The sequence below is a fragment of the Ureaplasma miroungigenitalium genome (assembly GCF_025780085.1).
GTDB classification, from domain to species: domain Bacteria; phylum Bacillota_I; class Bacilli_A; order Mycoplasmatales; family Mycoplasmoidaceae; genus Ureaplasma; species Ureaplasma miroungigenitalium.
The window spans coordinates 1-57,671 of sequence record NZ_JAOXHL010000001.1 but is presented as its reverse complement, the minus strand read 5'-3'; the positions used below and the strand labels follow the sequence as shown (position 1 = coordinate 57,671).

Annotated in this window: 42 protein-coding genes, 1 other RNA gene and 1 pseudogene (1 of these 44 running past the window's edge); 21 read left to right on the top strand and 23 right to left on the bottom strand. The window is 29.9% G+C overall.

Annotated elements, in window-relative coordinates; genetic code table 4:
• A protein-coding gene (locus OF376_RS00220; RefSeq protein ID WP_263821546.1) for a hypothetical protein crosses the window boundary here: on the top strand, nucleotides 1–808 show its 3' portion. It extends 89 nt beyond the left edge of the window; 808 of the gene's 897 nt are visible here — the last part of the coding sequence; its start codon lies beyond the left edge, outside the window; its stop codon occupies nucleotides 806–808.
• 193 nt (nucleotides 809–1,001) lie between these two features.
• Here the strand turns inward: OF376_RS00220 and OF376_RS00215 are convergent, their stop codons facing one another.
• Nucleotides 1,002–1,607, bottom strand: a complete 606-nt coding sequence (locus tag OF376_RS00215) for a hypothetical protein (protein ID WP_263821545.1) — start codon at nucleotides 1,605–1,607, stop codon at nucleotides 1,002–1,004.
• A 179-nt stretch (nucleotides 1,608–1,786) separates the two neighbouring features.
• Between OF376_RS00215 and OF376_RS00210 the strand changes: the two genes are divergently transcribed.
• The 5 genes from OF376_RS00210 to OF376_RS00190 are packed head-to-tail and all read left to right on the top strand — an operon-like array spanning nucleotide 1,787 to nucleotide 3,908.
• Nucleotides 1,787–2,704: a ribonuclease HIII gene (locus OF376_RS00210; RefSeq protein WP_263821544.1), complete on the top strand. Its 918-nt coding sequence runs from the start codon at nucleotides 1,787–1,789 to the stop codon at nucleotides 2,702–2,704.
• A 42-nt stretch (nucleotides 2,705–2,746) separates the two neighbouring features.
• Complete coding sequence (locus OF376_RS00205) at nucleotides 2,747–3,013, top strand: hypothetical protein (protein ID WP_263821543.1); 267 nt, start codon at nucleotides 2,747–2,749, stop codon at nucleotides 3,011–3,013.
• Between the two features lies 1 nt (nucleotide 3,014).
• Nucleotides 3,015–3,290, top strand: a complete 276-nt coding sequence (locus OF376_RS00200; RefSeq protein WP_263821542.1) for a hypothetical protein — start codon at nucleotides 3,015–3,017, stop codon at nucleotides 3,288–3,290.
• A 1-nt stretch (nucleotide 3,291) separates the two neighbouring features.
• Nucleotides 3,292–3,594 carry a hypothetical protein gene (locus tag OF376_RS00195; RefSeq protein WP_263821541.1) on the top strand — a complete coding sequence of 101 codons (303 nt, stop codon included), beginning with the start codon at nucleotides 3,292–3,294 and terminating at the stop codon, nucleotides 3,592–3,594.
• On the top strand, nucleotides 3,585–3,908 hold the full coding sequence (locus OF376_RS00190; protein ID WP_263821540.1) for a 4'-phosphopantetheinyl transferase superfamily protein: 324 nt from the start codon (nucleotides 3,585–3,587) through the stop codon (nucleotides 3,906–3,908). Before OF376_RS00195 ends, OF376_RS00190 begins: the two co-directional genes overlap by 10 nt.
• A gap of 34 nt (nucleotides 3,909–3,942) precedes the next feature.
• On the opposite strand, the gene polC is transcribed toward OF376_RS00190, so the two are convergent.
• The 8 genes from polC to OF376_RS00150 all read right to left on the bottom strand — a co-directional run bounded on the left by polC (nucleotide 3,943) and on the right by OF376_RS00150 (nucleotide 15,932).
• A complete protein-coding gene (polC, locus tag OF376_RS00185; protein WP_263821539.1) occupies nucleotides 3,943–8,235 on the bottom strand; it encodes a DNA polymerase III subunit alpha in 4,293 nt (1,430 codons plus the stop codon).
• 58 nt (nucleotides 8,236–8,293) lie between these two features.
• Nucleotides 8,294–8,557: a hypothetical protein gene (locus OF376_RS00180; protein ID WP_263821538.1), complete on the bottom strand. Its 264-nt coding sequence runs from the start codon at nucleotides 8,555–8,557 to the stop codon at nucleotides 8,294–8,296.
• Nucleotides 8,558–8,650: 93 nt separating this feature from the next.
• The gene (gene lon / locus OF376_RS00175) at nucleotides 8,651–11,074 is read right to left on the bottom strand and encodes an endopeptidase La (protein WP_263821537.1); all 2,424 of its coding nucleotides are present in this window, start codon (nucleotides 11,072–11,074) and stop codon (nucleotides 8,651–8,653) included.
• A 109-nt stretch (nucleotides 11,075–11,183) separates the two neighbouring features.
• Nucleotides 11,184–12,698 (bottom strand): trigger factor, encoded by a 1,515-nt coding sequence (tig, locus tag OF376_RS00170; protein WP_263821536.1) that lies wholly within the window; start codon nucleotides 12,696–12,698, stop codon nucleotides 11,184–11,186.
• A 101-nt stretch (nucleotides 12,699–12,799) separates the two neighbouring features.
• Complete coding sequence (scpB, locus tag OF376_RS00165; RefSeq protein ID WP_263821535.1) at nucleotides 12,800–13,879, bottom strand: SMC-Scp complex subunit ScpB; 1,080 nt, start codon at nucleotides 13,877–13,879, stop codon at nucleotides 12,800–12,802.
• Complete coding sequence (locus tag OF376_RS00160; protein ID WP_263821534.1) at nucleotides 13,872–14,711, bottom strand: segregation/condensation protein A; 840 nt, start codon at nucleotides 14,709–14,711, stop codon at nucleotides 13,872–13,874. The genes scpB and OF376_RS00160 overlap by 8 nt, the downstream gene beginning before the upstream one ends.
• Nucleotides 14,712–14,808: 97 nt before the next feature.
• The gene (locus OF376_RS00155; RefSeq protein ID WP_263821533.1) at nucleotides 14,809–15,597 is read right to left on the bottom strand and encodes a lysophospholipid acyltransferase family protein; all 789 of its coding nucleotides are present in this window, start codon (nucleotides 15,595–15,597) and stop codon (nucleotides 14,809–14,811) included.
• A 53-nt stretch (nucleotides 15,598–15,650) separates the two neighbouring features.
• Entirely contained in the window at nucleotides 15,651–15,932 is a 282-nt protein-coding gene (locus tag OF376_RS00150; protein ID WP_263821532.1) for a hypothetical protein, read from the bottom strand.
• A 160-nt stretch (nucleotides 15,933–16,092) separates the two neighbouring features.
• Between OF376_RS00150 and OF376_RS00145 the strand changes: the two genes are divergently transcribed.
• The 9 genes from OF376_RS00145 to OF376_RS00105 all read left to right on the top strand — a co-directional run bounded on the left by OF376_RS00145 (nucleotide 16,093) and on the right by OF376_RS00105 (nucleotide 36,350).
• Nucleotides 16,093–16,995: a deoxyribonuclease IV gene (locus OF376_RS00145; RefSeq protein ID WP_263821531.1), complete on the top strand. Its 903-nt coding sequence runs from the start codon at nucleotides 16,093–16,095 to the stop codon at nucleotides 16,993–16,995.
• A gap of 47 nt (nucleotides 16,996–17,042) precedes the next feature.
• On the top strand, nucleotides 17,043–18,128 hold the full coding sequence (rsgA, locus tag OF376_RS00140; protein ID WP_263821530.1) for a GTPase RsgA: 1,086 nt from the start codon (nucleotides 17,043–17,045) through the stop codon (nucleotides 18,126–18,128).
• Nucleotides 18,115–19,383 (top strand): bis(5'-nucleosyl)-tetraphosphatase (symmetrical) YqeK, encoded by a 1,269-nt coding sequence (gene yqeK, locus OF376_RS00135; RefSeq protein ID WP_263821529.1) that lies wholly within the window; start codon nucleotides 18,115–18,117, stop codon nucleotides 19,381–19,383. Before rsgA ends, yqeK begins: the two co-directional genes overlap by 14 nt.
• The gene (mtnN, locus tag OF376_RS00130; protein ID WP_263821528.1) at nucleotides 19,383–20,072 is read left to right on the top strand and encodes a 5'-methylthioadenosine/S-adenosylhomocysteine nucleosidase; all 690 of its coding nucleotides are present in this window, start codon (nucleotides 19,383–19,385) and stop codon (nucleotides 20,070–20,072) included. The genes yqeK and mtnN overlap by 1 nt, the downstream gene beginning before the upstream one ends.
• Complete coding sequence (locus tag OF376_RS00125) at nucleotides 20,056–20,235, top strand: hypothetical protein (protein WP_263821527.1); 180 nt, start codon at nucleotides 20,056–20,058, stop codon at nucleotides 20,233–20,235. The genes mtnN and OF376_RS00125 overlap by 17 nt, the downstream gene beginning before the upstream one ends.
• Nucleotides 20,204–21,724, top strand: a complete 1,521-nt coding sequence (locus OF376_RS00120; RefSeq protein WP_263821526.1) for an endonuclease/exonuclease/phosphatase family protein — start codon at nucleotides 20,204–20,206, stop codon at nucleotides 21,722–21,724. The genes OF376_RS00125 and OF376_RS00120 overlap by 32 nt, the downstream gene beginning before the upstream one ends.
• A 222-nt stretch (nucleotides 21,725–21,946) precedes the next feature.
• The gene (locus tag OF376_RS00115; protein WP_263821525.1) at nucleotides 21,947–27,976 is read left to right on the top strand and encodes an SGNH/GDSL hydrolase family protein; all 6,030 of its coding nucleotides are present in this window, start codon (nucleotides 21,947–21,949) and stop codon (nucleotides 27,974–27,976) included.
• Nucleotides 27,960–32,000 (top strand): hypothetical protein, encoded by a 4,041-nt coding sequence (locus OF376_RS00110; protein WP_263821524.1) that lies wholly within the window; start codon nucleotides 27,960–27,962, stop codon nucleotides 31,998–32,000. Before OF376_RS00115 ends, OF376_RS00110 begins: the two co-directional genes overlap by 17 nt.
• Nucleotides 32,001–32,024: 24 nt before the next feature.
• The gene (locus tag OF376_RS00105) at nucleotides 32,025–36,350 is read left to right on the top strand and encodes an SGNH/GDSL hydrolase family protein (protein ID WP_263821523.1); all 4,326 of its coding nucleotides are present in this window, start codon (nucleotides 32,025–32,027) and stop codon (nucleotides 36,348–36,350) included.
• A 10-nt stretch (nucleotides 36,351–36,360) separates the two neighbouring features.
• Here OF376_RS00105 and OF376_RS00100 read toward each other — a convergent pair whose 3' ends face one another.
• Nucleotides 36,361–37,983 (bottom strand): hypothetical protein, encoded by a 1,623-nt coding sequence (locus tag OF376_RS00100; RefSeq protein ID WP_263821522.1) that lies wholly within the window; start codon nucleotides 37,981–37,983, stop codon nucleotides 36,361–36,363.
• A 234-nt stretch (nucleotides 37,984–38,217) separates the two neighbouring features.
• Here OF376_RS00100 and rpsD point away from each other — a divergent pair, with 234 nt between their 5' ends.
• The 3 genes from rpsD (at nucleotide 38,218) to OF376_RS00085 (ending at nucleotide 39,891) form a co-directional block, all read left to right on the top strand.
• Nucleotides 38,218–38,826, top strand: coding sequence for a 30S ribosomal protein S4 (gene rpsD / locus OF376_RS00095; protein WP_263821521.1), 609 nt, complete (start codon nucleotides 38,218–38,220; stop codon nucleotides 38,824–38,826).
• Between the two features lie 363 nt (nucleotides 38,827–39,189).
• Nucleotides 39,190–39,441 carry a hypothetical protein gene (locus OF376_RS00090; RefSeq protein WP_263821520.1) on the top strand — a complete coding sequence of 84 codons (252 nt, stop codon included), beginning with the start codon at nucleotides 39,190–39,192 and terminating at the stop codon, nucleotides 39,439–39,441.
• A 48-nt stretch (nucleotides 39,442–39,489) separates the two neighbouring features.
• Entirely contained in the window at nucleotides 39,490–39,891 is a 402-nt protein-coding gene (locus tag OF376_RS00085; RefSeq protein ID WP_263821519.1) for a hypothetical protein, read from the top strand.
• A 231-nt stretch (nucleotides 39,892–40,122) separates the two neighbouring features.
• Here the strand turns inward: OF376_RS00085 and OF376_RS00080 are convergent, their stop codons facing one another.
• From OF376_RS00080 to OF376_RS00050, 7 genes are read right to left on the bottom strand one after another with little or no spacing between them, the layout of a single operon-like run.
• Nucleotides 40,123–41,514, bottom strand: a complete 1,392-nt coding sequence (locus OF376_RS00080; RefSeq protein ID WP_263821518.1) for an MSC_0618 family F1-like ATPase beta subunit — start codon at nucleotides 41,512–41,514, stop codon at nucleotides 40,123–40,125.
• 2 nt (nucleotides 41,515–41,516) lie between these two features.
• A complete protein-coding gene (locus OF376_RS00075; protein WP_263821517.1) occupies nucleotides 41,517–43,043 on the bottom strand; it encodes an MSC_0619 family F1-like ATPase alpha subunit in 1,527 nt (508 codons plus the stop codon).
• Between the two features lies 1 nt (nucleotide 43,044).
• Entirely contained in the window at nucleotides 43,045–45,294 is a 2,250-nt protein-coding gene (locus tag OF376_RS00070) for an MSC_0620 family F1-like ATPase-associated subunit (RefSeq protein WP_263821516.1), read from the bottom strand.
• A gap of 3 nt (nucleotides 45,295–45,297) precedes the next feature.
• A complete protein-coding gene (locus tag OF376_RS00065) occupies nucleotides 45,298–45,759 on the bottom strand; it encodes a hypothetical protein (RefSeq protein ID WP_263821515.1) in 462 nt (153 codons plus the stop codon).
• Nucleotides 45,728–46,606 (bottom strand): MSC_0622 family F1-like ATPase gamma subunit, encoded by an 879-nt coding sequence (locus tag OF376_RS00060; protein ID WP_263821514.1) that lies wholly within the window; start codon nucleotides 46,604–46,606, stop codon nucleotides 45,728–45,730. Before OF376_RS00060 ends, OF376_RS00065 begins: the two co-directional genes overlap by 32 nt.
• Before the next feature lie 2 nt (nucleotides 46,607–46,608).
• Nucleotides 46,609–47,154 (bottom strand): DUF2714 domain-containing protein, encoded by a 546-nt coding sequence (locus OF376_RS00055; protein WP_263821513.1) that lies wholly within the window; start codon nucleotides 47,152–47,154, stop codon nucleotides 46,609–46,611.
• A gap of 12 nt (nucleotides 47,155–47,166) precedes the next feature.
• Entirely contained in the window at nucleotides 47,167–48,633 is a 1,467-nt protein-coding gene (locus OF376_RS00050; protein ID WP_263821512.1) for an MSC_0624 family F1-like ATPase-associated membrane protein, read from the bottom strand.
• Nucleotides 48,634–48,827: 194 nt separating this feature from the next.
• Between OF376_RS00050 and OF376_RS00045 the strand changes: the two genes are divergently transcribed.
• The 3 genes from OF376_RS00045 to rnpB all read left to right on the top strand — a co-directional run bounded on the left by OF376_RS00045 (nucleotide 48,828) and on the right by rnpB (nucleotide 54,103).
• Nucleotides 48,828–51,272 (top strand): putative immunoglobulin-blocking virulence protein, encoded by a 2,445-nt coding sequence (locus OF376_RS00045; protein ID WP_263821511.1) that lies wholly within the window; start codon nucleotides 48,828–48,830, stop codon nucleotides 51,270–51,272.
• Nucleotides 51,273–51,297: 25 nt separating this feature from the next.
• Complete coding sequence (gene mip, locus OF376_RS00040; protein ID WP_263821510.1) at nucleotides 51,298–53,721, top strand: Ig-specific serine endopeptidase MIP; 2,424 nt, start codon at nucleotides 51,298–51,300, stop codon at nucleotides 53,719–53,721.
• Between the two features lie 19 nt (nucleotides 53,722–53,740).
• Nucleotides 53,741–54,103: RNase P RNA component class B (rnpB, locus tag OF376_RS00035), an RNA gene on the top strand.
• A 103-nt stretch (nucleotides 54,104–54,206) separates the two neighbouring features.
• Here the strand turns inward: rnpB and OF376_RS00030 are convergent.
• The 6 genes and pseudogenes from OF376_RS00030 to OF376_RS00005 all read right to left on the bottom strand — a co-directional run.
• On the bottom strand, nucleotides 54,207–54,338 hold the full coding sequence (locus OF376_RS00030; protein WP_263821509.1) for a hypothetical protein: 132 nt from the start codon (nucleotides 54,336–54,338) through the stop codon (nucleotides 54,207–54,209).
• Between the two features lie 47 nt (nucleotides 54,339–54,385).
• Entirely contained in the window at nucleotides 54,386–54,775 is a 390-nt protein-coding gene (locus OF376_RS00025) for a Vmc-like lipoprotein signal peptide domain-containing protein (protein ID WP_263821508.1), read from the bottom strand.
• Nucleotides 54,768–55,343, bottom strand: a complete 576-nt coding sequence (locus OF376_RS00020; protein WP_263821507.1) for a hypothetical protein — start codon at nucleotides 55,341–55,343, stop codon at nucleotides 54,768–54,770. The genes OF376_RS00025 and OF376_RS00020 overlap by 8 nt, the downstream gene beginning before the upstream one ends.
• A gap of 627 nt (nucleotides 55,344–55,970) precedes the next feature.
• Nucleotides 55,971–56,294, bottom strand: coding sequence for a Vmc-like lipoprotein signal peptide domain-containing protein (locus OF376_RS00015; protein WP_263821506.1), 324 nt, complete (start codon nucleotides 56,292–56,294; stop codon nucleotides 55,971–55,973).
• A gap of 41 nt (nucleotides 56,295–56,335) precedes the next feature.
• Nucleotides 56,336–56,773: a hypothetical protein gene (locus OF376_RS00010; RefSeq protein WP_263821505.1), complete on the bottom strand. Its 438-nt coding sequence runs from the start codon at nucleotides 56,771–56,773 to the stop codon at nucleotides 56,336–56,338.
• Nucleotides 56,774–56,926: 153 nt separating this feature from the next.
• A pseudogene (locus OF376_RS00005) lies at nucleotides 56,927–57,671 on the bottom strand (hypothetical protein); the annotation flags it as partial.

Below are 57,671 nucleotides of genomic sequence, written 5' to 3'. Positions count from 1 at the left end.
TAAGGATTTATTTGATAAGTTTGCCGTTTTACAAGAAGCTTGTGCTAATTTGCCATATGAACCAATAATTATTCGTAAGTATGGCTTATTAGAACTTTCTTATTGCCATAAAACTAATTTAGTTGAACATAATAATCAATCAAAGTATCTTGATCATTATTTCTATCCAGAATATTTTTTAGAAAAAAACGAAATGGAATATCCTGATTTATTTAACGCAGATATTTATGATGTGCAAAGTAGTGGACGAAGCGACTTTATTAGATTTTTAGTTCAAAATCAAAATAAATGATTGCTTAATCCGCGACTTTATATTTCGGGTGCTTTAGGTAGTGGTAAGACGTTTTTTGGATTACACATTGCTAATTATTTAATTGCTCAAAAAGATGCATTGGTTGTTTGTTTAAAACTACGTAAGCTAAATAATTTAATTCACCAAATTTTTGCAAAAACAAATCCGTTTTTTAATACTACTGATGATTTATTAAATATGCTCAAACAAGGTCAATTCTTCATTTTTGACGATTTTGAAATCGAAGCAATCAAGGAAAATATTTACTATAATATCCTTGAACCATTATTTCAACACATTCATAATGCGAAATTACCAGTAATGTTTCTTAGTCGTTGAGATTTCAACGCCATGATGGAATATCGTGAATATGGGAGCATGAAACAACGAGCTGCAATTATTGAAGAATGCCGAATGTGAATTAATTTGTTAGTTAATAAAACCTATGCTAATTTAGGAACTACTAATTACCTGACTAAAAAACCAAATAGTATTGACAAACTTCCTAAAAAATAATATAATATATTTGACAGTTTAATTTATATGGGTAGATTAAACAATTCTAGTTGTTAAATTCGTTTACAACAATTCTAGATGTATATCTAGCTGGCTATACCCATAAAACAAATGTTTTAGACCTGTGAAGACACAGGTCTTTTTTTGTCTTTTCTTTGCAGAAAAGCAAATAAAAAAAGTATCGACGGATACTTTAGTTTTTACGTTTGGCCTGAATTTTTGTTCATTGATCTTGGTGCAAAGTTAAATATTTACTATATTCTTGCGTTTTTTGTTGATCAAAGTTTGTATTGATATTTTGCGTTTGAGGATTAAAAAATCAATAAATATGTAAAGCGTTTTTAATAACCAAATTAGCTTCATGAGGATTTTTTATTCGGTACATTAGATTTTTATCTAAAATAATTTGATTATTTAAATCAGATAAAACCGGTATTAATGGTAATAAGTTTTCTAAGCTAACTAATTTGTGTAATGATTCAACAATCGTTTTTTGCATGTGTGCATATAAGTAAATAGCTTCATCTAGTAGAGCATTCTGAATAATTTGAGAATAAGTTAACTCATTTTGCTGCAAACCATCATAGTCTTCCATATTGATATAAACTAATAACTCGTTATAAACTTTACGAGTTTCACGCGCTATCTTATTAGAAACATAAGGACTATGAACAATATTTTTTAACAATCCAGCAAATTCTTCGGGACTGTTAGTAATCACATCGATTAAATTAGTTTGGTGATTATAAACCACATAACCAAATAAACTTTTTGTAAAATCGTATTTTAAGTCAAACATAGACGCCCCTATAATTCTTGTTGAATATTTTAACTCTTATTATAATACAAAAATGTTATTTTTTGCAAACAAAGATAATTATTTATTTTGCTACTAAAAAATTTGGAAGTTGTAAAGCATTAGAAAGCGGATTAATTTATAATTAAAAGTAATAATTCTTATTTATGGAGAACATTTTTATGAGGACCTGATCAGTCAAAATTGATGAAAATCAATATCAAATATTACAAAAAACATTGCAAGGATATGAACAACCATATACTCAAATGTTCGTCCGTCAGCGTTTTGGACAAAATGAGTGTTTTACAATTTTTGTTTTTAATTCATTGAAAGTGGTTGTTAATTTACATAAAAATTATGAATGAACAACCTTTTTAAGTAGTTTTCCAACGATTAATTTTCTATCTCCTATTAATGATGAACAAGAGGATCAAAACGAATTACATGAAGCTACCATCGGAAGCGATGAAGTGGGAGTTGGTGATTTTTTTCATGGCTTAGTGGTTTGTGCAGTTTATTTACCTAAGTCACAAATTCCTTTTGTGCGCAGCTTACAAGTAAATGACTCAAAGAAAATTAATGACCGTAAAATTTTAGAATTAGCAAAAATTTTAAAAGAAAAAGTTGATTTCGTTATTAAATTTTTTGATCCATATGAGTATAACGAAAATTATCGTCTTTACAAAAATGCACATGTTTTAAAAACAATTTTACACAATCAAGCGATTAGTCGATTATTACATAAGTACCCTCGAACATACACAGTGATTGACCAATATGTTTCACAAGCTAAATTTAAAGAATACGAGAAGCAAGCTAATCTAGAACCTGTTTGTATTAAGAAAAGTATTAATAAGGCAGAAAGTCAATTTTTAAGTGTTGCTTGTGCTTCTATTATTGCTCGAGCATTTTTATTAAATTTTAAATCAAGCGTGGAACGGAAATACCACATTGCCCTGCCACTAGGGGCTGATAACGAAAAAATTCGTGAGGCGACTGCTTTTATTTTACATAAATATAAACCCGGTTTTTTATATTATTTAGCTAAAGCACATTTTAAAAATTTTCCAGTAGTAAAAAACCATAAGGTGAAGTAAAAATATGATTTTTCTCGTTTAGTTTTACAAAGGAGGAAAATCATGCAAAAATTATCTATAAAAATGAAACAAAAAATTACCAGTGGATTTTTTGGTAATTACATGTGGAATACAGCTATTATGACCGGCTTGCTAGGTCAAAATATTACAGGAGCTTTAGGGTTAGTAGCTCAATTAGTTCACGTCTTTAACCCTGCGCCCCGTTTCACACGCCATCAATTCATTGATAACCCAGCTGCGCGTATGTACACTCGTATCGCTCAACACCCTTCACGAGCGACTTTAAGTTTTGGCAGTCCGTTCTTTTAATATGCTATTATTAAATAGACGAGAAAAGGATCAAATATCATCAGGTTTTGCGATGTTATTAGCTAGTTCATTAAATATTTGAAATAGTTTTTTATTCTGATCAACGATTGTTTCCATGGGGATACAAGTCGTTTCAGGAGTTACGAATATTGCCTTAGCAGCATTACCGAAAAAACCAGATCCAGCTGCGCAGGAATATATTAAACAAGCTCATGAAGATATTATTTTTAAAGGGCCTTATGCTCCAAGTCAACATATTTATTTTTTAGGACGGTAATATGAAAAAATTAAACTTACGAGAACTCATTCAAAAAAAATATCCACCAGTTAATTTTGGTTATGATGCACGAGAAGTGGATAAGGATTTTGATAACTACATTCAAGCTTTACAAGATGCTTATGCTGAAATTGAACAATTGCAAAAAATGCAACAACAAACAATGCAAACGGCAATTGAATTGCAAAAATACAAGGATTTTGTGAAAGAACAAGATGACTTTATCGATTTAATTAGTAATTACGTCAACTTTGATGATAACTTTAATTTCTTTGAAAAAAGGCCAAAACTATCATGCAAATAGTTCACGGAATTGATTTATTAGATTTAAAACGTCCAGTATTGAAAAACAAACGTTTAGCCAGACGCATAATGACAGATTATGAATACGCTATTTATGAAAAACATACTCAACCAGAACGTTATTTAGGTAGTCTTTTTTCGTGTAAAGAAGCTGTTATGAAAGCCTTTTACTTACGTTATTTATATGATGACATTGAAATTCACATTGTCAATGGTATTCACTTTGTTTATTTACAACAACAAAAAACCGACTTAGCCTTAACACTCTCATATGAAAGTGATTTAGTAATGAGTTCTGTTGTGGGTATAATATAAAAAAACAAACACATTATTTGTGTTTGTTTTTTTATTAAAATAGCTCGGTTTGAGCAGATTCATCAAAGTCATCTAAAGCTCCAATATTCTTAAGAACTTCGATTTGTCGTGTAGTAATTGCACTGCGGTGTACAATGTCTTCAATGGTACTAAATGGCTTGATATTTCTTTGCTCTACAATTGATGCTGCCACTTTTTCACCTAAGGAAGGGATGCAAATTAATGGAGGAATCAGCGCATTTTTTTCGCGATCGATTAAAAAGTCGGTCGGATGAGAATGGTTGATATCGATATTTAACAATTTAATACCCCGAGCGAGAAATTCAATAATAATTTCATAGGTTGTTAAGCTATCTAATTCCTTGTTAGAAGCATTTTTATCGCGTTTAATTTTTTTATAAATATCTACGATTTCTGCACGAGTTTTATTAACGGCTTCTAAATCAAAATTTTGACTACGTACAGATAAAAAAGCAGCGTAGTATTCTAGTGGGTAATACAATTTGTATCAAGCGAATTTTCAAGCGTGCATAACATAGGCTGTGGCATGGGCTTTGGGGAACATATATTGAATCTTATTAGCTGATTCAATATATCAATCAGGAATATTATTTTCACGTAACACTTTTTCGTGATCAGGTTTAATTTTCTTACCCTTTCGCACGTCTTCCATAACAAAGAAAGCAGTTGTAAAATCGATTCCGTTTTGAATTAAATAACTCATAATATCGTCCCGACAAGCAATGACGTCTTTTAGCTTTTTATTATGTTGTGTAATTAATGTTTGTGCATTATTTAAATACACATCGGTTCCGTGTGATAAACCAGAAATTCGAATCAAGTCAGCAAAACTTCGCGGTTGGGTTGCGACAAGCATTTGGCGAACAAAGCTGGTTCCAAATTCGGGAATACTAATTGCTCCGGTTTTTTCGTCTAAAACATCCGCTGATTGAATATTCATCACACTAATGTCATAGAACATCTTCATAGTTTTTTCATCGTTGATGGGAACGTTTTCTTGTTTGATGTTTGTAAGATCTTCTAGCAGTTTTAAAATCGTAGGATTATCGTGACCTAGGATATCAAATTTTAGCAGGTTATTGTGGATATATTCAAAGGCGAAGTGGGTTGTTTTTCAACTTTCGTTTTCATCATCGGCTGGAAAGTTATATGGGGTGAAATCATAAATTGATAAGTCTTTAGGGACAATAATAATTCCACCGGGGTGTTGTCCTGTGGTTTTCTTAGTGGCAAAACAATGTTGGACATACAAGTTAATAGTAGAATCCCGGATGATTTCGTCATTTTTTTCTTCAAAGTATTTTTTAACCATTGCATAAGTTGTTTTGTCTTTTAATTTAGAGACTGTACCAGCACGGTATGAATGATCATCACCAAATACGTCTTTAATGAATTGGTGCGCAACTGGTTGATAAACTCCAGAGAAATTAAGATCGATATCTGGAACCTTATCACCATTGAATCCTAAGAAGGTTTCGAAAGGGATATTATGACCTTCGCGCAATAAATCAGTTTGACATTGCGGACATTTTTTTGCGGGTAAATCGTACCCATCTTCAGCTTCTGGGACAAATTCATAATATTTACATGCCTGACATAAATAGTGTGGCATTAAAGGGTTAACATCTGTAATGTTTAAAAACGTTGCGACTAATGATGAACCAACACTTCCTCGTGAACCCACTGAATACCCATCTTCATTCGACTTCTTAACTAGTAAATGTGAGATTCAATAGACAACACTAAAACCATGTATAATAATGGAGTTCAACTCTTTATCAATTCTTGCTTGAACGATATCGGGTAAATTTTCACCATATATTTTCTTAGCTGTTTCGTAAACAAAGTTTTTAGTAAGTTCATCAACGTTATCAATTTTTGGCGTGTATAAATCTTTTTTCAACGGCTTGATGTTATCAGCAAATCAACTTAACACTACTTGCACATCGTCTGTTAGGATTTTTTTTATATCCTGCGGATCATTTAAATAGGTTAGTTCCTTTTGGAACTCTTGTTGATCTAAATAATGAAGATCAGGTACATATGTTTCATTGGCAAAACGGTGCAAACGACCATTTAAACCTTTGGAATTAACATACACATCATAGTATTTTTTATCGCTTGGTTGTAAATAATAAACATGACTAGAAGCAACAATTGGTTTACCTTGTTGTTTAGCTAAGAAAACTAATTGATTTAAAGCGTGTTGTAGATTACTCATGCTTAATTTTTCGTTATGAATTTGGTTTTTAAAACAATTGATACTTGGTAGTGTAATGAAATCATATAACTTAATTTGCTCAATAATTTCAGCATCGGTTTTGTTAAATAAACTATTTATTAATTCATTGTCATAAACAGCGTTTGTAATGATTAAATTGTCTTTGAATTGACTTAAAAAATCGATAGTAATTGTGGGCCGATTATTATATAAATCCGTGTGAGCTTTAGAAACCAGTTCATATATATTTTTAATACCATCTTGGTTTTTTGCGTAAATAGTAATCTGATCACCAAAGAAACGGTTGCGCAGACTACGATTCTGAATACTTGGATTGACTTGATCTCATTGTTTGATTTTGTGTTCATTAATTAATTGACTAAGCATAATGTTAAAAACACTAACTAAGACTTCAGCATCATAATCGGCTCGATGGGCAATTAAATCATCATATGGAATATTATTCTTTTTACAAATAGCTCCTAATCGGTGACTACGGTAAGTGGGATTTAAAGAACGTGATAGCATCAGGGTATCAACATACATATTAGTTAAAACCGGTATCCCATATTTTTGTAAACGAATATTAATAAAATTAATATCGAAATTAATAGCATTATGTGCGACTAGAATACGATCTTTAAACCAATTCAGCATGGTTTTTAATCCTTCTAGTTCGCTAATGGCATGTTTCACGTGATCATCGGTAATTTTCGTTAGTTTAATAGTAGTTTGGCTTAATGGTTTGCTAGGTTTCATAAAGAATTGTTTACGCTCTAGAATTTGCCCATTTTTAACCAAAACCCCACCAAATTCAATAATTTCATCGTAATTAGGATATAAACCAGTGGTTTCTAAGTCAAAAACAATATACTCTTGGTCAACAAACAAACTTTCATCAATATTATAAACAGCATCAATTTGCGGAGGTAAGACTTCACATTCTAATCCATAAATGATTTTTAATGTTTGTTCATCAATTTTTTTAGATTCTAGGTATGTTTGGATTTCTGGGTAAGCTTGGACTACGTAACGATCAGTAATACCAATGCAATTGATTTTATTTTTTAAGGCAAAGTCGACCAATTCTTCTGTTCCAATAATGCAATCACTACTTGTCATTTTAGTATGAAAAGCTAGTTCTGTTCGAGGAATAATGGTTGCGTTATCACCCTCGAGTGTATAATTATCAATTTTTCAAATTTTCTTGGCTTTTAGCACAGGGATAGTTTTGGTCGGATCATTAAAACTACTTGTAATTTCACCTGATGCACCAATGTAATCATTGACCTTAAGACCTAAAAAATGTTCCTTAAATCGATTATTAGCATTCAGGTAATAAGTAACGTTTAGGGTGTCGGTGTCATCTTGAATATAAAAAGTTAAAATAATATCTTTATTATTACGTTCGCGTTGTTCGATTAGAAAAATTTTCCCAATAACATTGACTTGGGTCATGTTAATGTTAATGTCAGTTAACTTGGTCACAGCCTTATTATCTTGTTTGTTATAGCGATTTCAATTTTGTGCATCATTAGAAACTGCGGCGTTATTTTGTTGCTCTAACTCGTTTAGTTTAGCTAACCACAATGCAGCTTGATTTTGTTGTTCGATGCTTTGTTCTTCAATTGTGGCAGAACAATCAATAAAACTAATTACTAAATTTTCATAAATTAAACCACATTGTGCAAAGGTTGTTTTAATCTCTGCTTGATGGTTTTTTAAAAAGACTAATTGGTTGCGAGAACTTGTGGTTAGGGTAACGACTTCGTTTTCATATTGCAAATTAACAAATTCTGGATTTAACCACTCGTGTTTCATAAATAAATGATTAACCAATGCTTGTAATTGTTCTGGTTCATTAAAAAGATTGTGTAAGACTAAAACACAATTATGGATACGTGGATGTAAAGGTAAACAACTAATTTGCTCTAAAAGTTGAAAATCAACAAACTCACTAAAACTAACATGTAAGCGGTATGTCTGTTCGTTGGTTTGTTCCTTTTTAACATCGTAAGTTGGCAACTGCTCATACACAGTAGCTGACAGGGTGGGAATAATTTTTAATAAAATATGTTGCTGCATAAACACTCCTTATATTCGTTTTAATAAAAAATAAGAAGTTACCTTCTTATTCATTGATTTATTCTTCAAAATAAAGCGTAACATAGACATGTCCGTCAGCGTGAATACAGTCACCATCTTTTAGTTGGTCGGCTTGTTGGACAAAATTTAAGTTAAATGAGTATTCGTCATGATTAACAGGTGATTTAGTAATTACCCCTTGTTTTAATTCATCACGTTGTAACAAAATCTTGTATTCATGTACATGGTGATGACCATGATGATGTGGAGGATTTGCTAAGATATTATCGACAATTTGATTATATTCTTTTTTGATTTCCATAATTTGTCTCCTTGGTTCAATATTAATATTATACTAAATATAAAAATAAGAGGTTGAGATTCCTCTTATTTTTCTAATTTATTTCGTATTTATTTACTTGCTTTTTTTATTTGCTGAATTTGTTTTTTCAAAAACGATTTGATAAACTTCATCGTAGTGTTTTACTAAATGAATTTCTAAGTCCTTACGTACTTCTTGCGGTACATCTTCTAAGAAACGTTCATCATCAGCTGGTAGGATAATTTCACGTACACCTGCTCGGTGGGCAGAAATAACTTTTTCTTTCACTCCACCAATAATACCAACTGTACCACGTAACATAATTTCACCGGTCATTGATAATACTGAACGAACAGGGCGTTTAGTTAAAGCAGAAATAATAGCAGTTGTTAATGCGATCCCTGCACTTGGACCATCTTTTGGTACACCACCTGATGGAACGTGTACATGGATATCAATTTCATTGAACTTCAATGTTTCATCGATGCCATATTTTTGAGCATTAGCTTTTACAAAACCTAAGGCTACACGCACTGATTCATTCATTGTTCTTTCAAGATTTCCTGTAATGGTAATATTACCACCCTTAGGGTTATGCGTAAAGTTGACTTCGATTGGTAAAAGGTCACCACCAGCTTGAGTATAAGCCATACCATTAACAACACCCGGAATACTTGTGGTTTCCTTTTGTGTGACATCGAACTTGATTTTACCTAGATATTTGATAATTAGTTCCTTTGTTAACACTGTTGGTTCTAATTCTTTTTCATTGATTTTTTCTACAATGAACTTACGAACGATATGACCTAATTGACGATCTAGTTCCCGAACACCAGCTTCTTTTGTATAGTGTTCAATAATAAAATCAAGAACTTCATCACTAAAGACTAAATCATTTGAATTTAAACGGGCATCGTCAAAAATACGTTTCAATAAATGTTCCTTAGCAATTTCACGTTTTTCAATAGCTGTATAACTTGAAAGTTCAATAATTTCTAAACGATCAATTAAAGCGTATGGAATTTTTTCGTAATAGTTTGCTGTCGCCATGAACATAACATTACTCAAGTCGTATTCTTCCTCGATATAGTTATCTGAGAAGTGTTTGTTTTGTTCTGGGTCTAAAACTTCTAATAAAGCAGCTGATGGATCACCACGATTATCAGATGTCATCTTATCGATTTCATCTAACAAGAATAACGGGTTGTCTACACCGGCTTTTTTTAATCCTTTAATAATACGTCCAGGCATTGCTCCGACATATGTTTTACGGTGCCCACGGATTTCACCTTCATCACGTACCCCACCTAAAGAAACCTTAACGAATTTTTTATTCATAGCTTCAGCGATTGAGTAAACAAGAGAAGTTTTACCAACTCCAGGTGGACCTACAAGACAGATAATAGGGCCCTTAATATTTTTGTTACGCATACGTAATGCTAAATATTCAAGAATCCGTTCTTTAACTTTGCTAATTCCATAGTGGTTTTTTTCTAAAACTTCACGTACCTTATTTAAATTATTGTTGTCAACACCCATTTTACCTCATGGTAAATCTAACAATCAATCTAAATAAGATTTAATAATTGATGATTCATTTGAAGACATTGCAGCTTCAAAACGATTTAATTCCGCCAAAGCGTGTTCTTTAACTAAAGGAGGTAAATTTAATTCTTTGACCTTAGCACGCATGCGACTAGCATCATCTTCACGCGAACTTAATTCACCTAGTTGTTCTTTAACAACTTTTAATTGTTCACGTAAGTAGAATTCCTTTTGTTGCTTTTGTAAATTATCATTAATAATTTCACTAATTTTAGCCCGCACTTCTGATTCCATTTTAGCTTTATCAATTAGATTATTGAATAAAACTGAAAGAATTCTTTTGAAAGCACTAATTAATGTTGGTTGCGATAAGATGTCAACTCGAGCACGTAAGTTTGCGACTTCATTGCTTGCTCCCGGCACAACTGGTAAATAGTGGTGCGCTGCGTGGTAAGGAAAAGTATCAGGATAAAATTGTAAAATACTGAAACGTTCTTCAAAGTGAATATCTTTTAATTGTGAACGATCACGAATTACTTCGAATATTTGTAAGTTAATATTTGTTAATTGATCTTTTTCCTCAGTTGTTAAAACCTCGTTTTTGATAATTGGATCATAGTGAAATAAGAATTGATTTTTTGCTTGAGAATTAAAATCAATTGTTTCAATTGTTTCAAAATCAATGCTGACAGCTTTTAAACCTTCTACATCGATAACAAAATCACCTTCGTCATCATCGCGCAGATCAACAATTTTCACTAATGTTGCAGAATTAGCGTACAACTCTTTAATAGAGATGACGTTTGCATCTGAGTAGATATCACTTTGCGATACAACTATTAATTGTTGTTCCTTTGAATTGAAGGCCTCTAAAACAGCTGTTTTAGATAATGTTCGTCCGACCGAAATAGTTAATTTTTCGTGTGGTAGACAAACGATGCCATGCGTTATTAAGATTGGTTTTTTGTCCATGTTGTTATCCCATCCTTTGATTACTTTAAATAATTATAACAATAAAAAAGCAAAATTAGCAAATAAATTGAAAGAGTGCTAATTTTGCTTAGAGAACAAACATAAAGTTTTATTTAGCCTTACTTGTTTTTGGTTTGGCTTTACTTGTAGTTTTTTTAACTGTTTCTTTCGCCGTTTGATCTTCCTTATTTACTTTTGGTTTGCAAGTACGTTTTGGTTTGCAAGTTTTTTCAGTTTCTTTAACTGGTTTTTCCTTGGCAGTTTTTGTTTCCTTAGTCGGTTTTGCTGATTTCTTTAAAACTGGAGTATTTTTTTCGTTTAAACCAATTAAGAAATTCATAACTTTTTTCTGTCCAATAAATTCTGTTACTAAATCAATATTGTCGTTTAGATATTTAATTGTTTCTGGACTATTTGAACCATATAAAGCAGCCATTTCAGGGATACCAGCACGTGCTTCTTCTTCTGAAACTTTAATATTTTCACGTTCACCAATATGGTCGATTACTAATGATAACTTAACAGTATCTACAACTTGTAATTTTAAATCAGCGTTTAATTCTTCTTCGGTTTTGTTAGAAACTTTTAAGTATTCTTTTAAATCCATATTATAACGAGCTAATTGTGCTAATAATTGTTGCTTTAAGTTGGCACTTTCTTTATTGATCATTGACTCAGGAATTGTTGAAATTGTTGTACGAGCTAACAATTGTGAGTTAATTTGGTTTTGAGCAATATTGAAACGTTCTTCTTCAGCTGCTTTTTTTGAATTATCTAGAATGAATTTTTCTAATTCTTTTAATGTGTTAACGTTTGGCAATTTGAATGATGCAGCAAATTCATCGTTAATTTCAGGTAAAACAATTGTACTAATTGATTTAATCTTTAATTCAAAATCAGCTTTTTTACCAGCTAAATCTGTTGCATGGTAGTCTTCTGGGAATGTAACTTGGATAGTTTTCACTTCATTGGCTTTTAAACCAATCATTTGGTCTTCAAAACCAGGGATAAATGCGTTTGATCCAACGATTAATGTATGGTTTTGAGCAGATCCACCTTCAAAAGGAACATTATCTATTGAACCTTTAAAATCAAACACTACTTCATCGCCATTTTCGATTGGTTGTTCATCATCTTTTTTAGTACGCTTAGCACGTACTTTTTGAGCGTGTTTTAATTCTTTATCAACAAGAGATGGGTCAACAGTAATGGGTGATAAATTTAAAGTTAAATCGTCATATTTATCTAACGTAATTGTTGGATAAATTTCATACGCTAAACTTACAACAAGTCTTTGATCGTCTAGGTCAATAATCGAAACATTAGGTGTGTCTAATGTTTCTGTTGGATCATCTTTAAAATCCTTAGAATCTTCTAAATCTTTGATTAATGATGGCAAGATTTCGTTGATTGCACGGTCGTACAAGTCGTAACGGTTAATACGTTTTTCAACTTCTTGATCAGGAGCATGCCCTAAACGGAAACCGTCAATTTTTACTTTTTTCTTTAATTGACGAATCATATTTTGGGTTTGGTTTTTTAAAGCTTCTGCTCACTTATTTGAATCTGCAGTAACTTCAAAAGTAATATTTAATTCATTTTTTGTCTTTTTATTTAATTGCATTGTTCTCACTCATTCTTTTAATATTTGATATATGATAGGTATAGTTATTGTTAAAAACTATTTACTTTTATATTTTAACATTTATACATAAATTATTGAGGTTAATCTCAATTTTCTTCGTCGATTGGATTAAAATCTTTGAAATCTTTTTCTAATCGAGGTAGTTCACTTATATTTTTAATTCCGAACAAATCAAAAAACTTTTGACTAACCTTGTATAAAATTGGCGATCCAAGTGTTGGAGCACGACCAGCTTCAATAATTAGATTATGTTTTAATAAAGTATCGATGGCAGATTTTGGATCTTTTTTTCGAATGCTATAAATTTTAGCTCGAGTTGTTGGTTGATTGTAAGCAATGATTGATAAAGTTATCAAAGTTGTTTTATTTAAAATCATCTTGTTTGGTTCATTGACAAAAGCTGTTAAATGATCTTTATTTTTAGGTTTAGTTAATACCTTGTATTTTTCACCGAATTTAACTAAAACCACACCAGAATCACTAGTTTCGTATTCTTTTTGTAACTGATTTAGTAAATCAGTAATTTGACTGTGGGGTAGTTGTACAACATTTTTAAAATCATTCAAGCTAGCACCATCTTCGCCAGCTAAATATAGAATCGACTCGATGACAGATAAGAGATTCTTTTTTTCTTCATCCGATAAATCAGTAGTTTTGAAAGTATTATTGAATTTTTGATTTTCAAAATGTTTGTGTGGTTGATTGAATTTAATATTCTTTTTGTTTTTATTTTCAGCTTTTTTGGAAGTAGATACGTTAGTGTTGTCTTGTGAACTTTCATCATCCTCATCCATTTCATCGTTGTTAAGGAACGGATTAGGGTAAGTGGGTGCTTGTTTTCTTAAACTTAGCTTTTTAGCTGCATCTTGTTTTTTATAAAGCTCTGGGTTAATTGGCGCAAAAATTGATTGTTTTTTTTCTTTATTTGTAGTTGACTCACTACTTGTCTCAGGAGTTTCATCTGCAACAAATTGAACATTAGTTTGATAGTGCTCGTTTTCTACAAGAATCTTGTTTTTTTGGCGCTTCAATGATTGTTTGAATTCTTCATCTTCATCAACATCATCATATGAGAAAAATTGATGATTTTTGAAACCAATATCATTTTCATCATCGTGGTTCTTTTTATATAATTTTTGCAAATCAGTTTTATTACTCATGAGTTTCTCCTATCTTTGTTGTTTGTTCGTCAGTAAAAAGATTGTTTAGGTTAGGATCTAAATCAATTATGACAACTTCTATTTGATCAATTTCATTGGTTTTTAAAGACAGTTTTTCTTTATAAATTAAAGTCAGAATAACCAATAAACTAGTTACTAAGAAACGACGATTTTTATTAATTTTTGGTTGGACCATAAAAAAATCGAAAAGGTTCCCTGTATAGGATGGTTGATTTTTTAGGTAATTAACCAAATTGATCATAACATCATACACTTTGTAATCCGGATTTTTAAAAGATAAATCCACAGTTGTATTTGCTAATTCGTATTCTAGAATTACTTGATCCATCAATGTTTTTAATAAACTAACAGGCATTTGGTCAGGCAATGGTTTATATTGAGCGTTTTCATCAATAAAATCATCATAATTTTTTTGTGGAATATCATGCATTTTAGCACGTCATTGATAACAATCTTGTAAAAAATGAGCTGCTTTTTTGTAATTTGAATACTCAATTAATCGTTGAATTAAATCTTCACGATCCTCTTCTAATTTTTGTCGTTCTAACAATGATGGGTTTGGTAACAGTGACAAAATCTTCAAACGTAATAAATGTGAAGCGTAAAATAAATAATCGCTAATTGTATCAAAATCTTCTAATCTTTCGATATTCGCGTCAACATATTTTTGATATTGATTAGCCAATTCAACAATATCTAATTCTTGAATACTTTTACGACCCATTCGAACTAATTCGACAAGCACATCCAATGGTCCATCATAGCTTTCTAATTGTAAATATAAGCGTTTGTTTGTATTGTTATGATTCATAATTAGAGGCTTTCTTAAATATATTTGTATATGTGTATAATTATATACATAAAAAGATAATTATAATAAAAAACAAACACGAAAAACGTGCTTGTTTTTAAAAATTATGAACATTTTTTAAACGTGTATATTCATCAACAATTTTTTTCTCAATGTTACGCATAATAATTTGCTTGTCAATATTCACATAGTCGTAGCTATTGAAAGGTTTTAAAAATGACACATAGATATTTTTAGCTTTTGCAAAATTACGACGCATACGTTTGTTGTTGTTATCGTATCGATCAATTGTATTAATTGAATTACCGATAACAAATGGTTGAATAGCACTCGCGGTATTATAGGCCGGAGTTAAAGCTGCGGGTTGGAATGCGAAAAATTCGTCACTATGATTACGTTTTGTTTCAGGGAAAACGGCTAGTCCTCGAGAACGAGCTTTTAGTAAATTTTCTTGCTGTTTCATTGTACCAAGAATTTGACGTAGATTTTTACGATCAACATATACAACATCAATTAAATCAAATAAAGGCGCAAAGAAAGATTTTTGTAATTCAATTTTAGCTACAAATGTAACGTTTTGTAAAGAATGTTTTTCTAATGCTAAAAAGAGAGCTAATGCATCAATGTTAGATTTATGATTACCTACATAAAACATGTTTCGATTTGTTAAAAAACGTTCATTTTCCACTTTAACTTTAACATTTAAAATTCACATGATTGCATGTAAAATTTTGCTCACTTTTTTATATCGATCAGCTTCGCTGACTTCCTCAGGATTCTTTTTGTATTTATTTGCTAATAATTTAGCAAAAAGCATTTGTCAAATTACATAAAAAAAGACAAATGGACTAGACATTATTCATCATACTGCTTTTAAGAAATTCATTATATCACCATTATGTTATTGTATCACAAGCACATTTTTAATGCTGAATGTTTTTAGATAACAAGTTCTAATTTTTCGTAATCAATTAAAACAAAGAATTTTTTATCTACCGAATTAACTAACTCTGCTTTAACAATGATTAAATCACCAGCGCGCAAATCATTAATCTTTTGCTGACTCTTAATTTTAAAACTCAACACTTTTGCAGAGCACCGATTATGGGGTTCTAAAATATAAGCTAGTACTTCTAATATAGACATTTGACTAGGATCAGTAATGACATAGCCACTAAAAAAATGATATTTTTTATATAAATTTAGGGTGTATTGAAACACAAAAACCAACTCCTAATTAAATTATGGCAAAACGTTTTTTGTGTTTATACATACTTAAAATGTCTTTTTAAATAATTTTTTACTTGATTTATTAAAGGGCATCTCTTTAATGTTCTAAAAATTTTTATATTATAATATTGATACAAAGGATCGTGATTAAATGAATACATATAACTTAATAATTGGCAGTCATGTTAGTATGAAGGCGAATGACTATTTTCTAGGCGCAGTGCGTGAGGCACTGGAGTACAAGAGTAATACATTTATGATATATACTGGAGCACCGCAAAATACACGCCGAATTAGTATTGACAAATTAAAAGTAGCAGAAGCACATGATTTGTTGAAACAAAACAAGATAGCGTTAGATAACATAATTGTGCATGCCCCTTATATCATTAACCCATGCTCATCAAAACCTGAGGTACGTGAATTAGCTAAAGAATTTTTAATCAAAGAAATTCAAAGAACCGAAGCATTGGGGATTAACAAGATAGTTTTACACCCGGGTTCACGTCTAAATCAACGTTTAGAAATTGGTTTAGAATTATTAATAAATATGCTAAACGAGATTTTTAAAACCATAGATACAAACGTTTGTATTTGTTTAGAAACTATGGCTGGTAAAGGTAGTGAAATTGGAGCTGATATCACAGAATTAGCGACAATTATCAGTCAAATAAAATCGAAAAAAAATATAGGAGTTTGTTTAGATACATGCCACATGTTCGATAGTGGTATTGATTTAACGCGCAGTTCTTTTGACGCTTATTTAGAACGTTTCGACCAATTGATTGGATTAGAATACATCAAAGTTTTACATATTAATGACTCTAAAAATATTCTGGGTAGTCACAAGGATCGCCACGAGAATTTAGGTTATGGTAAAATTGGTTTTAACAATTTACTTTATATTATTTATCATCCAACATTAAACAATATACCTAAGATTCTTGAAACACCATGATATGGACCAAAAAATAGTGAATTACCTCCATATAAAGAGGAAATCGAAATGATTCGCAATCAGGAATGATGAGATTTTAAAGAATCAAATGAATAGGTATTCCTATTATAATTAAATAATATACTTTAAAAAAGAGAACAATTATGAACACCAATAAAAAATGTAAAGGTTGCGGTAGTTTCTTAACAAACGAACTAAACCAACCTGGCTATACTCCAAAACCCTTAGATTCTGATACAAATCTATGCCAACGTTGTTTTAAAATTAAAAATTACAACGTAAAAGAAGACTTTATTAAAATAGATCAAAAAATTAATGACGTCTTAAAAGATATTGATTTTACAAATCTACATATTATGATGGTTTTAGATATTTTTGATTTAGAACACACAATTATTGATGAATTAGTACCTTATCAATCACAAATTACTTTTGTAATTAACAAGATTGATTTATTGCCAAAAAGCTATAATGCAACATTAGTTAAAGAAAATATTGTAGCTATATTAGAAGAACATGGCTTTAAACGTCCTCATATTTTATTTTGCTCAATTAAATCAAATTCAAGTTTAAAGAATTTAAATGAAATTGTTCAAATGCAAACAGATAAACGGAAAAAATCAATCTTTTTTGGACGAACAAATGTCGGTAAATCATCATTAATCAATGGTTTATTAATGATTAATAAATTACCCCCGGTTTTAACGACCAGTTCTTTTATCAATACATCAACTAATATTTTAAAAATTAAAATTCGTAACAATATTGTCTTAGATACTCCTGGGGTTTTATTCCCGGAAAACATATTAAATTATGTGAATAACAAAGATAATAGTAAAGTTGTATTTAAAAAATCACTGGTTCGTAATTTTTATTTAGCACCTCAACAAACTATTATGTTGAATAAATTAGTTTATGTTTCATATTTGGGTGGCGCACAAACGAATTTCAGTTTTTATGTTAATGCAGATGTTGGTTTCAAGCGTATGCAAACAAAATATATTCAAAAAAATCTAGCCAACGAGCTTTTAGATAAAGAATTAAAAGTTCATTATGCTCAAGAAAATATTCGTTGAAAAACACACACGTTCGTTTTGGATCATAATAAAAAACACAATATCAATATTGCTGGACTTGGGTTAATTTCAATTAATAGTGAAGCGCGTGAAGTTAGCGTTTCTGTTCATGAAGATGTAGGAGTAAAATTAAGCTCACATGCGATCATCTAAGAGGATTATTAATAAACAAATAAAATCGATTGTACTTTATTTTGGTGCATTCGATATGTTTCATTATGCTCACAAGGAAATGATTCAGAAAACACAAGAATTGTTAGGCTCAGAAACACCAGTTCATTTAATTTTAGCTGCTAATAAATTTACACAAAAACCATACGATTGCGACGATTTAATTGCTACACAAAAAAATGTGCTAGCGAGCTATGAAGATCGTTGTGCAATGATTAAAATGCAAATCAAAGATTTAAAAAATGTTTTTTTATCTGATTGTGAAATTAATTTAGCTAATCTTAAAAAAACGCAGATTTATAGTCATGAAATTCTTGAAATTTATCAACAACAGTACCCATGTGCTCAGTTCTATTTAATTATGGGAACTGATAATTTAATTAGTTTTACCACATGAAGAAAATACCAAACGCTATTATCACAAACAAAAATTATTGGTTTTAAACGTCTAGGTTTATGTGTTAATCAGCAATGCAAAAACGCGTGTTCTTGTGAAAATTACTTGTTAGATAATGTCAACATTCCACTGTATGATTTGAAATACAACGCTGTATCATCTAGTGCCATCAAAACATCATTTAATTGAGTTGATCAAATGGATAAAGAAGCATTTGATTACTTATTAAACAACGGTTTATATGGTGTTTTTTTGCTAGAAAAACATGTTGTTAAAACGAAAAAAAATGTAACTGAAATTGATTATAAACGTATTAAACACTCGTTTGCTGTGGCTAAATTATGTGCAGAAATTATGCAAAAATATGATCCCTTGCAAACACGTCGAGCGTATGTAGCTGGATTGTATCATGATCTTTTAAAACCGTTAAACGAAAAAATGACGAATGATTTTTATGCGACTTATTCAGCTGATTTAACTGAACTACCATGAACCATTAAACACGGCTCAAATGCTGCTTTTTTATTATATTTTCAATATCATTTCACTGATTATGAAATTCTAGACGCTATAATCCGCCATACAAAGCCGCATTTATACACAGATAATTTAACTTTACTTGATAAAGTTTTATTTGTCGCAGATAAAATTGAACCACACAGAACAATTGATGATCATCCTAATTTACATGCTTTAAGATCATTAGTTTACACAGATTTAGATCAAGTCTTTGAAGAAATAGATCAATATCAAGATCAATGTTTTGGTAAAATAAAATTACCAAACAACGAATTTTTACAAGTCATCAATTATGGTGCAAAAGAAAAGAGTCAAAAATAATGATTGGATTAATTGTCGCATTACAAGATGAAATTAGTTACTTTTTAGCAAATAATAGTCACTACAAAATTAAACGTTTTAATAATACAAATTACTACGTTTTTAAAATGCAAAGTAAAGAATTTGTATTAGTTTTTTCAGATGTTGGTTTAGTTAATGCTGCAATGGCCACAACAGCATTAATAGACCATTTTGATGTTAGTTTTATTATCAATTTGGGCAGTTGCGGTACAAATCACCCAGATGCTAAAGTATTAAAGCCATACGTTGTTAATAGTGCTCAATATATGAATGTGGATTTAACTGCTTTTGGATATGAAAAAAACCAAATTCCACGCAAGCCAGTTAACTTCTTGCCACATAAAAATTTAAGCTATCAATTAGCTCAATTATTGCAAACAACTGAATTACCTTGTGCAAGTAGTGATATGTTTGTCGATCATGAACAACATGCCCTAATCAAGTCTATTAAACCGAGTTTAATTGATATGGAGTTAGCAGCGATTGCGCATGTGGCACACGCTCATTTTATTGAATGAATTAGTATTAAATGTGTCTCTGATTCATTGATTACTTGCCAAAAAACTAGTCAATCACATCAAGAAAATCTGCATGCTATTAACACTTTCTTCCAAGACAAATTACTAGCAATTATCGAAACGGTAGACAATTATGTCGAAGACAATTAATACAAAGAAAATTGTTAGCATTGTGACGGGTGTTTTAGTTGCTTCCATGTTCATTGCTACCATTACAACTGCTGCTGTTTTAATGAACAAATCCACTCGTAAAAAAGACACTAAAGAGGGGGACAAAAAAAATGCTGAAACGACTGAAAAAACGACTCAATAAAAAAGTTTTATTAAGTATAGGATTAGGACTAACGTGTGCTTTACCACTCACCTTAGCTACTAGTTGTTTTTTGACTAAAAAACCGAAAGAGCAAACAAATAATGCCCAAGTAAACAATAACGATATTAACGACGGTGATCAATCTAACCAAATCGACGATCAAGACATATCAATTGAAAATGAAGACGAAATAGTTGATGAGGATGAAGATGATTCACAGGATGAATCTACGATCATCACAGATGATCAAGGACCGATGCCGTCACTTGACGCAGCAAAACGTTTAAGTAAAAATCCCAATTATTGACGAATTGGCCACTGAAATGTGTTAAATCAGGGTGGCACAAATGAATTAAAAAACTTACTTTTAGCTAAAACAATTAACTATTTAAATTTGGACGTTATAGCATTAACAGAGATTAATGCATACAACGTGCAAGATCAAGCGGTTACCAAAATTATTGATTCATTAAACACATTAAATCCAACTAATCCTTACACGTATATCCTTAGTGACGAACTATATAGTCCTAAGTTTGCAACTCAAAAAGAACGAGTAGCTTTTATTTATCGAAAAAATGTATTTGATGTTAAACAGGAATTTTATTTTCTTAAAGATAAAAAAACTAACACGCCTTATGAATTGGACCAAGTTATTTTATCAGCTAATCCCGCTGATCACGCAAAACAAAAAGCTACAAAAATCACTTATTCACGAACACCATATGGTATCACTTTAATTGATAAAAAACGTGAAAATGATTTTTCTATTTTGGCTGTCCACCTTGATTCTCCGGGTGATTCTAAAAACAAAGCTGCAAGAAAACAAGATTATAAATACGCATACAAGAACGGTACAAAAGAGTTGAATGAAGCTTATCATCTATCCACTGTCATGCGTTTATTTGACAAATTTGATGGACAAAATGAAGACCTCATTTTAACTGGTGATACAAATGTTAAAGGTAAAAATTTTAACATTGCTTTTGGGGCTTTGAGCAAGTCTCCACTTAATTATCGAAGTCTTTTATCAGCTTCCTTAAAAACATCTCTGGGTGTTAGTTTTTCAAAATATACTTCAGCTTATGACAAGTTATTTTTAAGAACTGATTACCAAAGTTTAAATAACGCCGAACAACCTATTTTTGAAAATGCTAAAATGTTTGATTTATGACAAATCGGGAATCCTATTTATAACATTGTAACAGATGAAATTCGTATGCAAGTGTTAAATGAATGGATAATTAAAAAGCCGAATGGTAAAAAAGTTAAGGCTAGATATACAGATGAACAAAAAGCGACTTTAATGGCTAAATGAAAACAATTTGATGATCCACAAATTAGAAAAACGATGAAAAAAGAGGATAGAGATCAAGTGGTTAAGTTTGTGGAATTTCTAGTACGAAAAACTACAAGTGATCATGCACCTGTCTTTTTTGATATGTATATTGACCATGATGATATAAGCAAAGAAACTCGCCGAAAGTAATCAATCTAAGCTATTTTAAGAAGAGTAATGAACTCTTCTTTTTTTATACAAACATGGTTCATAAACGCCTTAAACTTGACTATCAGCCATCACGTAAAGACCAATATATTAGAATAATATATTGAGCGTATTTTAAAAATTTTTTTTTAAAATTGAAACTATGCTAAAATAATAAGATATTAAAGTTGTTCGCAACTTCTCTAATATAAGGAGGTCAAACTAATGACTAAAAAGAAGAAAATTGTTTCCTTAGGATTGACAATAAGCCTGACTGCGACATCACTTGTAGCTGCTGCGGCGAGTTGTTCGAAAACTAATAAAGACAATAAACAACCCTCTATTGACGAGAATAAGAAAAATGTTGAAAAAGAGAAAGACCAATTAGGAAAAAATAAAAAAGATATAATCGAACAAATTGGTGAGGACGACAATGTGGATGATTTAAAACCAAATAATAATCAAAAGGGAATCAAACCTGCTGCTAGTTTACAAACGCTAGAATTGCCAAAGCAAAAACTTAATTATTTAGCTTTAGGTGACTCTATCACAGCTGGTTTTAATGATACTTTAGCTTGTGATTTAGCTGGAGAATTAGTTGATAATAAGATTAGTGGTTTATCATATCCAGCATTTTTAATCGACTATATTCAACGTTTAAACCCGAAAGTAGTAGCTAGCTATGACAATGCTGCTATTACTGGTTCAACAGTTGCGTCATGACTTTATCTACTTAATGATCGTGATAATGAATATGTGCGTGGAGTTGAAAGTAACCACTTGCGTTTCGGTTACGCTTTAGATCAAAATGATCACGCCAAATATAAAAATCGTTTATTGAAATATTTTGATCCAAAAATATTTAATGACGAAATTTTAAGTGCTGAAGAAGTAGAACAAGCTACAAAAAAATTAACAACTAAAATTAAAGAAGCTAACTTCATCACTCTAACTTTAGGGGCGAATGATTTCATTTTAAGCAATAACTTTACAAGTATGATGAAAGAGGTTATGGCTGAACCAAGTCAAATTGTAAGCATTTTTGCTAAATACCAACCATTATTTATTCAAGAGTTAGCAACTTTAACAACTAATTTAACAAAGTTGGTTAAAATTTTACAAAAGATTAATCCCGAATTAAAAATTAACTTAATTGGTTATCCAAAACCAATGCTTCGTTGAGAATCGATTTTTAATAAACTTTTAAATGTCAAAGATCAAGATAACCAAATTTTCTCTGACTTTTTGTTAAACGGATTAAACAACGCTATAGCTCAAGCTGCACAAAATACTCAAGTTAATTACATCAGTGTTTTTGACCACGATGTATGACATAAGAATAAAAGCGTTTTCACTCGATCATTATTTGATATTCACCCAACTGAATTAGGTTATAAAAAGATGGCACAAGACATCCTTTTAAAATTAGCTATCAATACATCAACAGTTAAATTTGACCCACATGATATTGAGGATTGAACAGACGAATATATTGAGAGCGATGCTAAGAAATTTAATCAACAATTATTTTTTAGTGATTATTCAAACAAAGCTATTATTGATCTTATCGTAGGTAATAACAACAGTGGATTATGAACAAAAACCAATAACGAAAATGATTTGATCAATCAACAAGGTTTAAAATATAAAAACAAAACTGCATTAGTAGTTAAAACATGAGTTTTATCACATGCTGAAATTATTGATCAAATGCTTGGTTTTTTCCAAGATGTTTTAAAAAGCATGAAAATGGAAGATGTGGCAGCTAAAACAGAGTTTTTAAGTCACAAGGACGTTCAAGGACATACAAACTTTTTTAAATTAGCTAAATTATTTACTGAAAATCAAATTTTAGACGATATTTTCGTAGGCATCCAAGAAGAAATTGATGAAAAGGCGGCAGCTAATCCTAATTATGATCTTAGCTACCAAGATTTTATTGAGGCCTTTAAAAACAATTTATTCCATCCGAAAAGTCTAGTGCGTGCACTAAAAGCTTTATTAACTTCTCCTGTCTTCATCCAAAATGTAAACGAAACTAAATTGATTATTAAAGCTGTTTTAAAACACTTTTTAGGTTCAGAGTTAGTGACAAAGATGTTAGTACAAGCTAACTTTAAAGAAAATGAACACGCTCAAGAAATTAAAACAGCTTTAGATGCAATTTTAAAACAAATTCAAAGCAGCAATCATTTAAACAATATCATTGATGTTTTAGTCGATGATTTATTTGACCACACATCAATTTATTACAACTATGAAGATTTAGGACAACTTTTAGCTACTTTAGTTAAAAACAATAAAACTCAAATTGCTGACAATGTCAACGCTTTGGCTAAACAACTAGTAGAAAACGAAACTAGTCGGCAAGCGATTTTAGATACCATTAAATTCACTTTTAATCATGATTTTGGTGATATATTAACAAATGAACATGTGCAAACCATTCTTGCTAAGGTTTTGGCACGTTTAACATCATTAGCTAGTTTTGAAAAACTAAGTACAAATATTTTTAATACCTTAACTGATCCCCTATTTTACAACAAAGTTTTCCAATCTACAAAAAAACAACCAGTGGAAGATGATTTTAATATTTTTAAAATCGATTTAGCTGATTTAGTTAATGATCTTTTTGCTATCTTAAGCCAAGAGGATATTAGTGCGCAAGAGTTTGAAAAAGCATTAATTACTATTTTAAGTTCAAAAGTGGTTCATAACGCCTTAAATAATGGGCTAATACCTCTTATTATTAAAATCTTTAAATCAGATAAATTCGAAGTAAATAACTTCTTAGACCAATTTATTGGCGGTTTAAAACAAAAGAATTTTACTCCAGACCAAAAAAACCATTTAAAAACTGTTTTAATTTCAATCATTAAAACGTTGTTTGAAACTCCAGAAAGTGACAATTTAATTAAATTAGTAATTAATTATGTTATTAACCGTTTTGGTGATTTTTTACTAAAACAAAATGACCCCCTTTTAAAGAAAATTCGAAACGATTTATTCAAGGTTGTTGATTTGGGGTCAAAAAAATTAATCCCTTCACCAACATTAAGTAAATTATTAACAAACGTTATTGCCAATTTTATCGATTTCAACGAAGAGTTTAATGAATACAATCATTGATCAAATCTATTAACAACATTAATTAAAATCAATAGCACGGATTTACAACAAGGAATTAGTGATATAGTTGGTTTAATATTCAAAGATCCAGTTATTAATGACCATTTAATTAATATGGTCTTCATTTTAATTGATGATTATGTGCCTTTGAAAAACCCGATGTCTACGGAAGTTAAACAAGCTTTAACTAACGTAATTAAACCATTATTAAAGAACGTGAATGATTTAAAAATCTTTGCCTTAATCCAAAGTAAATTATTTAGTATTATTACAAATCATTTAGAAGCACTAGCTCACAACCCAGATGCTAATTTGGAAGATTTCAAACGTGATGTTTTAACTAATGTTATCGAATTACTTCCAGAATTTACAAACTTATTAGAACTAGCTGAAATTCAAGAGATTAAAAATGTCGATTTAATGAAAGTTATTACTTTTGTAATCAACGAATTAGATTGACAAAAAATTATTAGCAAAAAACCAGATGACCCCAACACAACACCTAGTGGCAATCAAACAAAACACATTGATGTTTTAGATTTAGTTTTCCAAACACTAAAAAAATTATTGAACTCACCATACTTAAATCCATCAGTGGAAAATGCGAGTGTTTTAGTTAAACAAAACCAACAAAAAGTCAAAGAAATCATTATTCATATTGTACAAACAGCTTTAAATGCAACTAATTTAAAACAATTATTAAGCGACCAAATTCGTACTTTATTAACTAATGCTAATTTGTCTATTTTTAAAGATGATCCTGAACAACAAAAAACAATTATTAACAATTTAGTTAATACGTTGTTTGAAAAATCAGATATTACAGCCTTATTAACTAAAATCATTGATCAAACATTCTTACATCCTGAAGCCTTTAACAAAGCCGATAACCTTTTAAGTATGATCAGTACTTTGATCAACGAAAACAAAACAGAATTAAAAAATTGAGTAACGAACTTGTTAAATAATCTATTAAATAACGATGTCATCCTTGATTTTGTATTTGGCTTACTAATTCCGCTTATTAACAAGGACAAAACATGAAAAGGTTTGGCTATCGAAGATCAAAACACTTTAAAAAACTTTGTTAAAAAAGCCATTCATACCATTACTAACTTAGACGTCTTTAATCAATTAATAGATCAATTATTTAACTTATTAGCTGATCCAAACCGGATTCAACAATTATTAAGCAATGATGCAAGTAAATTCGCTAAAGATCTTTTAACAGCTGTTAATCTATCAACTCCACAACAAATTGCTGATTTAATTAACAATATTAATTCCAGCATTTCTGCACGAGAATACGCTGATGTTATTAACACAATCATTTTTAAAGTGCGTTTAAACTTCACTATTAAACCAAAAACTAATAACGAAGTTAGTCATGAAGTTAATGAACAAGAAACGCCTAACCAAGCAATGAATTTCATTGTCGAATTGATTCAAAAATTATTTGTTCAAGAATTTAAGGACACTACTGGTCAAAAAATCAAGGACACAATTAACTTTATTTTCGATGATTTAAAAAATGAAACTATCATTAGTCATACAGAACGTTATGCTGTTTTCAGTGGTTTATTAGAACAAATCACATACCATAGTGACCCTCGAATTAACCAACAAGTTAAAATGTTGATTAAGACAGCTCTTAATGATCACGCCCTACTGGATAACATTACAAATTTATTCAGCACAATTATCAATGATTTATTTGATAACCATGCAGAGTATGGGCAAATTCATGGATTAGAAGACATAATTCACATTTTGTTTAAAAACAAAAAAGTTGAATTGAAAGATAATATCCAAAAGATCATTCAACTGTTTATTACTAATACGAAAATCAATGACAGTTTTGTCGACTTAATTTTTGGTTTAATAACGAAAAAATTAACGACTTTTGCACCAGAAGAAATTGATTTCTTTAAAACAACAATTAAAAAAGTCTTGGCCCACTTGCCAAGTTTAGCTTTATACAATAACCTGTTCGAGAAATTCTTTAATTTATCAGAAGAATTATTAGCTAATTTAATTACCAATAAACCGATTAATGCACAACCATTTATTGATTTATTAATGAATAATTTAGTGGATTTTGTCGAAGTTCTCGAATTAGTTAAATACGATGATCTAAGTGTAGAAGATTTTAAAAATATCATCCATATTGCTATCGCGCATTTAGATCAACCGCAAGCAGATACACCATCATCAGATGACACAACGTCAAATACATCAAACATCAAAAAACCAGATAATTTAAATGATTTAATTTTCCGGATTCTAACAAAATTAGCTAGTTTAGAATTATTTGAACAACAACCAGAAAAAATCAAAACAATCTTAACTTATTTACTAGACGAATTATTTACAAGTAAAAACTTTAAGGCATTACTGATTAGTCCATTATTAAATAACAGATCAATCAGAGAAATTATTACTAGTTTAGATTTACCAATTACTCCACAAGAAACATTAGCTAATGTGGCTGAAGAATTAATTAATGATGATTTAAAAGCGATTTTTATGTCTTTAATTGAACATTTCATTACCGCTCACAATGATTTAAAAAACGCCACAGACTTAGTTAACTTAATTAATCTTTATACGAATAAAGCTGGTCTGGATTTAAAAAACAAACTTTATGCATACATTAAAAATCTGGAAAATAAATCTGATCTTTGATTATTAGCTGCACGTATTATCATTAAACAAATTAACCCACATTTTGATGTTACGCAAGAAGCGCCTGTAATCAGACGTTTAGCTAATTTCATCAAAAATGTTGTAACGAATTTAGATCAATTAACCCTAGTTAATCATGGTCTTGATGAAATCTTGAAAAAATTCAGCGACAAAGAAAGTATGGAAGGTTATTTACAAGACAACCGTACTCTTATCAACTATGTGGTATCGTTAATCGATGTTAGAGAACTTAATGTTGCTTACCAATTATTAGAAATTTTGAAAAACGAGAAAATTAGCGCTCAAGATTGTACTGATTTAATTTTTGGCATTGTCTTTGATGTTAATATTTTTGAGTTCATAAAAAATCAAAAAAAACAAAGACCAATCAGGTTCATCAACATCAGCGACAACAACTGATTACATGGCAGTTATCTTTAAATATCTTAATGCCTTTAATAATTTTAATTTAGACCCGCAAGTCCAACAAAAGCTAATGGTAATCATTGACCAATTATTAGCAATCCTTGAGCCTGCACACGCTTACCATAACCAGTTATCTGATCAGCTGCAACCATTTTATGATCAATTAATTAAAAATTTAAGTGCTAAGAGTGATTTCGTTAAAACAAATGAAGCATGATTCCTTAATCTTTATCATGTTTTCACGAAGAACAAAGACATTAATGTTGCGTTTATTAACCTGGTCAAGAGCTTTGTACACGAGTTGATTGAACATAAAGAACAATACAAAACAGCAATTGATTTAAACGCTTATTTAGCAGCATTCATTAAAAACAGTTTGACTAATAATGATAATGTTCTTAAAGATTTCTTTGTAGCTATCTTTAATAATTTAAAAGACCTACAAGTTTTTGATTTATTAGTTGATCAATTCTCTTTAATCGGTGATCCTTTGAACAATAGTGAAAAGAGTCAGTTGATTAAACAATTAGATCTTGTTGTTAAAAAAATTCCTCATTTAGAGTTTTATAATGATAACTTAACTAAATTATTAACCTTAGTTAAGAATAATTTTGCCCAATTCTTACAAAAAGACGCAACAAGTTTAAAAAACTTCTGAACTAATGATTTTAATAAATTAGAAAATTGATTAAACCTTTTACAAATTCTAACCTTTGAAGATTTAGATGTAGGTGTAATAGAACAAATATTAAGTATTGTTATTCCACACATTGATCTTAATAAGATTTTGAAATTGCTGCAACCAAATACCTCAGAAACACCAAGTACAACTAATGAGTCAGTAAATGTTTCTGAAATTTTAAAACAAGTCTTTGGTGTTTTAAATAATTTATCAAAAAACAAATATTTAACAGATTCAACTGTCCAAAAAATCCATCATTTAATTAGTAAAATTGTAGAAGCGGTGATTGCTAATACTAGTGTTAAGAATTACTTTGTTGATACTATTAGCAAGTTGATTTTAAACGTTAATTTAGATGCTATTATTCAATTAGATGAACAACAAAAAACCGATTTATTTAACAAAATTTTTGAACGTGTTTATAACGATCAAAATGTTCAATCATTAATTGTTCACCTGGTTCAATTCATTGTAGAGAATGCAGTTGATTATCAAAACCAAACAGATATTTACGGTTTGATTAATTACGTTTTTGCTCACCATAAAGAAACTATAAAAACCGATATTAACCAGATTATTGGTAGTGTTTTAGATGATGATGTTATTAGTGAACAATTAAGCTATATTGTCTTTAATGTAGTTACTAAAAAATGTCCAGATCAAATTCTGCACCAAAACTTCGTAGATTTACAAACACTAATCAAAGCGATTTCTAAAAACTTAACAAAAACCTTTATTTACCAAAACATTTTGAACAATGTTTTAGAAATTTGTGCTTCAAGTACTGACATTCATTATATCCAAGATATGATTGAACAAAAAACGCAATCAACAAAATTATTTGCTCAAAAAATCTTAGGTTTTAATAGTCAAACACAATATGCAAGCATGGTGGCTGATGTTTTACAAATTCTAGAAATTACGGATTTAGATGTACACGTTTTAACGCACGGTGTCATCGCGGTTATTAACGAAATCAACTTTACAGAATTATTAAAGAAACCAACTGATAATCCATCACCAACAACCCCTGCTGAACACCAACCATTAAGTAAAGTTAATGAATACTATGCTTATATACATGCTTTATTAGCTTATAATCTTTCAACTGATGCGAAAAACAAAGGAAAACAAATTGTTCATACCTTAGTTGATGTAATGCAAAATAAAGCCATGGGTGAAAACGGCTTCTTGTCAAATATGTTTGATGCTTTAAGCGTTCAATTAGCCAATACTTTAACAACTCAAGTGCCTTTATTAGAACCATTAAAAGCTGATTATGAACATTTATTTGCTAGCATCTTTAAAAACAAAGATTTAATTACTGATCTGACAAATGAATTGAAACGCTTCGTTGATAAGTTTATTGATGATGCTAACTTGTATGCTAACATCAATAGCTTAGGTTCGCTGATTAGTGAAATTATTAAATTAAACAAAACAGAAGTAATTTCTTCATTAAAGAAAATTATTAGTAAACACTTACGTCCAAATAGTCCTATTATTCAAGAATTAAGTGAAGCATTTGTTAAAACGACAAAAACAGCCTTAAAATTACCTGAATTATCAAAGGATGACCACGACAAAATTGCTCGTTTAATTTTAGTCTTTGTACCTCATATTTTTGATTTACAAATTGTTAACAAAACTCTTGATATTGGAATAACTTTCTTACAAGATAACATGCACGCTATTATCGATGAAGATACCAATTTTAAAAACTTGTTTGATCAACATTTTGTTCAAAAAGTTAAACAACCAGATTTCATTGCCGAAGCCATTGAACTAGTTAAATATGACCAATTGAATTTAATTGATTTCTTAGACGTTTTATTACGTTTAATTCCTTATGAAAAATACAAGGAAATTTTCGACCCTGTATTATTAAAACCAACGAATAATACATCAACAACCGAATCCAATCAAAATAACAAAGCTGATCCATTAACATCAGTCTTTAAAACAATCGCTTATATTTTAAAAACTGATGTTCTAAAACAACAAGACAACGTTCTTAAATTAAAAACAACATTAAAAGGGTTAATTAATAAATTCTTAAAATCAGCACCTCTTTCACGTTATGTGATTGATGTTTTACAAAACAAATTCACGCAAACATTAGTTGATAAAACAGGAGTTTCCGATACTGAAACGCGCCGCTTTATTCAAGGGGCTTATTCATGATTCCGTGACTCAGCGTTATTACAAAAAATTCTGAACTCGCTAATTGATGATGTTTTCAAATATAAAAACGTATATGCTGATTTATTAATGAATAAGAACTATAAAGAAGTATTAAACAACTTTATTAGTCATAACTATGAAGCACATTTAAAACAAGATATTTTTGATTTTGTTGTTGATTTTGTTATTTCAAAACCAACTACACGATACTTAGCTTTATTAATGTTCAACAAGCTAAAACTTGAAAATACAAATGAACAAGATATCGAAACCGTAGCAGCTTTTATTGTTCAAGTCATGAAACACATCAAGGAATTTGACTTTTTACGTAAACCAATTGAATTAATCCAAGATTTATTCAAAGAGCAAAAATTAGCTACTTTTGATGAAGTTAATATTAAAAAGATTTCTGACATCATTAGTCTTTATATCACTAGTGATACAACACAATTTGCTAAAATTTTAGCTCACACAACATACGTGCATAATGATGATCGCAAAATCCATGTTATTTATGTTGCTAACCTAATTAATTTAGTGTTCGAAAAATCACCACTAACACAATATGAAAACTTGAGTGCAGACCAACCATTATATAATGGATTACACGAGCGTAACTTAGTTGAGAAAAATTTCCTTAACGAAATTATTGCTAAGGGTAAACCACCTGAAGGAATTACTGGTTCTGACCCTTTAGGAGCTATTACAACTTTAGCTGAACAAATGTGAAAAGCTGATGAAGAATTCTTTAGAAACAATCCAAATCTTACATATTTAGATGAAAGTCCATACTACCGTGCGATGTTCCGTTTAACCCTAACTATTTTATGATATGCCCATGAAACATACTTCAGAGGGGTAACTGGTGGGGTCTGATGAAATGCCTTCTGAGGAGCGAATGGAATCGGAATTGTCGGAAAAGCTTTATCAGGGAAAACAGCATACGGTGAAAACCGTGTTTGAAATAACATTTTCGGTGATTATTCATCAAATAAATCGGTTTATAAGTTTGAACAAACTTACCGTGATTTTGATTATATTTACTTTATTACATGTTGACGTTCTAAACCACATTTACGTCCAGAAATTACAACTAATTACAACCACAACAAAGTCAACTATATCTTCGAATCTATTAAACGAGGACGACCAATTAACCGTCAAAAACGTTAATGGTATTTACTAAGAGGAAGCCTTATGAAAAACCACAAAGATCAACAAAAAATTCGCTATGTAGCCATTGGTGATAGTTATGCCTCTGGTTATGATCCCTCATTAGGATATGAATTATTTGGTAGTTATCATAACAATGATCTCCAAGGACTTTCATATGCTTCTTTTTTAGTCTATTTTTGACGCAAATATAATGTTTGTGATGTCCAATCGTATGATAATTTAGGTTTATTGCATGCTAAGATTACTGATTGATTGTATTTACTGAATAAACCAACAGATTTATATTTACATGAACAAGGATATAACTATTTTAGTTTCCTAAACGAATGAACGAATATTCGTAAACCTTTATTTGATCAACATTTAAAAAACTATATTAATGAATTTTATTTATATGATCAACCGGTATACGAACATACTAGTGATTATCATTATAACAACTTAATCAAAACGATTGAGCAAGCTGATGTATTAACTATTTCGTTAGGGTTATTTGATTTCATTGATTTTGAATTAATTAAGAACATCGGTCATTTAATTAAAACTCGGACTGATAAAATCACAGCGTTTGATTTGTTATTTGATAACTTATATTTAAAAAAACAACAAATGATCGCTAATTATACGCAATTAGTCCAAACTATTCAAAAAATCAACCCTGACACTCAAATTTATTTAATCGGTTATTTAAATCCACTTGGAGCTCTAAGCAAACTAATTGATCAATGAACAAGTTTTGATGAACAAGATGATTTGTCATTACAATTGTGAGATGAGTTGATGAATGTTATCAAACTCACTGCCCAAAATACCAATGTCCACTTTATTAACCCTTTACGTCAGGTATATATCCAACACCTAGATGTCCTTCAGCCAGCCTTTTATGATTTGCACCCTAGCTATAAAGCTTATTTGCAAATGGGTTTTGACTTATTTGTAAAAACAAGCATAGACTTGCACTTTTATCAAAAAATCTGAACCGAACCATTAACTAGACGTTATTTATCATCTGATTACAATTGTTATCAACAATTATTTTCTTTAAGTGAAGAAACACAAACAAAAATCATGCAGACGTTTGCACACCTTGATGTCTTTGACAAGGAAAATGAACTGATTGAAAAATATCAAGATTTCATATATGCCAACGAAAAACAACATGCCTTATTAACACATTTGTACATGTGTTCATTACGACGATATAAAAATGGATTTGTCCATCTTTTAGAAAACTTTTTTAGTTTATTCATCAAAGATTTTCACAATAATCTATTATATGTTTTCTTCAATGCTAAACAGGATAACGATGTTTTATTAGGCTATAGTTTAATGCACCAGATTATTCAAAGTGGTTTATGAGCTGATTGAATGATTATGATGCAAACCAATTTTCAAATCAAAAATAAGCAGCCATATATTGGTGAACAATTATTTTGACAAAATATCTTGCAAACCATTTTTCACGCCCCGCATTTTAATGCTTTAATCGAAATTGTTTTTAAACACCCTTACGTGCAAAAAAACGCTCATCAATGAAAACATTATTTCATGTTGAGTATTCAACACCTAAAGAGTAATCTGCAAATCATTGATTTTATTTTATATATTTTCTTCAATCAAAAATACAATGAAATCATCAAGCAAACATACCAAAGCATTATTATTTCGATTTTAAATAATGCCGGTTTTCAACATTATTTAAACTTGTTTGTTACCCAAACTTTCAAATATCAAAAATACATCTTATCGCAAACTGATATTTACAACAAGATTATTACCCTTTTTGAAGTTAACCAATACTTATTTCACCATAAACATGTTGATGAATTAATTAGCCGTTTAATTACTAATGATGCGTGGTGGTCAAATATCTTTAATCTGTTAATTTTTGTATTACCAGATGACTTAGTTCGAGGTTTAAATACCAGTCCGGTCATTAAATATTTAACAGCTTTAAAACGTTTAGTGATCAACGAGACAAACTTATCTTTATTTCTAGTGCATATTTATAATTTATTAATGCATTACGATTTGATATATTTGCTATATAATCGCCAATTTAAAAAGGCTTGACCAATTATTAAGCAAACTTTTCAACCATACTTCTATTTAGTGGTTCAACACATGTTAAAAAACTTTAGCATGATCAAAAATGATCATGAAGTCGGCTTTAAACTCTTTGATAATTTTCTGATTTATCAAGCTTCACAACGTTATAAAAAAGCGCGCATGAATAATGATCAAAAAAGTTTAGTGCGACCACTAAACCATCCGACTTTAGCAGAAGTTATTTTTAAAGTCTTATTGCAAAAAGACTATGATGTGCAAGCGATTAAAGATAAAATTAGCTTATTTTTAGACCACATTTTTTTGAATGGCAATAAAACAACTAAAAAACAAAACATTCTTCTCACATTATTTTTTAAATACATTAACTTCCACGCCTTAAATCATCCCGGACTAGCACGCAATTTATTAGAAATTTTTAAACATTTAGAGATCATTTTTAATGATTTACTGCTTTTACGTGAAGCAAAAGCTTTTTGTGAGGAAATCATTCTTAAAACCCTGTTTCACAACTCTTATGATCCCCAAATTGATCCATACACCTATGTGATTGATCAAATGCTGCAAAACCTGATTAGTTGAGTTAAACGTCGTTTTAATTATCTGCAACATTTAATTTGCGATAAAACTTCTTTAATTAATGCTAGTTTAACTGGTTTAATAATCCGTATTTTAAAATTATTTACAGCTAATAAAATTGATCCGTTGCTAGATGCTCATCGAGCGGATGTAGCACGTTTTATTGATCAAATGCAGGAAACTAATTTGTGGGCAGATTGACTGATTTATGTATTTGAACACCTGGGCAATACTATTAATCAACCCATCCCTTTATATAAAGCTGATTTATTTAAAAGCGTTCATGAATTAACTTTACAATTTTTAAGTGCTAAAAGTCATATTGACGAGCTGATTAAATGACCTTTCGGCTCTTTACAAGAGTTATTTAATTTGGTTGCTAAAAACTTTGATTTATCTTTAATCAACCAAGATTTTTACTGATTAAAAAATACTGGTAAAATTTTACGCAATTTAATCCAAGTCTACCAAAAAGTCGATTCTATTAACTCACGACGTAAAATTACTAATGGATTTAATTTTTTAGTGCGCAATATTAAAAATTGACGCTTCTTGCATTGAATGATTGTCGGTTTTTTAAAAGACCGTTTTGCATTACCCTCATTTAAAATTACTCAAGAACAGCATTATGAATTAATTCAATTTTTCTCACATAATAATAAGTTTTTAAATTTAATTAAGAAATTTTATCAAGCGGTGATCGTACACGATCCAACCATTTATCGTATTTGATTAGAAAATGATCATAACCAGTTTTTAAAAAGTCTATTTTATTTACTAAAAAAATATGATTTAATTAACGATTGAAAAGCTATCTTCTTTGAATTAATTAATAATGATGCTATCGCTGATTTATTTGTTCAATTCTTCTTCCGTGAACTACAAATCGATTTAAAACATGTTAATTTCAGTATTCAAAAACATTTCTTTCATCAAATGATTACTTTCATGAGTTCGCGTTTTTTTATCAATGAGTGATTTGATAAAGCGACATTAAAATGCATGGAAACTGCAGGGAGTGAATCTTTAATTTATTATTTAGGGATTTATTTAGATGAATTTAAAATACATGCTTTAAGTTATTTAAAAAACAATGTAGACATCTTCTTACATGCTTTAGAGAATCAATCGATTAGCATGTATGGTTTGTGTGATTTATTAAATACTATTGTGCACCATTCTCCACTTAAAAATAAAGCTTCGATTAACCCTTTACAAACACCATGATATGCTTATTTATCAGAAATCTTATTAACCCCTTATACCTTCCGTAAAAAAACGTTTTTAACAAAGAAATTTAAGAATCATCAATACTTAAAACGTTTCTATCAATTATTATGAGTTAAATATGAGGCCAAAGATAGTCATAAGGATGTATATGGTTTATGTTTAAAAAACATGACGTTAATCATCTTTGCTGTTGTTCACCAAAAATTCTTTATGAAGAAAACACATGGTTTATGACATAACAAGACAAAATACTTCAGAGTCACTTATTTTTTAACTAAAACATTGTGTTATACTGAAGGACAAGTTATCTGGATGAATAACTTCTTAAAGATGAATGATCACCCTAAGATCATTCAAGATCAAGAAAAGATTATTTATAACCGTTTGTACTTACATTTAATTTCTGCCTTAACCGACCATATGGATGATCATTTATTCTTATTTTTAGAACTCTTAAAACAAAAAAAATAACACTTTAGTGTTATTTTTTGTTTCTATATTGATTAATTTGTTCTAGATGTGTTTGGATTAAATCCAATTGTTCTTTTACACTGTGGTTGTTAATCGCTGTATAAGTTAAATTGTGATCATCAAAAAAGTTTTGGCAAGCGTTCGCTCAAATTGGTATTTGGTGCATAATCAAATTAGCATACATTTTTGTAAATTCTAGACGTTCACTAATAATTTTTAAATAACTAATAATATAGACAGCATCATCTAAAAAGCTGTAATTCTTAGCAGCTAAATCTTTTTGTATTTTCACTAAAAATTCATAGTCATCTTTTAATAAAACAATTTGTTGGTTTTTTAAAGCATATATTTGTTGAACATAAAACAAGTTTTCGTGTACTTTATGATAAATAGTTTGCATTTGTTGATTTAACTGTTGGATTTGTTCATTTCACTGTTTTCAAGCATTTTGTAAAAGATTAAAGTCATTAATGAAATGATAAATATTCATTAAAGCTGAATATTCAGGAATCCATTGCACAGTTGTATATTGTGTATTTAAACGTTGAACATTAATCATCATTGTTTCTAATTGATTGAACACACGTGGATAATCAATTGTTTGTCATAGAATATGAGCTTCTCGCATTTCTTTTTCAATAACTAATAAATGTTGGTGGATAATCGGAAGTAAGTTGGTAATCTGTTCACTAAAAGCTTGATAGATTTCTTGGGTTTTATAATACTCGTATACTTGAGGTATCAACGTATCTAAAAAGGTTTCTAAACGACATAGGTATTCGCTGAAAATTAATTGAAACTTAGATGTTTTAACATATTCATAGAACTGTTGACGGCAAAAGACGTTTCATTCGTTATTTAACATGAAATACGCATCTAATTGATCACTCTTGTAGGAAGATAGTAAATACTTCATTAAATCATTATGGCGAGTGCACAGATGGCTAATAGTACTAATTAAATAGATTAAGTTCTTCAATAAATGAAATTTATTTTTAATAGTACTAATAATTAGTTTGTTAATTTTGGCTTCTTTTTGTTTTTCGTGTTTTTGTTTGTAAGTTTCTAAATCAGCAATTAGTCCGCGTAAGTTATTAGCTGCTTTTAAATAGTGGTCATTGTTTAAATTGTATTTATGACTGAACTCATTATATATTTGATCAATTTTTTTATTAGTAATGTAGTGGTTGACAATCCGATCATCATTTTCATCAAAAGATGCTCAAAATTGATATAAGGCGTTATCAAATGTTTGAATATTATCAGCTAATAATTGAAACTGTTGTTTTAGTTGGCGACTATATTTGAAGGCTTTAAAAATATAACCCTTGGTAATTAATTGAGCAAAAATAATTAACTGGTCATTTAATAAACTAATTTGATCATTAATACTGAAACGATATTCATTGATAATTGCACTAGAGTGAGGTTTGGCATCTTTGAAAATATTTGATTCAGCTAAGAAGACTTTATAAAAACGATCATCAAATTTTTGACGATTAATAATTAGGGTTTGCAAGTAACGGTGATATTGTTTACGATAATTAATATGCATTCATAACATACTAATAATGGCACATAAACCAGTTAACAAACAAAATGCTAAAAAACCAATAACTCAATACAAGGGCATAAGAAACCTCCACTATGTTATTAATTATAAAATGTTTTTAGGTTTCTAAATATATAATTTTGTGTTAAAATAATATAAGCATATGATAAGCAGGTCAACATATTCTGCAAATATTTAGTTACTTTCGCTTTAATAGTAAGAATTGCTATCATTCTGAAATTATTAAAACTAAATTATGCAAACGGAGTTGACCACCGTTGTTATATGCCTAAACTATGAAAGGAAATAACAAATATGAGTCGTTATACAGGAAGTATTTACCGTAAATCTCGTCATTTAGGGTTTTCATTATTAGAAAACAATAAAGAATTTAATACAGGTAAAAAAAGAACTTATGGACCAGGTCAACATGGTAACAAAAAAGTTAAGTTATCAAACTATGGTCAACAATTATTAGAAAAACAAAAATTAATGTACCTTTATGGTTTAAACGATCGTCAATTCCGTCGTTTATATAAAGTTGCTATGAAAAAAGGTGGAGTGTTAACTCTAGACTTACTACAAGTTTTAGAATCACGTTTAGACTCAGTTGTCTTCCGTGCTGGATTAGCTCCAACACGTCGTGCAGCTCGTCAATTAGTTAACCACAACCATGTGTTAGTTAATGATAAGAAAAATAATATCCCTTCAGCTTTATTAAGCGTTGGTGATGTTATCTCATTAAAAGCTTCAGCTTTTGATATGCCGATTATCAAAAACACACAAAACAAAGCTTCTCCATTCATCGATACAATCGATGCTGAAAAGAAAGTATTTAAATTAGCTCGTTTACCTGAACGTGAAGAATTACCAGCAGACGTAAATGAAGCATACGTGGTTGAATGATACAACCGTTTAATGTAATTTTTCTTTATAATTGCATACATCAAAAACTACCTCAGGGTAGTTTTTTTATTTGTTTTCAAACCCATTTATAAGTTAAAAAACTATAATCATTTGCTTTTTATCATCAAAAATTAATAACTCTAATAAAAAAAGATTGATAACAAGGTTACAAATGTAAAATACAAAGGATAAAACTTAAGGAGTCATATACCATACCCCCAAGTTTCCTACAGTTCAAAACTTTGCAATGAGTAAATAATCCGCAATTAATTTTATAAACTAGAAATAAGAAGCTGTTTACAACATTAAAAGAATAAAAGATAGAAATTTTTAGGTTTTTTTTAAATAACGTGCTATTGTAAATAAAAAAAAGGTACAATAATGAAATTTTTTAATGGAATGACAGATTGAGAAGATAGATTAACACTCGAAGATTTAGATCAAATGGAAAAACAAGGTATAGATGTTAAAGAGTTGAGAAAAAAATTGTTAAAAAGACAAGCAGAAAAAAATGTTCTTTTAGAAAAATTAGGAAGAACAGATTTATCAAGATTGAAACCTTATATTCAAACACCAAGAGATATAAATACAGAGATCTTTTTAGATATTGTAGGAGAACCTTTTATTTTTTAAAAATAAGAAATCAATAATGCGTATGCAAATGCAGAACTAATATTTCCAATGGTGATGCAAGCTTCTCCACTGCTATATGAACCAGGAGATTTATCAGATGCTTTAATGGTTTTAATTTGGGGTAACATAGATTATGATGAATTAGAAACTATAAGAGATTTGTTAGCTGATATGCGTGATGGTGAAGTCGAAGTCCCTGAACAATTAAGCGAAATTGTCGAATCATTAAATGATCCATTAGCTATGGTAGAGGGCAGTTTTAATCCTCACGAAATTGATGATAGTTTTACAAATACAGCTGTTAGATTAGAAACTATATATATTGAACAAAACGAATTACCAAATCAAATGATACCTAATAATCGGATTATTCGGTGTTTAAAACCTGAAGATGATGACTTAGTTATTAATGTTATACCAGGCAAATGGTATTCAATAAGAAAAGCTTAATTATAACTTTTTAAGTTATCAATAGTTGTGAAGGATAACAGAATTGCTTTTCAAGTTGCTTACTTACTGTTTTTTATACACTGCGCACAAGTGCTATAGATGTTATAAAACAAAAGTAGGCAGGTCTTTTTTTCATATATTCCCATTCGATTGAATGATGCATTTTGACCAATGATCGTTTTTTCACATATTTTTAATAGATTAATATATATAAAAAAATAAGCTCATGGCTTATTTTTTGTTTAACTGTTCATCATTAGGCATGTCTAGGTTTGACCCAATGAAAGCAAAGATTTCGGGGTTTTGATTAATAAATTCACCATTCACAATTCTTAGGACACTATTGACTGTATCTTCAAGAGAAACATAAACACCTTTTTCTTTTGTAAAGTGCTCAGCCATAAAGAAATTTTGGGTGAAGAAGTTTTGTAATTGTAAAGCAATTTTGACAACTTTTTTACTTTCTGGATCTAATTCATCAATTCCTAACACCATGATAACATCTTCTAAATCCTTATATTGTTTTAAGATACTTTTAACTTTAATGACGGCATCAAAGTGTTTGTGACCAATGATTTCTGGATTGAGAGAAATAGAGTGTGATTCTAAAGGATCAATCGCAGGATATAAGTTTTTAGCCATCATATCCCGTGATAAGACTAAAGCTCCATCTAAGTGGGCAAATAAGGAAACAGCAGCCGGGTCAGAGATATCATCCATTGGTAAGAAGACTGTTTGGAATGAAGTAATGGAACCATTTTCATTCGCATACAAACGATCTTGGATGAATGAAACATCCGAATCTAAGGTTGCTTGGTATCCACCAATACTTGTTTTTTTATCTAAAGACGATGCAACTTCATTAGCTGCTTGAATGAACCGATATATATTATCGATGAATAACAACACATCTTCTTTTTGCACATCCCGTAAATATTCAGCGCAAGTAATTCCATAAGGTACGATATTAGCTCGCGCAGCTGGTGTTTCGTTCATTTGCGCAATAAACATTGTTGAAGAACTCATTAAATTGGCTTGTACTAATTCTTCATACAATTCTAAACCTTCACGTGAACGTTCACCTGATCCAATAAAAATAGGTGCGATTTTAGTGGCCATCTTTTTGGCATTAAAAATAATTTCTTTAATTAAAACGGTTTTACCGACACCAGCACCCCCAAAAATACCTAATTTTTGGCCAACAACAATAGGAGTGAAAAAGTCAATAATTTTAATTCCTGTTTGCAATATGGTTCGTGGTCTATTTAATTGCTTTGTTTTTTGAATCAACGAGTTCATATTGACATATTTTAAATCATCATTTTGTGTGTTTGGTTGTGATAAGTTATGACCCAAAATATCAAAAACCTGATTTTTAGCTTTCTGACCAACCGGTACTTGTAAAAATTGTTCAGTAATTTGTACATCATCGTAAATTTGAATATCCTGAGTACTATGCAAGACGACCGCACGAATTAATTGGTCTGAAATGATTGATTTAATTAATAAATAAGTTGTTCCATCATGCATCGTTAACACATGATCAATTTGCAAATTGTCATAAGGTTTTGATAACTCGATTTCGACTACATTAGTAAAAATTTTAACTATTTTAGCTGACATTTTTATTCTCCCTTCAATCCTTTAATGATAGTGATTAGCAAACTATCTTTAATCCCAATTGTAGGAATTTTACTTTTGATTTGATAATCGATGTGCATCGCTTTATAAAACTGGTTAGTTAAGGAAACAAAATAAGCTTTGCATAGTTGTTCATCAACGCTTTGTTCGCTTAAAATCTTTTTAAATAACTGGTTAGCGCGGATGTCGTTATTAATCACATGTCCAAGAAATTGAATTAATTTATTAGTTTCATATAACGGTGTTAGTAATTCTCAATCAATGGCTTTAGTCGCAATTATTAAACCAGTTTTCGTTGGTTGTTGAAAGTTTCTTTGTAATAAAAAACTTGCAATTTGTTGACCTTTTTGCATTAATGTTTGAGTTCGTTCATCAAATTCATAATGTATTTTTGATAATTTTAATTGTTTACGGTAAGCACGATAAACCTTGGCTAAACTACTAGCGATTTTGGCCATCGTATTCGTTTGTACAGATGAACCAGTTCTTGAAACTGATAAATCAATATCAACGGCTGGTAATTGTCCGTTTGCAAACATGTTAGCATTCATAATAATTTGTCCATCCGTTATACTAATAACGTTTGATGCAATGAATGATGTAACATCATTATCAATTGTTGTAATAATAGGTAAGCAAGTGATCGTTTTAGCATCAATAAAAGCACCTGAACGTTCTAATAATGAAGAGTGGGCATAAAAAACATCAGCAGGGTAGGCTTCTTTCGCAATCGGTTTATTTGTTAATAAAGAAATTTCACGATAAATATTCGCATGTTTTGTTAAATCATCATAGATGACTAAAACATCGTATTCATGTGCTAAGTTTTCAGCATGAGCCATAGCTATATAAGGTGCTAGAAATTGTTGAAAAGGTGATGTGCTCGGAGCGTCAATAATCATTGTGTATTCTAAAGCGCCATGAGCTTTCAATGTGTTATATACATACGATAAACTTTGACGTTTTTGCCCGATACTCACGTAAATACATTTAATATTTTTATTTTTTTGATTAATAATAGTGTTTAAGGCAATGTGTGTTTTACCGGTTTGCCGATCTCCTAGGATTAATTCACGTTGACCTAGCCCGATTGGGTTAAATAAATCAATAGCATGAATTCCCGTATATAATTGTTGATCTAAGCGACGACGGTGCATCATATTACTTGCGATTGAAAATGTTTTATTTTTAACGGGTAAATAAGTCATTTCCATCACATCTTGAGTGTCTAAAATTTGGTTATCAATATTAATTACATGGCCAAAGAAATTTAAAGAAGTTTGCACAGATGAGTATTGCTCATCAGCAATTAATTCGTCACCAATTTGAAAATCATTACTGTAATTATCGATTAATAAAAAGGCTTGATTGACAAAAGCGTTTAACACAATGGCTTTTATATGTGGTTTATTTTTGGCATAAAAACCTTGTCGTTCTTTAAAAGTAAAATTAGCTTCAGCTAAAACAACATAGTCTTGTATGGCAATAATTTTAGGATTATTATTTGACATATTATTTAATTCCTCGCTTTTTGAAAAGTGTTTTTTTGTGCTTTATATATAAAAGACTGCTCATGATAATCAAGACTACAAGAATAATGCTAATCGGTATTGCTGCATATAATGCTTGGTAATTCGGATGTTGATTAGTTTTTCAAAGTGCTTGTAGTTCACTTAAAGCATTTTGAGCATATTTTTCATAGACTTGAAGATCTTCGTTTTCATGTCATCGCAATGTTTGTTCGATGTAGTTTAATTTTAAAAGGGTTTGCTTAGCTTTTTGTAATAAGGAACTAATTTCTGCAAACCATTTGGCATTGTCCATATTATGTTGTAAACTCAAACGTCGTGCTTGATTATAAAATTGATTAACTTGTTTAGTAATTTTTATATACAGATTTTTCAAATCGTTTTGGTATTTACTTTTTTTAAGACTAAAGACGAAATTATATGTTTGTTGAAAGATATTAATACTTTCGTGCATCAAATTATCTTCTGGATGATATGTTTTTGTTTGCAAACGAATCGCCTTGAAATAATCTAGTAATAAATCAGTGCTCTTTATGCATACTTCTTGAATTTGGTCATTCGTTAAATTATCATTTTTATAATATTCATTGATAATAGCTAAATACTTTTGTTGAAAACTTGGTAAATTAACCATTCGGTAGTAATAAGTATTTAAAATATTTAAATTTAGTCGTTCTCGTTGAACTAATTTTTGATGTTCAATTAACTTCTTTTTTTCAAGTTCTGGTTGGTGATCAATAATGACATTTTTTATTTCTTTCTGATAATCAAATCACTGACTAATAGCAGCTACTGATTGATCTTGATGAGTGTTTGGAAAGAAGTATGTACTCATTTGTTGATTTGTATAATAAATTAATTCGTAGTATTGCTTATTTAACTGAGAACTAAAAACATTATTTTTTGAAAGGTATTGTTGAATATGTTTTTGACTCGTGTTTCAGATTACTATATCATATGTTTTATGTTGTTCATCAAATGCTAAAGGCGTTTTTTTAATGTTATTAAAAACACTAACTGTAGCGACGATTTCGTTTAGTTCATTCAAACGAACGGCTTGTAAACGATATTCAATAAAATCATTTAGCGGGTAGTTAACAAGAAAATATTGGTTCAGCTTTTGTTCTTTTTTTAATTGTTGGAAATCTTTGACAAATTCATGATATTTATCGGGAGTAATTTCGGGATGAATGAAAATATCCACCTTTTTTAAATCATTAATGAATTTAGCATCCTGTTTATTAATAACGTCATTTTGATCACTTACAAGATCTTTAATTTCTGTATCATTAATAACCGGCGGATTAACCAAATCATCACTTGGTTCATCTGGTTTGTCAGGTTTTTCGGGTTTTTTTGGATCTTCTTTTTTAGGTTCAATAATTTTATTATTTTGTTCTAAATCAAAGACGCTAAAACGTGTGGTAATTTTTTTAACAATTCATTGATCTCATGTTTCGATAAAGGGATCGTCAGTAATGGGGTTAGAAGCAATGAATGCAGAGGAATTGGGATCATTAATAATTTTAAAGTCCTTATCCATGATGGGACTATCATCATCGTTAAAGAAGACCGTTCGAGCACGATTATATAAATCATTATAATATGTGTTAATATATGTTTTAAATTGAGCTTCGTCATATTCATTTAACATCTGTTGAATCTTTTGGGGATCAGTTTCTTTTATGTATTTGAAATAAGGATTCGTCTGTGCACTATAATCACTTTCTGGTGTATCTCCTCAAAATGAATTCGGGTAGTCTTCTTCCATCAAATGGATATTAGCATTATGAAAATAAGAGTTGTCAGCGATCACGTGTGGGGCGTTAATAATAAAACCAAAAGTTCGAGGATCTTTTAAAATCGTTTCTTGGTTAGCACTAATAAATTCTTTAACTTTATATAGATAAAAACGACGAGCAACTTTGTACTTGTTAAATTCATCAACAGTAGCAAATTTATTTTTGTTTTCTTCATTATCGTAGGTGTTTTTTTCTAACTCTAATAATGAATCATCAGCAATTTTCAATAAAGCACTAATTAATGACTTCAAATGAATTTCATTTTGTTCTTGCAAAAGTTTTTGTAACTTCTGTAGTTCAGCTGGTGTTTTCGGTTTACTAGCTGGTTTTTCATTTGGCTGTTGGTCATTGTTCATCATGACAATTGTTAATCCGGTTAGCGGAATGGCAACCCCTAACAACTGTCACCATTTCTTTTTAATTTGACTCATATTTTAATCCTCATCAGCAATTAAATATAAACGTTGATTCATTATTTGAACATATTTTTCAAAAATCAAAAACTGGTTTTTGACATAAGTAGTATCATCTGTTAATTGATCAGTTTGTTGAACTAAGTTATTTCATAGAAAATGTTCTGCTTCACGTGTAGTTTTTCAACCCTTAGCCATAGCCGCTTTTTTATTAATCTTATAAAAAGTTAGTGCTTGATCGGTATGGATTTGAATTGTATCTTCAAAAAGATAAACTAAACCATAATGCAAGTGAAAAATTAACTCCTTACCATTTGTTAAGACTAATTTATAGGTTCCTATTGATAAACAAGAAGCATTATTATTTTTCAAAGCGATTCATGTATCTTCTTGATATAAATTAACATAAATTAGACCTTCTAGGGGATAAGTGTATGACTGATCAAAGGTATTAATGATGATTTTTCGGTAGTGCTTTGTCATATTTTTTTAATCCTTGTTTTTTATGATCGTGAATTAAATTTAATTCTTGAATTTCTTGTTCACGCATTGATCGATTTAAACTCATTTTAGCCCGTTTAATTCTGACTTCTAAATCTTTTAAAATCTTATTTTCATGAATTAATTTATTTTTATAAACAATGAATGATGATTCTAATAATAAGGTTCGCAGAGCATGCGTTAAAAAGCTAATTAAAGCATTATCTTCAAACTCTTTGGCTGATTCAAAAAATTGAAATTGTTGTTGATTTAATGTTCGAAAGAAACTTTTTTTATTTTCATCTAAACTAAGTTGAAAATTAAAGTCCTCTAGTGGATAAAGCACTGTGTTAATCGCAGGTGTTTTATTTGAACGGATTAAGAAAACGATTTGATTAACGCGTTGAGCCTTTAAATTTCGTTGACTCAATCATGCTAGTTCGCGTGCTATGGAATTTAAATCTAGAACATCTAAATAATGAAAATCAGGATTAGTTGATAACACTGTTTCACTAAAATGTTTAGCATGTTCACCGATAGTAATTAATAAATCATGTTGACTAGAAAAATGATCTTGTAAATATTTTTCGATATTATCATAAAAACCAGATGTAAATTTTTCGTTAACCGCGTAATAAATATATAGCGTCTTTGGTTGATTATCGATGCGTTTAGGCTTTCTTGATAATTGGTTTAAAAAACTCATATGGGCAATTAATGCTTTTTCTTGTTTTTTAATTTTTTTCATTAATTGTTGAATAGTGATTAGTGATAGCGAACGGTTCAAGGAAACAATGTCGTTTAGTTTAATAAAATTATCAACAATTTCCTTTTTCTTTTTTAAATTCATAATTATTCCCTATTTTTTAAAAAGTTTTCGCTAAACAACAACTTTAAAACTTTTGTTTCCTCGTGCTTGTAAACGATAATTTCATCAACTAATTCTAGTTTTTTATTCTCGCTAACAATTAACTGATAAGCTAATTTATCAAAGGCAATCAGTAGACGATTTAAATCACTATTTTTAACGTCGCCTTTAAGCGAAACACTATTACGTGTCGACCCTTCTGAATTCATAATTACGGGATATGTTTTAAATAAGCTTAAATTAGGTTGTTTTTGAAAACTAATAACAAAGAAAGAGGTTACAATATCGTTCTTTTCTTTTAAGGCATTATTGATTTTTTCTTTTAATCTTTGAATTAGTGTCTTGTCATACGGCAATTGTGCATCAAGCATCGCTGTGTTTACAAGTGCGTCAAAGCTAACGTATTGATCTGATTGCACAGCGTCATAAAAACGTTGGTAAATTCCTTGCAAACCAGTCTTATTAGCTTCAACTTGACGATTTTTTTGAAATTCTTTAAATTCATTATTTATTTTTTTTGTCTTGATCATACGAACCTCGTTCTAAACTTTTAATGTTTTTGTATTTTTCACTTTAATTACTCAATTAATATATATTGACCCTCTAATAATTGTTGATGTCAATGCATAAATTAAATAAGGGATGAAAGTCATGTTTCATAAACTTAAATTGTAATCATTAAATATATCGTTATTATAACGTTTAAATCAAGTGTTTAATGCATTTAATATTAATATTGTAATGATGAAAAGTAAGTGCATATTTAGTCGATAACGTTGGTAACGTTTAACTAATGGCATACGCGATATTAGAATTATAAAGTTTATAATGCTAACAACACAGGTCAACCAAATAATATAAAAATTTTGTGCTTCATTAGTTTGGTTGGCAACCAACAAATAAGATAGCATTCAGTGTGTAATAAGATAAATAATATATAAATCTAAGAGCTTATCTTTGAGTTTGTTTTTTGTCTTCGCATAAAAAATAACAAAACAAAAAGCACTAATAAATAAAATGCTAAAAAATAAATTTATATACAATAAATCAAGTGTTTCAACAATGTCAAAAGTTGAGTAAATATTTAATTTATTTTGATTAAAACTAATTGTTGAAAAGAATAAAAAAACACTTAATAAGATAACACCACAAAAACTTAATATAGGCGTATTCTCATGGGATTGATTGCGGTATTTTTTAAAATTTAAAATGAACACTAAAACAATGCAGGCTAAATTAGCTGTGAGTAAGCAAATAATAAAGAATAACAATGTTGCATATCCAGGATTGTTTAAAATAACGTGTAAATTATGAAAAAACTCATATAAATTATTTGACACATACTCATTATTAATCGCGTTTTTATTCGCTTTTAATAAATTAAATGCTTCGTTATTAAAACTAAAACCAGCTAATAATCCAACACCAATACACACAAAGATAATGAAGGCAGCATAGGCGATAAAGTAAAAGATTTTTTTAAAATTAAAAGTTAAATCAATACTGTAGATTTTTGATTTAATAAAAATAAAAACCATTAGGTGTGTGATTGTAATTATCAACACTAAAAAACTTGTATAAAAGACGTCATTTCAATTATGAATACTAAATCCAAAATAAAGTCCGATTGAAATAACAAAAATGCTGAGATACGCAGTGATTGCCCATCATGATTTTTTGATATCAAAAGAATTAAAATTAATAATTTTATATATAAAAAAAAGACTAAAAAACTGGCAGATTAACAGGATTGTCCCCTGTGTGATAAAAGCCACATTTTTAAAGTACATAAAAGAGTTGTTATAGCTTAATAAATGTCCAATATCCATAGCTTTTGGTGTATGGAAGAAGTATTTATGAAGTGTAAAAAGGACGGCTACACTTATAATAAAATAAAGAACTAACAATGAATAACTAATGATTTTTTTAACAGATCATCGAGACTTTAATTCATTGTTTCGGGCATGCTCATTAATCGCTAAATTATGGAGAAGTAAAAGATTGCGCATGTTTATAAAAAAACCTCATCTCACTCGAATATTATTTAATATTATACTAAAAAAATAATTTATTTTTGTATATTTGGTTTTTATTCTTTTGAACAAGTCTTTTTCTCACATGGGTAATATTCGCATATGCTATAATTATTTAGATTTTATTATCCATTAAAAAATAGATATATTTTTAGTTGAGGATTTGTTTTATGAAACTAAAACATAAATTAACAATCGGAATTGTAGCATCTTGTTTAGTTATTGCGTCAGTATCAGCTATTGCTGTTGCTGTAAAAAAACGCCACGCTTCGGAAATTACCCAAAGCGTTTTTGTTTACGATAACGATTTCATTTTAAATAAAGTTGAAGATAAAATAGTAGATCATCCTGTAGTACCGAAAAAGCCAGAAAAACCGAAGGAAGAAGTACAAGAAGAACCTAAAAATGAAGATGATCAACCAATTGTAAAACCTGAGGAACCTAAGGAAGAACCGAAAGAACCTGAAAAACCTGAGGAGCCCATTGTAGAGCCTGAAAAGCCAATTGTCGAACCAGAGAAACCAAAAGAACCTGAAGAACCTAAGGAAGAACCAAAAGAACCCGAAAAACCTGTAGAAGAACCAAAAAAAGAACCTGAAGTAGAAATTAAAAAACACGAGGAAATTCAAGAAGATAAAGTTCCTGCTAAAACAATTACTGAATCTGAATTACCCGCCGAATTACAAGTTATTCCAAAACAAATAACAGTTCCGGTTGAAGTAGATGGATTAACCGAAACGGTAACTTTACAACCGCAACCAAACCGTATTTACTTCAAAAGTGATGTTCAAGCAGGGATTGTTAATAAAAACCCCGATCCTTACTTAGCTGAACGTGTACCTGATGTAGTTAATTTCAACCCATCGAAAGCTTTTATTGATAAACAGGTTGAAAAATCAACAGATTTCTTCAAAAACCGAACTTTTGGTGGCATCACTAGAGAGGATATCCAAAATTTAAAACAAGATCAATTAGAAAATTTGGTAATGCAAAATGGTCATGACCCTTATAATGACAATGAACTGCAACGCCATAATTATTATTTATCAATATCTGATCGTTATTGAAGATTAATTCATAATACTGATGCGTGAAAAAAATATGTTTATGATGGCACTAGTCCAGAAACAATCGCTGAACTTGATAAACTACCAAAAGACCCTAGTCCACAAACTAAAAAATCAGTAGCAAGAATTATAAAAATCGCAGCATATATTGATTTTAGTAAGTTTACGGTATTATCAAAAAATGCCGAAAAAATGATTAAAGACGGTGGGTATTCACTTGATGACTCCAATTCTTATATTGATGAAAATGGAGAAATTAACAGTTACGCATTTACCCCACTACCGGGAACTAACAAAGTTACATCCCGTTTAATATACGATAATGAAAACCGGCGAGTCTTTGGTTATAAATCCGAGTTCAATCGTTCTCCAGATGATTTAATTAGTGGTAATTATCAAGGTTGAGATAAGACCCTTGATTACGAATACATTTATAAATATAATCCTGAAAGTATTACAGGCATTACATTTGAGAAATTAACTCGTATTAACCCTGAACCAGGTAAACGTAACGAAGGTCGAGTATTAACAATTGATCTTTCAAGACAAGATGCTTATGAAGCAACTATAAAAGTCTTAGAAAAACTAGAAAAAGATCACGTTGTTTTAGAAGGGTATCGTTTCTTAAATATCGGTTCAGCTGGGGCCAACCAATCCTTTTATCACATCGTTAAGGCTTTACCAAAAAAACTTTTACAAGTTGAATTTTTCTTTGTAAAAAAAGATACCAGCGCATTAATAGCTTTAGAAGAGAAAGAAGAAATCAAAGAGCTTGGTTTATATACTAATGAATTACCATACGATGATGCTTGACGAATCAACCCTTGAGCATTAAAAAATGTTCACTGAATCAATACTAACGATTACAACACAAGAACTGATGTGCCGACTGGTTATAAACCATGAACACGAATCACGTTTAACAGTTTGATCTTTTATGAAGATGATTTAAATCATAATGCTCCCGATTTAGATAAGAAACTAAATCGTATTAATTACGGTTTACGAATGGCTTACTTTACTCGTAATAATGAACCATTCTTTAACGGCGATATGGGTGGTGGTTTAAAACCAGATCATAACGAGGGTGGTAATTCATACCCATGGGGATTAGACTTATCAAATACTAGCTTAAAATCACTACGTGGTCTTGTGTTTACAGATCATAAAAAGAATACCAATGGAACACGTAAGTTAAAATATTTATGATTAAAAAATGAGAGTGCTGTTTTTGAAATTACGACTGATGAATTAAATAATGCTCAATTTAAAGATATTATGATTTTAGAACAACCTCAAATGCCTAAAACTAAAATCTTTTTCAACAACAAAGATAATACAAAGTTCATCAAAGTTGTCCAAGGAAATGAACCTTTAAACAGCAATGGTTTAGCTAATCTTCGAGTTTTAAAAGAGTATGCTGATTCCTCATATGTTAAAAATAACCCGATTTTAGTTAACGCCAATGATCAACAAATAAGAAGCAAATTATCATCTGGTTTTGCAGTGCGAACAGATGATGGTGCAGCTAGCATTGAGATTGCCTAAGAATTAAAAAACAAGGAGAAATAATATGTTAAAAAGTAAGAAAAAGCATCGCTGATTATGAACTTTATGTGCAATGGGTTTCTTAACTGCAAGTACAGCCATCATTGCAACAAGCTGTAAAAACCCTAACAAACCACAAGAAGAAATCATTGATCCAACTAATCCGAAAAACGAATCATCATCAACCACACCAGATGATTCACAAAACACTAGCACTCAGCATGACACACCTAATAATCCTGCTAACCCAAACACAAACCCGAACCCAAATAATGATCAATTAGTTGATGCTCCTGTACCTGCAGAAATTCGACCAATCATGGATCAACTTGAAGTTGTTATCAGCCAATATAATAATGTACAAACACCACCCGCTAATTTAACTATTAATGATTTAAAAAATAATTTAGATCAAATTAAATTAACTTTAAAAGGTCAACAATTATCACTTTTTTCAGCACGAGTAAGTGAATTAAGACCTGATTATAATAGCGCTCAACAAGATATATCAAGCAAAACAGGACACGCTGTTCTAATTGTTCAAATTGTTCACAATAAAACCAAAACTTATATTACAAAAGAAATTGAAATTCAAGGTTTTAAAACTTCACCAGTTTTAGTTGACGAAAATGGTTTTATTGTACAAGAAGAGAATGCTGATCAAAAGCAAAAACAATTAGATTACTTTACTAAATACACGGCTGCTGAACGGGTAAAATACGATAATGATGATTATATGGTTGGCTTGAAAAACCAATGACATAATGCTTTATTAAGAGATGTTAGACCTGACCTAGCATCAGTCCAAGCTAATCAAAAAAATACCTTCAACACACTTAGTGCTGCTTTAGGCTTAGATACTTATGACAATCAAGCCTATAAAGGCTATACTCTGCCTGTTTATAATCCTGATAACACTGTTAATGGTCTTTCAATTGCTAATAATTTACCACCGCAAGGGCCAGCATGAGTCGATGCATACCATAGAAACGGTTTTAAAAATAAAGGTTTAGCTCGTTTGTTATTAAATAAACAATACCAAACAATGGGAGAACAAACTTTCTCTGTTTCCTTTACTAATAAAAACCCAGACTATAAACCAGGTAACGAAAATGATCCAAGTATTAGTACTGATGATAAAAGTAAATTTTCATTAAGTTTGCATCGAGGAACAATGTGAATTTTAGACTACGAACAACCGCAAGATAATTCGTATCCAACTAAATGATATTTTGCTACTAATTTACACGTTGCTGATTTATTAAATGAAACTACTCAGGGGATTTCATTAACCCGTTTAAACCAAAACCCACCATTGAATACCAAATTCACTTTAACGGATTATGATGATCATTTCACTTCTTTTATTATTTCCAATCAAGAAGAAGAACTAAAGAGCCAACGAATCAATGACATTTGTCATGTCGTTTACCAAGCAACTGATTTCTTAAACAAAGATCCTGTTGACTATTTAGCTGACGAATTTAAAGCTAAATATGCTGATAAAAAAGAATTCGCCGATTTTGCAGTAATTGAAATCGATTTTAGTAAGGTTCAAGCTAATGAATGATCAATCTGAGCTAATAATAAGCAAGCTTTTAATGATCTACACACTAATCAAGAGATTACACAAGCTTTAACTAATGATTATGCAAACCAAAAAGATAAGCAAATTAAATTTATTAATTATGATTATTTAAATCACTTCACTGATCATGATGCACCTTTATTGAAAGCTGATTTTGAAAAATATCCAGGTGATCAATTTTACTTATTAGGATATCCTTTAGCTATTGAGGACTTTTACTTTTCACAATATGATGAAGAAAAAGTTAAACAACTGTATCGTAACTCCACATCATTATGAACTAATGGTAAATACGAATTCTTCGACCAACCATCCATAGATGAAGTTGGTGTTTCACAAGAAACAAAAGAAAAAACACAAAAGGAAATGCAATATGGAGGACGTTTTAGTTACCAAGTGGGCTATCGTTCTTTCTTAAATAAACCAGGAATTTCTGATGCTTTTTTAGCTTCACCATATAATGGACAAAAATTAATGAAAACACATGATAATCATGAATACATTTCTTTTGGCTTACAATATTTACCTCGTGATTATGAACCTTATGGTGGAGCGAGTGGTTCATCAATGCGTAATCAACGCAACGAGGTTATTGGTCTATACCACACAAAAACCCAAAACACATCAACAGGACTAGTTTTAGCTTTACGTTCACAAGGTTTTGATTATAAGGGATTATATGGTCAATATAATCTACCCCAATATGATTTAATTTATGGAACTGGGAAAGATCAAAAAACATCTTATCGTCAAGCCTTAGCTAGTTTGTATCAAGCCAATCCACAAATGCGTACTAATCTGTTCCCAAACGGTTTTGCACAAGAAAACATTGACCCCAAATTTCTTTTTAAAAATTCTTAAAAAATAGTTTAAAATTTAAATATCATAGTTAATTGCTGTTAATATTTTTTGATATTAATAGAGGAAAGTCCGTGCTCGCACAAGGTGTGATTCCTTGTAGTGTTTGTTGTATGTATAATTCATAAAGCATAGCATTGTTGTTCATCAATGACGGCTATAGATTAACCTAAGTTTTTAATATGGTTAATCTATCTAAAAGTGCCACAGAGACGAGCTTTTGAGAAATCAAAAGGATGAAACGTTGGTAAACCCCGCAAGCGAGAAACCTAAATTTTGGTAAGGGAGTCATAAACCATGAAACGAAATGGTTTATGGATAAAAGTGAAAACTTTTATAGATAAATAATTAACACTCATTTGAGTACAGAACACGGCTTATTTGATATTATGAACAAAAACCCCCTGTTCCTTTAATTAAGTACAGGGGCTTTTTTGTGTTCTTTTTCATTAATTTCCTTAATTTTTGAATTTGTTTTTTATCATTAATTAACGATTTTTATTATTAGGATTTAATTGTGATCCTCTATTTCCTTGATTTCTATCATAGGTTTTATTAGTACCACATGTTCCTTTATTAGGGTTGCTAATATCAGCATTGTGATTTGGTCTTTTTGACATATTTAATCACCTCCTTTCGTGTCTCGAAGTTGAATTAATAAATGATCTTAGACCGGAAAGCTAGACATCATTTTTTTCATGTGCTCTATTTGTTCTTTGAGAAGAGCAATCGTTTTTTGTTTTTGTTCATCCGAAAGTGTCGTTGTATGTTCTAATTTATAAAACTGTTCATTGGTCTTTTTAATTAATTCATTTCATAAATCTGCAGAGAATACATCTGTACCTGCATCTTTTTGTTTTTTTCTAAGCTCTTCAATTATAAGTATAAACTCTTGATGGATTTGTTTTAACTCATCGGTTGTTTTTGTTATTTGATTAGATCGAGTTGTTGTTTTTCTTGTTTGTTTTGAACAGCTGGTTACAATTGGTGTAGTTATAGCAACCAAAGCGATTGGCGCTAATACAAAACCAAGAATTCGTTTTTGTTTTTTATTCATCAATAATTGCTCCTTTTTTATAAAGAATTAGTTGTTTTTTGGGCATAATTTTTTCTTTATTAATCATTCATTTTAATTGAATTAGCGTGTAAATTCAGGCAACCAAATATAAAATCGGTACCACACATAATCCAACAACATATAAAATAATCCAAGTTTTAAATTTCTCTTCATTTAATCGAACGATCATAATGATATAGATAATATTGATAGTGATATCATAGATAACACTCATGAAAAATATTACGTAGAAGGCGATTAAATAACCTATAAAAACCTCATCATTTAAATCGAAGTATTCATATATATTTGGACGTTTATAATATGGTTCTGTAAAATGTGGATAATAAGTTGAGCGCGGAATGAAACCGTGCATATTACTATTAATATCAGGTTCATCAACTATCGTAGTATCTTGTTGTGATTTAAATATTCCTACAACAAGGATGATAATAGCAACGATAGTAAATACCAACCCCACAATTGATAAAAGACCAACTAAACGCGTTTTTTGTAATTTATTTAAGTAAGTATTTTTTTGTCCTTCAACAATTTGGTTAGCGTTCACTTGCTAGATTCTCCTTTTTTAAAAATGTGTATATTCGAATTATAAGTTATTTGAAAAAAAAAAAAAAAAAGACGCTTTTTTTCTTCATTTTCGTGCTTTTTCATGACTTTTTTTGCGTTTTTGACAGCTTTTTTAATTAATTTATATCAACTGTTTTTAACAAATACAAAAGCAGGTTATCAAGACAAATAAGGGTTTGCTTGTATTTATATATGTTTGATATTCAAGAAATTATTGTTGTATAAAATAAGTCAATGGCAAATTTATATCATTACCACTTCTTGCTTACTAAAAGGGTTTTTATGTTTTTCAAAAAGATAATTAGCTGTTACCATTTTACTTTTTATTAATTGTGTGATAGTTATTTAATCAATTTCAAATCCTTATACGAACGTTAAGTGTTCGTTTTTAGCAACAATTATTCATAAAATCAGTTTTTTAAGCAACCAGTATGCATTAATATAACCATGACAGCTAGAACTATTAAACTTAAAATAAAACCTAAAACAGTTTTTATTTTTTTCATATATCCTAATCTGTTTGTAAAAAACATTTTTTTTCAAATATTCTAAAAAATAAAAAAACAGAACGGACAGGAACGTCCGAACTGTTTTTTTGCAAAAACTATTAAAGACCTAAAGCGGCATTATTCATTTTTTGCATATTAATTAAATTTTTAATATATTCAATCGCTTCTTTTTTCTCTGCATCGTTTTTTGCGTTTTTGAACATTTCATCAGCTACTTTGATTGCTGGAGCTATTATCATATCGATTGTTGAGTTGTCAATACCCGATTTTTTAAGAAGAGCTTTATATTCAGCTTTTAGTTTGTTGTATTCTTTTTCTAATGGATCTTGTTTTGAACAGCTAGTTACAATTGGTGTAATCACAGCTGCCAAAGCGATCGGAGCTAATACAAAACCTAAAATACGTTTTTGTTTTTTATTCATATATCTTCACCTCCTATGATGAGAAAATAATCTTAATACAATTATTTTTGTTTATTAATCATGTTTTTGATTTCTACAAGTGTGTAAATTCATGCAATAAAATACAGAATTGGCATAACACATAATCCCACAATTAATAAAATAGTTCATAATTTAAATTTATCAACATTTAATCGTGAAACCATAACTACATATAAAATAGCAACAACTAATTCATAAATTAAACCAATACCCATCAATGCGCCGAATGCAGCTAAGTATTGATAATATTCACCGCCTGATGAAACAGTCGAGTTATATAAACTAGTAATACTGAAGTCATTATATGTATACGCTGTCTTAGATTGTCCGACGCAGATTACAATAATCGCTGTAACAATGAAAGCAATACTAATTAAAGATAACAAACCTACCAAACGAGTTTTCTTTAACTTGTTAAGTTGGTTAGAGTTTGTTCCTTGATACAATTGAGTTTCCAAATTTTTTCTCCTTTTTTTAAAAATACAAAAATGATTATAACACCATTGAAAAAAAAAAAAAAGAGCCTTTTTAGGCCCCTTTTATTAAAAAAGTAAAAAATAAACGGAACATATAATGTATTTTGGCGTAATTTTTATTTAGAATCAGTATTTTTATATATTTGTCATATTCAATATATATTTCGTGTTTTTTCAAGCGAGGTATTCATCGTAACCTTCAAGCGCTCCAGTTGGTTGATATTTTTCATCTCTTGAATAAACTCTATCGATTTCACGGAATCGACGTGATGTAAAGGCAATACTTGATAATAAATCTTTATATTCTTCTCCTCAGTTTTGTGAATTTAGAACGTTCCCTGTTTTAGATCATCCAGAGAAACCAGAACCTAAAGTGTTAATGTTTAAACCATAGAAGAATTTAAGGTGTGTATTTGAAAGGTCACGAATGTGTTCTGAACCTGGTACACTTGATGTTCCAATTGTTGGAATTCCATTAATGAAATCAGCACCATATAATTCTTCTAGATATTCAATACTTGATAATTTACCTTTATCAGATGTTGAGATAGTTAGAATTGAGAAGTAGTTAGGGTAAATACCAAGTGATAATGTTTGGTCTAATACGTGGAATGAAGAGGCGTAGTTGTTAATGTCTGTACCATCAGGTCGGTGTTTTTTATAAGGACTCTTACCTTCTTTGAAGACTTTTTTACCATCTGCTGTGGTAGTTAAATCGTCTTCAGTGAATAATGTTAGGGGATTTTGATTCACTTTGAATTTTTCTTTAGCTTTTAAACCATCTAATTCATCTTTTGGCATCCCGAATAATTCAGAATATTTTTGTAGTAATCAGTGAGTACCAGCGATTCCATAAGTTGAACTTCATCCATCATTACCC